Origin of the sequence: Pseudonocardia sp. N23 (assembly GCF_002583555.1) — a bacterium.
Classification (GTDB): domain Bacteria; phylum Actinomycetota; class Actinomycetes; order Mycobacteriales; family Pseudonocardiaceae; genus Pseudonocardia.
In genome coordinates this window covers 170,994-228,664 of sequence record NZ_BEGX01000004.1, presented here as the reverse complement: position 1 = coordinate 228,664, position 57,671 = coordinate 170,994, and the positions used below count along the sequence as shown (strand labels likewise).

The following is a 57,671-nucleotide window of genomic DNA, read 5'->3' as shown; positions in this document are numbered from 1 at the left end:
TCGCCTGCCAGGTGCTCGTCGACCTCGGCGCGGAGGTGGTGAAGATCGAACCACCCACCGGCGAGGCGGGCCGCAACATCCGCTCGACGATCCCCGGCCAGGAGGACCTGCGGCCCTACTTCCTGCCGCACCACCGCGGCAAGAAATCGGTGGTCCTCGACCTGCGGAACGACGAGGACGTCGCGCGGCTGCTCGCGCTCGCCGACACCGCGGACGTCTTCGTGCAGGGATTCCGGCCGGGCGTCCTCGACCGGCTCGGACTGGGTGCCGACGTGCTGCGCCGCCGCAACCCCCGGCTCGTCCACGCGTCCCTGTCGGCCTTCTCCGGGGCCGGTGACCAGCATCTCCGGCCCGGGATCGACGCACTGATCCAGGCCGAGTCCGGCCTGCTCACGGGTCTGTCCCGGCCCGACGGTGCCCCGCTGCTCCCAGCACCGACGGTGGTCGACGCCTGCAGCGGGCACGTGCTCGCACAGGCTGTCCTGGCCGCGCTGCTCGCCCGTGAGCGCCACGGCGAGGGCGACGTCGTCGAGGTCGCCCTCTATGACGTCGCGGTCAGCATGCAGGCACCCCACATCACCCGCCAGCTCCACACCGCGCCCGAGCACACCCACCTCACCGAGACGGGGCGGGCGTCGATGGCCGTCGCGCCGTCCGGCCCCTTCCGGGCCGCCGACGGGTGGCTGATGCTCTTCGCGTACGTGCCGAAGCACTGGAACCTGCTCGCCGACGCCCTCGGGCGCCCGGACCTGCGCGAGGACCCACGGTTCGCCGACCAGCTCGAACGCTCCCGCCATCCCGCCGACCTGGCCGCGGCCCTCGAGGAGACCCTGGCCGCGCGCACCGTGGCCGACTGGGTGGAGATCCTGACGGCGGCGGGTGTGATGGCCTCACCCGTCCGCACCTGGGGGTCGGTGATCGGCTCGGCGGCCTTCGCCGAGGCGGAGCTGGCGGTCACCGTGGGGGAGGGCGACCGGGCGGAGCTGGCCATCCGCACCCCGGCCCGCTATCGGGGCTTCACACCGGCCGGCGTGGCCCCGACACCACGGCTCGGCGAGCACACCGACGAGGTGTTGGGGGCGGTGCGGTCATGACCGGCGCGGTCAAGGTGGAGGACGACGACGGCGTCCTCGTGGTGACGATCAACCGCCCGGAGGTCCGCAACGCGGTGAACCGCGCGGTCGCCGAGGGTGTGGCCGCGGCCATGGACCGCCTCGACGCCGATCCGGGACTACGGGCCGGGATCATCACCGGCGCGGGCGGCTGGTTCTGTGCCGGGATGGACCTCAAGGCGTTCGGCGCGGGCGAGCGCCCGAGCGTCGAGGGCCGCGGTTTCGCCGGGCTGGTCGAGCGGCCGCCGGACACACCGCTGATCGCGGCCGTCGAAGGACCGGCGCTCGGCGGCGGTATGGAGATCGCGCTGGCGTGCGACCTCGTGGTCGCGGCGGAGTCCGCGGTGTTCGGGCTGCCGGAGGTGAGGCGCGGGCTCATCGCCGCCGGCGGTGGCCTGTTGCGGCTCCCGGGCCGGGTCCCGCACCACCAGGCGATGGAGATCGCGCTGCTCGGCGACCGGTTCACCGCCGCCGACGCGCATCGCTTCGGCATGGTGAACCGGCTCGTCGCGGACGGCACGGCGCTGGCCACCGCACGGGAGCTCGCCGCCCGCATCGCCGCCAACGGCCCGCTCGCCGTCGCGGCGACGAAGCAGGTGTTGACGGCGGGCTGGTCGGCCGATGCGGCGGGTTTCGCCGCGCAGGCAGGGCCGGCGCACCGGGTGCGCACCTCGGCGGACGCTTCCGAGGGGGCCCGCGCCTTCCTCGAGAAGCGGGATCCGAGGTGGAGCGCTCGGTAGTAAATGGGATCCAGTATTGACGTAATGGTATCCTGAAAGTAGCGTCGTCGGTGAACGAGGGCGGCTCGCCACGCGCACCGATGCGCCGGCCGGTGGGCCGCGGAGGAGTCGGCGAGTGAACGAGACCGAACGTCGCGCCGCGATCATCGACCGGCTGACCAGCGGGGACGGTGAGTTCGCACTCCGCCGGGCCCGCATCGGCCGCGTCGAGCAGCCCGTGTACGTGCACGCTCCGACCAATCTCCGTGAGGTCATGGCAGGGGGCGGCCACTGGGGCGACCGGCTAGCCCTCACCTACGAGGACGAGCACCGCACCTGGGCGCAGCACCAGGACACGGTGGACCGGTTCACCACGCTCCTCGTCGACCGGTACGGGATCGGCAAGGGCGACCGGGTCGCCGTCGCGATGCGCAACCATCCGGAGTGGATCGCGGCGTTCGCGGCGGCGGTGAGCGTCGGTGCCGTCTGCGTCCCGCTCAACGCGTGGTGGACCGGCCCGGAGCTGGTCGACGCGCTCGCCGACTGCGGGGCCCGGGTCCTCGTCGCGGACCGGGAACGCACCGAGGCCGTCCAGGCCCGCCGCGGCGAGCTGCCCGCGCTGCGGGCGGTGGTCGAGGTCCGCCCGGGCGAGGTCGTCCGCGGCGACGACGAGTGGGCCGCCGTCCTCGCGGGAGAGCACCGCCGGTTCGACCCGGCCACCGTCCCCATCGATCCGGACGACGACGCCACGATCCTCTACACCTCCGGCACCAGCGGTCGGCCCAAGGGCGCCGTCGCCACCCACCGCGCCCACCTCACGACGTTGATGAACATGCGCGTGCACGCCGTGGTCGAGTCCGAGCTGGCCCAAGCCCGCGGTGACGAGGTACCGCCGCCCCCGGAGCGGCCGACGATGCTGGTCACCGGCCCGCTGTTCCACGTCGCCTACCTGCCCCGGGTCGTCTCGGCCGCGGTCACCGGGCTGCACCTGGTCCTGATGTACCGCTGGGACGCACGCCGGGCCGTCGAGCTGATCGCGCGCGAGGAGGTCGACTCGCTCACCGCGGTCCCGCCCGTCGCTCGGCAGCTGATGGACGAGATCGAACGCACCGGCACCCGGTTGCCGTCGCTGCGCACCCTCGCGACGGGCGGCGCGCAGTCGACCGCCGCACTGGTGGGCCGGATCGGGAGCCTGTTCGACGGCCGGACCGGCACCGGTACCGGGTACGGGCTCACCGAGACCACCGGCGCCATGATGATGATCGGGTCGCGCGACTACTTCGCCCGCCCCCTGTCGGTGGGCCGGGCCTTCCCGACCTCGCAGGTCAGGGTGGTCGGGGCGGACGGGGTGGACGTCGGCACCGACGAGGTCGGCGAGGCCTGGTTCCGCGGACCGAACGTCGCTCGCGGCTACTGGAACCAGGAGACCGCGGCGTTCACCGCCGACGGCTGGTTCCGCACCGGCGACCTGGTCCGCAGGGACGCCGACGGCTTCGTCCACATCGTCGACCGGATCAAGGACGTCGTGATCCGGGGCGGCGAGAACGTCTACTGCGCCGAGGTCGAGGAACGTCTCGCCGACCATCCGGCGGTCGAGGACGTCTCCGTCGTCGGCGTACCGCACCACCGGCTCGGCGAGGAGGTCGCCGCGGTCGTGCAGCTGCGGCCCGGGGCAGTGGTCACCGCCGAGGACCTGCGGGCCCACGCCGGGCTGCGCCTCGCGCCCTTCAAGATCCCGACCCGCTTCCTCATCGGCCCGGACCCGTTGCCGCGCAACGCCGCGGGCAAGGTGCTCAAACGGGAGCTCCGCGGCCTCGTCGACCATGCCGGCCCTCTGAGCAGATCGGAACCCTCGTGACCACCACAGAAACCACACCCACCTACGAGGAGATCCTCTACGCGGTCGCGGACCGGGTGGCCACGGTCACCCTGAACGTCCCGGACAAGCGCAACCGGCTCAGCTACCTGATGCGCCGCGAGATCATCCACGCCCTGCGCTCCGCCGAGGCCGACGACGACGTGGCGGTCGTGCTCATCCGCGCGGCCGGGCCGTCGTTCAGCGCCGGGTACGACCTCTCGACCGGCCCGAAGACCAGTGGCAGGCAGAACGCGAGCTACTACCAGGACGACGGCGTCCGGCCCGAGCGCTGGGTCGACGCGGCGGAGTTCGACGGCTGGACCGACCAGTGGGCGCGCAGCTGCGTGCGGGACTGGTACACGATCTGGGACCTGCTCAAGCCCGTCGTCGCCATGGTGCACGGGCACTGCGTCGCCGGCGGCACCGAGCTCATGTCCATGTGCGACATCGCCTTCGTCGCCGACGACGCCAGGATCGGCTACCCGCCCATGCGGGCGATGACCAGCCCGGACGTGCCGTTCTTCCCCTGGAAGATGACCATGGCGCACGCCAAGTACCTGCAGCTGACCGGCAACTCGGTCACCGGCGCGGAGGCGGCCCGGATGGGCTGGGTCGTGAAGTCCTTCCCAGCCGACGAGCTGGAGGCGCAGACGCAGCGCGAGCTGCGGGCGATCTCGTCGATCGCCCCGGGGCTGCTGGCCGCGAACAAGCACTCGGTCAACCAGGCCTACGAGATCCAGGGCATGAAGACGCACTTCGACCAGTCCTGGTCGTGGCACTCCTTCAGCGGCAACTTCCGGCCCGGCGCCCGGGGGTTCCGCGAACGGCTCGACGAGGGCGGGCTGCAGGCCGCCCTCGACTGGCGCGACGGCGCCTTCCGGGCCGAGGGGTTCGTCTGATGTCCGACGTCGACGTCGTCCGGGCCGCGATCGAGCAGCTGCTGCGCGACCACCCGCCCGCGACGACCGCGCGCCGGGAGTTCCTTGCCGCCCAGTTCGAGGCCGGCCTGGCCTGGGTGCACTTCCCGGTCGGCCTGGGCGGCCTGGACGTCGCGCCGCAGCTGCAGCGGGAGGTGGTGCGGCGCCTCGCCGAGGCCGGTGCCCCCGACGGCCCCGCGACCAACCGGCTCGGCTACGCGATGGGTGCCCCGACCGTCGTCGCCTGGGGGGACCGCGCCCAGCAGGAGCGCTACCTGCGGCCGCTGTTCGTCGGGGACGAGCGCTGGTGTCAGCTGTTCTCCGAGCCCGGCGCCGGCTCGGACCTGGCGGGCCTGACCACCCGCGCCGTCCGCGACGGCGACGACTGGATCGTCAACGGGCAGAAGGTGTGGAGCTCGATGGCGACGATCTCCGACGTCGGGATGCTGATCGTCCGCACCGATCCGGAGCTGCCCAAGCACCAGGGCCTGACCTACTTCCTGCTCGACATGCGGGCGCCCGGGGTCGACATCCGGCCGTTGCGGCAGATGACGGGCGAGGCCGAGTTCAACGAGGTCTACCTGACCGACGTGCGCGTCCCCGACACCGCGCGCATCGGTGCGGTGTCGGCGGGCTGGAAGGTGGCCATGACGACGCTCATGGAGGAGCGCGTCGTGTTCAACCGCGAGCGCGACGAGGCGGGTCCGGTGGAGCTCGCGCTGGACCTGTACCGGCGCCGCGAGCGCGATCCCGAGCTGCGGACACGGATGATCGGCATGTGGATCCGGGGCCGGGTGCAACGCCTCAACACCGTGCGCGCGGCGGCGACGCGGACGGCCGGCGTCCCTGGTCCCGAGGGCTCGATCGGCAAGCTCGTCCACGCCGAGCTGAACCAGGACGCCCTGGAGCTCTGCCTGGACCTGCTCGGCGACGAGAGCCTGCTCTACGACTCCTACGAGCCGGCCGCCTACACCGAGAAGTCCCTGGCCGGCCAGGGCGACGCCGATCTGCGCCGCCGGTTCCTGCGCTCGCGGGCCCAGTCGATCGAGGGTGGCACGTCGGAGATCATGCGCACGATCCTGGCCGACCGGGTGCTCGGCCTGCCGCCGGAACCACGCGTCGACAAGGACCTCCCCTTCTCCCGGATCCCGCGGGGCTGAGCCATGGACAACACGATGAGCAGCAACGACGACCGCGACGACCTCCGCCGCGTGGTCCGCACCCTCCTCGAACGGCGGTCGACGGAGGCCGACGTCCGCAGGCTGATCGAGGACGCCACCGGCTACGACCGGGACCTCTGGGCGGTGATGGCCGACCAGCTCGGCCTGCAGGGGATGGCGGTCCCGGAGGCCCACGGCGGCTCCGGGTTCGGCTACGAGGAGCTGTGCGTGGTGTTCGAGGAGATGGGCAGGGCGCTGCTGCCGTCGCCCTTCTTCGCCACCGTCGCCCTCGCCACGAACGTCCTGCAGCACAGCGGCGACGAGGACGCGTGCAAGCGCTGGCTGCCCGCGATCGCGGGCGGTGAGCTGATCGCGACGCTCGCGCTGGGCGAGGAGGACGGCGGCTGGGACGACACCGCCGTCCGGATGCGGGCCGAGCCCGACGGGGCAGGCTGGACCCTGACCGGGGCGAAACGCTTCGTCCCGGCCGCGCACGTCGCCGACCTGCTGCTGGTCGCCGCGCACACGGCGGACGGCCTGTCGCTGTTCGCGGTCGAGCCGCGGGACCCGGGCTGCACCGTCGAGGTCGAGCTGACCCTGGACCTGACCCGCCCGCTCTCGCGTGTCGTCCTCGACCGGGTGCCTGCGCTGCTCGTAGGGAGCAGCGGCCAGGCGTGGGACGGGCTGCGGCGGGCACTGCGCCTCGCCGCGGTGGCGCTGGCCGCGGAGCAGGTCGGTGGGGCGCAACGGGTCCTGGAGATGACGGTCGAGTACGCGAAGGTCCGCCACCAGTTCGGCCGGCCCATCGGGTCCTTCCAGGCCGTGAAGCACAAGCTGGCCGACGTGCTCGTCGCCCTCGAGTCGGCCCGGTCCGCCGCCCAGGACGCCGCGCGCGCGGCGGCCCAGGGCGACCCGGAGTTCGAGTTGGCCGCGTCGGTCGCGAAGGCGGTCTGCTCGGACACGTTCACGCGCGCGGCCGCGACGGCGATCCAGCTGCACGGCGGTATCGGCTTCACCTGGGAGCACCCGGCGCAGCTGTACTACAAACGGGCCAGGAGCAGCGAGTTCCTCCTCGGTACCCCGGGCCACCATCGTGACCTCGTCGGCCGGGCGATCGGGGTCTGACGTGGAACGTTTCCGAGACGTGGGTCGCCGGCTGCGCAACTGGCACCGCTGGGGCCCCGACGACGAGCTGGGCACCCTCAACCTCATCACCCCCGAGGCGGTGGTCGCTGCGGCGGGGCTGGTGCGGACAGGCCGGATCTTCGATCTCGGCATCCCCTTCGGCGCCGACGGCCCGCAGCCCGGCGGCGCCCGGATCAACCCGGTGCACCTCATGCGCGACACCGGCGCCGGCCAGGTGTACCCGGGTGGGATGCACTTCGCCGACGACTACGTCTTCATGCCCCTGCAGGCGGCCTCCCAGTGGGACGCGCTGTCCCACGTCTTCTACGACGACCTGCTCTACAACGGCTATCCGGCCGCGGAGGTGGGCCCCCGCGGGGCGGGGAAGCTCTCGATCGACAAGTTCGGCAAGGGCGTCGTCGGGCGCGGGGTGTTGCTCGACGTCGCGCGTCTGAAGGGCGTGGACCACCTCGAACGCGGCTACGCGATCACGCCCGCCGACCTCGACGAGGCCGCCCGGACCCAGGGCGTGCGGGTGGGCGCGGGCGACATCCTGCTGGTCCGGACGGGATGGCGCCGCGTCTTCACGACGACGCGCGACGCCGCGGTGTTCATGGACGGTGAGCCCGGCATCGGGCTGGCCTGTGCGCAGTGGCTCTACGACCGTGACGTGGCGGCACTGTGCTCGGACAACTGGGCGATCGAGGTGCTGCCCGGCGAGGGCGACGAGAAGTTCGCCGTGCACTGCGTCCTGATCCGGGACATGGGCATGCCGCTGGGCGAGATCCTCGACTTCGAGGAGCTCGCTGCGGACTGTGCGGACGACGGGGTCTACGAGTTCCTGTTCACGGGCCCGCCGATCAAGTTCGTGGGCGCGGTCGGGTCACCCGTCAACCCGCTCGCGATCAAGTGACGCCTGCAGGATCGACGGAGGTGACGACCGCGATCCGCCAGGGATCGCGGTCGTCGGTCCGGACCAGCAGGTAGAGGACGTCGAAGTCCTCGAGCGGGGCACCCGACAGGTCGTGCCGGGTGCCCCGCGCACGCAGCAGGACCGTGCGCGGGTCGAGCACCGTCACCGTGCGGGAGGTCGTGGAGGCGCCCCCGTACCGACGCGCGGCCATGCCCTCCCAGGTCGCGGCCAACCACGCGCGGATCTCGGTGTCGGTCGCGAACGTGCCGGGGTCACCCTTCGACACCCGGCACAGCGGCGCGACGAAGTGCCCGGCGGTCGCGTCGGGATCGAAGCGTTGGAAGTCGGCGAGGTACGTGGCGTAGGTCGCGAGCACCGATCGCTCGATCTCGCCGACCGGTGTGCTGGCCGTGCTGGAACCCATCGAAACCTCCTCGTCGGAACCCCGGGTCGCGTCGTCAGGCGACGCCGCGCGCCCACTCCTCGAGGGTGGTGACCGGCAAGCCGAACGCGCGCAGGTACTCCGGGAACGCCGGCGCGGGGTGTGCGCTGAGGTAGCCCTGGGACTGCTGGAACACCTCGGGCAACCCGTCGGCGATCGCGGCGTCGCGGCTCGCCGGCAACGTGATCGGCCGGCCCCACACCCTGGACAGCGTGGCCGCCGCCTGGCGGAGGCTGATCCGATCGCCCGCCAGCTCCAACTCGACGGCGTCGAACCGCTGCGGGTCGGCGAACGCGGCCGCCGCCGCGGAGGCGATGTCGGCGACCGCGACGAACGCCTGCGGCACATCGAGGTCGTAGCCGACGAGGATCTTCTCCGTGGAGCCCGGCGCGTAGAAGTAGGAGGGCGCCAGGAAGTTCTCCATGAAGGCCGACGGCCGCAGGATCGTGGTCGACCGGGCTCCGGCGTCGCGCAGCGCGTCCTCGGTCAGCGTCTTGACGCGGAAGGCGTGCCCGACGAACGGGCCCCAGCGCTCCTCGTCGATGATCCGGGTGGCCCCCGAGGCCGAGGTGTGCACGATCTGCGGCACACCGGCCGCGGCGGCCGCGGCGGCGAGGGTCCGGGCGCGGTCGATCTCGGTGTCGGCACCCAGGTTCGCGAAGTCGGGGGTCTGGACGGAGAACAGGCCGCGGGCCCCGTCGAGGGCCGGCTTCAGCGACTCCGGCTCGTCCAGGTCACCGTGGACGAGCCGGGCCCCGAGCGCTTCCAGGGCGCGGGCCTTCTCGCTGCCGGTGTCGCGGACGAGCGCGTGGACCGGTGTCCCGGCCGCGACGAGGGCGCGGGCGACGGCGCCTCCCTGTTGCCCCGTCGCGCCGGTGACCAGGACGAATTCGCTCACGGGAGTACTCCTCGGATCGACTGCGGATTAAATGGGGTGTCACCCCGTTTATCTCTGGGCTACGATATCGAGGACCACCCCGGTTGTCGAGGAGAGGAGCGCCGTGCCTGCGGTGAAGACGTTGCGCGCGGACGGTCGTCGCAACCGGGAGCGGCTGCTCGCAGCGGCCGCGGAGCTCATCCGCCAGGAGGGCGCGCAGGCCTCGCTGGAGGAGATCGCGCGCCGCGCGGGCCTCGGCTCGGCGACCCTGCACCGGCACTTCCCGTCCCGGTACGCGCTGCTGGAGGCGGTCTACAGGGACGGTGTCGAGCAGCTGTGTGAGCACGCCGCTTCGCAGCCCGGTGAGGACCCGGCCGCCGAGCTCGACACCTGGGTCGAGGACACCACGGCCTACATCGCCGACAACCGCGGCCTCGGGATCGCCCTGCTGGGCAGCGCCGACACCGTCGAGGACGACGGCCTCACCGCCGACGAGATCTGCGTGACCGACCGGCTGATCGACGAGCTGCAGATCCTGGTGGACCGGGCCGCGCACGCGGGTGTGCTGCGCGCCGGCGTGACCGGCAGCGACCTGATGACCCTGATGAACGCGATCGGCACCGCGACCGAGAAGGACTCCATGACCGCGCGGCGCCTGGTGCGTCTCGCGCTCACGGGAGTCCACCCCTGCCCGTGACGGGAGGGGGGCGGCGTCAGGAGTCGAGCCGTCTCGCCACGGCGGCCATCCGCGCCAGCTCGACCAGCAGGTCGCGGACGTGCGGGGGATGGGCATCGGGGTCCTCCAGCGGCGGCCGGCTCAATCCGTAGGCGTCGACGAGTGGCACCGCCGCCCCGGTCGCGCGCTCCTTCCGGGCCAGCGCGGCTGCGACGTACGGGGCCAGCTCGGCGTCCCTGCGCGCCCTGATCTCCGCGTGCTGTGCGGCGAAACCGGGCAGCACCTCGGCGGCGAACAGCTCGAGCGAGGCCCGGACCTCGGCGTAGGGCAGCCGCCCGAACTGGTGGAGCAGGATCGTCTGGTCCAGTCCGGCGTCCTGGTACGCGCGCAGTCTCTCGACGAGCTCGGCGGGGGACCCGATGGCGTGCTCGCCGCGGTGGGGGATGGTGCCGCCGAGCTCCTCACGGACCGTCTCCGAGCGCTCCCACACGTCCGTGGCTCCGGGCCGGTGCCGGCCGAACACGTGGTAGTGCCGCACGGCGTAGGTGAAGAAGCTGCCGGCCCGCTCCCCGCGCTCCTTCGCCACGTCGGCGTCGGGATGGCAGTGGAAGGGGACCATCGTCGCGACCCGCGGGTTCACGGTGTGCCCGATCGGCACACACTCACGTCGGAACGTCTCGTGGTAGTCCTCGACGACGGTCTTCGCCTCGGCGGGGTCGAAGAAGGAGTGCGCGAGCGCCCCGATCCCGAGGCGCGCCGCGAGACGGACCGTCTCGTCGTCCGAGCAGGCGATCCACAGTGGCGGATGGGGCCGCTGCACGGGCTTGGGCACGACGTTGCGCGCGGGCATCGAGAAGTGCGTGCCGACGTACCCCGGGTACGGCTCCCGGGCCATCATCTCGGTGACCTGGCCGAGCGCCTCGAGTGACATCTCGTGGCGCGCGTGCGGATCGACGCCGAAGCCCTCCAGCTCCATCCGGGTCTTCGAGTGGCCGATGCCGAACTCGACGCGCCCACGTGAGAGCACGTCGAGTGTCGCGATCCGCTCGGCGACCCGCGCGGGCTCGTTGTAGCCCGGTGGCATCAGGACGACGGCGTGCCCCAGCCTGATCGTTCGGGTCCGCTGGCTCGCCGCCGCCAGGAACACCTCCGGCGCCGACGAGTGGGAGTACTCCTCGAGAAAATGCTGTTCCGGGGACCAGGCGTAGTCGAAGCCGAGCCGGTCGGCCAGTTCGACCTGGTCGAGACTCTCCTGGAACATGGCCGGCTCTGCGTCCGGTCCCCACGGTCGGGGAAGCTGCTGGGCGAAGAAGAGCCCGAACTCCACGGCCGCTCCCTAGAACGCAGGGACGGTCACGCGGACCGTCTCGACGACGGCCTCGGTGGAACCCGCCGTGATGGCCGCCACCCCGCCGAGCAGGCAGAGCACGAACAGCGTCCGGCCGTCGTGGCCCCCGAGGGCGCAGGCCAGCGGCATCTTGCGGGCGATGTCGTCCGATATCGGGACGACGTCGGTGATCTCGCCGCCCTCCCGTACCCGCCGCAGCACGCCTTGCAGTGGCGACGCGGTCCAGATCGCCCCCTCGCTGTCGGCGGCGATGCCGTCCGCGCTGCCGGGGGTGAGGTCGGCCCACACCCGCCGGTCGAGGAGGTTGCCGTCGGCATCACGGTCGAAGCCGACGAGCTGGGCGGAGGGGAAGGAGGCGACCACGTAGGTGCCGTCGGGCAGCAGGACCGGCCCGTTGGGGTCGTCGACCTCGGTGGCGACGATTCGCGCGGACCCGTCCGGCTCGACCATGATCACCCGGCCGTCCGGGTCGACAGGGCGCGGCGCGGCAGGGTCGTGCGTGCCCATCGAGCCCACGTACGCGCGGCCCTGCGCGTCCACGACCATGTCGTTCAACGCGCCGACAGCCAGGTCCGCGAGGTCGGCGTGGACGCCGACCTCCCCGGGTGCGTCGAGCCGGAGGATCTCCGGGCGGGCCATGTTCACCACCAGTAGCCGGCCGTCGGGGAGGAAGCCGAGGCCGCAAGGATGCTCCCCGTTCGTGAACTCGTGGACGACGTCCAGGTTCCCGGCCTCGTCGACGCGCAGCACACGGTGGGCGAAGATGTCGGAGAAGTAGAGCCATCCGGCGCGCCAGCGAGGTGCCTCGGCGAACCGCAGACCACCGACGAGCGGTGCGGCCGGTATGGACAGGGTCGGGTCGGGCACCTGGGTTCCTCCGCGGACGTCGACGTCGGGCGCAGGTTTCGAACGAGAGTAGGTTCGAAGCCGAGTCGGAATGAGACACCGCAGGGCGCGCACCCGTCAAGTGGGGGGCCCTTCCGCTATGGCCTTGACGGGCGTCGGACTGCCTGCGATCCTGGCCCGACCAGATTCAAATCTGATTCGAGTTACTGCGCGCTCCGGAGCCTCGGCACTGCTCCGCCCGCCACCGTCGTCGTCGGACTCCCGAGGAAGTGATCATGAAGATCGGTGTCCATCTCTATTTCCAGAACTACACGGACTGGGACCGTTTCCAGTCGAAGCGGCCCGGTCCGCCGGCGGTGACCGACCAGCAGATCTACGAGGAGGACCTCCACCTCGCCGGCCTGGTCGAACCACTCGGCTTCGACTCCTACTGGGCGGTCGACCATCACTTCACCCCCTACGCCATGACCGGCGGTGCACTGCAGCACCTCACCTACATGGCCGGGAGGACCACGAAGCTGGACTTCGGCTCGATCGTCGTCGTCCTGCCCTGGTACGACCCGCTCGCCGTGGTCGACCAGATCAGCGTGCTCGACAACATGTTGCAGGGCCGACAGCTCACCATCGGTCTCGGCCGTGGTGCCGCGAAGCAGGAGTTCGACCGGTTCCGGGTCCCGATGCCGCACGCCCGCGGCCGATTCGCCGAGTCGGTCGAGATCCTGCGGCGGGCGCTGACGAACGAGTGGTTCTCGTTCGAGGGTGAGCACTTCCAGATTCCGGAGACATCGATCCGCCCGGGCTTCCGCAACCCCGAGCGGCTGCTGGAGCGGATGCGGATCGCGTGGCAGAGCCCGGACACGCTGCCGATCGTGGCGAACTCTGGCCACGGCGTGATCATGACCAACACCAAGAGCTGGGACGAGTACTCCGAGGACATCCAGCAGGTCAACAAGATCCGTCGCAGCATCGGGCTCGGACCCACGCAGCCGACGGTCCAGGTCATGCTGTCCTGCTTCGACACCGAGGCCGAGGCCTGGGGGGTCATGTCCACGCACATGCTGGAGAGCTACAACAGCAGCGCGAAGCAGTACGGCCTCGACGACCCGTCCCAGTTCATCGGGGTCAAGGGCTACGAGCACTACGCGAAGGTGCCGCCCTACCTGGGTCCGGGCACCGACCCGGCCAAGGACGAGCAGATGCTCGAACATGCCGCGCGCCCGCAGGCCTGGGGCACGCCGGACCAGGTCTTCGAGAAGATGCAGTTCATCCAGCAGAAGACGGGCGCCGTCGAGTTCATCGTCAACCCGCGGTTCGGTGGGATGTCCGCCGAGACGGCGGAGCGCTCGATGCGGCTGTTCGCCGCGGAGGTGCTCCCGCGGCTGCAGGCGATCGATCCTCCGCTCCCGGAGTCGCTGAACGGGGAGTGAGGACGCGAAGCGCCGGTGGTGGTCGACGAGACCGCTGCCGGCGCTTCGTCATGTCCGGGGGAGCGCGGGTCCCGCGGCCCGGCGACGCGTGTGGTCTCGACAAGTGGGGGGGCACTCCCTATGCTGACCCACTAACTGGGGGCAGACCCCGTTTGTAGTGCCGAGGCCTAGGGGTCTGACGGCACAACTGGGATCCAATATTGACCAGAGTGAATCCTGAAGCTACCGTCGTGGAGACATCGGGCGAACCTCGCCACAGCATGCGCACCACCGGTGGGCCGTTCGGCCAGGAAAGGGAGTCGCCATGTCACGCCTGACCGTCACCCTGCCGGAGGGGGCCGTCCAAGGAGGCTGGGCGCGCCAGTTCCCGCAGGTCCGAGCCTTCCTCGGGCTCCCCTACGCCGCTCCGCCCGTCGGCTGTCTGCGCTTCGCGCCGCCGGCGCCGTGCCCGCGCTCCGACTCCTGGTCACCACTCGGGGCCACCGTCCCCGGCGCACTCGGCGCCGCGTTCGCCGAGGCGACACAACTGACGCTCGACGTCTGGACGCCCGCCGACGCAGTCGGCCGGCCGGTGCTCGTCTGGCTCGACGACGAGGGCTCCGCCGGTCGGACACGCCGGTTCTGCGCCGGCCTCGCCGCCGAGCACCGCATCGTCGTGGTCGCTCCCCGGTGTCGCCGGGGAGCGCTGGGCTATCTCGATCTGACCGCGCACCGGGACGGGTTCGGCAACGGCAACTTCGGGCTCCTCGACCAGATGGAGGCTCTGACCTGGGTCGCGACCCACGCGCGCGCCTTCGGAGGGGACCCCGCGGTCATCACGGTCTCCGGTCGCGGGGAGGGTGCACACGCCGCCGCGCTGCTGGCCGGGCTTCCCCGCACCAGCCCGCTGGTGCGCCGCCTGGTCCTGCCGGCCGGTGTGCCCGGGTGCCGCGTCCAGACGCCGGCCGAGGCCGCCCGCGTCGCAGCCGCCTTCCTCGACGTCCTCGGCGCCGACCCCGACGGCCGTGGTGACCTGCGTGAGCTCGAGGCGGCGGCGATCACCCGGGCCGAGGCGTCGCTGCGCCGGGCGGAGGCCCGTTCCCCGTTCGCCCTGGTGGCCCACGACGACCTGCCCTTCGGCGATCTGACCGAGCTGCTGCGCGGAGCGATGTCAGCCGTCGAGGTCATGGTGGGCCGCAGATGCGTCGATCGCGGCGCCGGTACGACGACGTGGACGATCTGGCGCTGCGGAGAGGATCGCGTCGCCGACCGCATCTCGTCGGTGGTGACGCACGCTCGGGTCAGGACGCCCGAGGGGTACGGCAGCGGCTTCGGAGAGTTCGTGCGTACCGGCGACCCGGCGTCCGCCCGTGGTGCCCGCGTCGAGCCACTCCTGCGGGCCGGGGCCGGCAGGGAACCGGTCGACCTCGGTGCCGCCCTGTGATGCGGGCGCCGAGCAGGTCCGGATCGGGAGTGGTCCGGGCGAACGGGATCGACCTCTGCTACGAGACCCTCGGCGATCCGGCGGATCCGGCGCTGTTGCTGGTCATGGGCCACGGGATGCAGCTCGACGCATGGGATCGCGCATTCTGCGAGCTGTTCGTCGAGCGCGGACACTTCTTGATCCGGTTCGACAACCGGGACGTCGGACTCTCCACCAAGCTCGTCGGTGTCCCGGACATCGACGCGGCGAGGCGCGGTGATCGTGGCGCAGCTGTCTACGGGCTCGAGGACATGGCCGACGACGCCGTCGGCCTCCTCGACGCACTCGGCGTCGGCCGGGCGCACGTGTTGGGTGCGTCGATGGGCGGGATGATCGCGCAGGTGCTGGCCATCCGGCACCCGGGCCGGGTCTCCTCGCTGTGCTCGATCATGTCGACCACCGGGGACCGCGCGGTCGGGGCGGCCCGGCCGGACGTCCTCGTCGCGATCCGCTCCGGAGCTGCGCGCACCCGGGCCGAGATCGTCGAGGCCCAGGTCGAGACGGCCCGGGTGCTGGCCGGCGGCGGCTTCCCGTTCGACGCGGACACCGTCCGGTCACGGGCCGCACACGCCTACGACCGCTGCCACCACCCGGAGGGAAAGCTGCGCCAGCAGGCGGCGATCCTGACCGCTGCGGACCGCACGCCCGCGCTGCGACGACTGCGGCTCCCGGCCGTCGTCGTCCACGGCGCCGACGACCCGCTGGTCGGTGTGGACGGGGGAGTCGCGACCGCGTCCGCGATTCCGGACGCGCGGCTGGTCCTGGTCCCAGGCCTCGGTCACGAGCTCCCGGTCGGGGTGCACGCGACCGTCGTCGAGGAGTTCGCCACCAACGCCCGGCGCGCCACCGCTGAGACACCGTGACCAGACCCTGGCGCGACCTGCCCACGGCCCACGACGTTCGAGAGCTCTGCGGGGCAGGGAACCCCGCGCCCCGCGACAGGCACGCCCGCCGAGGCGGCGAAAGGACACACTCGTGACTGAGCATCCCCGTACCGGGCCCGTCTTCGACGCGGCAGCACTCCGGGAGAAGTACCGGCAGGAGCGGGAGAAGCGGCTACGGCCCGACGGGTCCGCCCAGTACCGGCAGATCACCGAGGACATCGACCACTATCTCACCGACCCGTACATCGAGGTGGCCGACCGCGAGCCGGTCACGGACGACGTCGAGGTCGCCGTGATCGGGGGCGGGTTCGGCGGGCTCCTGGTCGGTGCCCGGCTGCGGTCGGCCGGCGTCGAACAGGTGCGACTCGTCGAACAGGGGGGTGACGTCGGCGGGACCTGGTACTGGAACAGGTACCCCGGCGCGGCGTGCGACACCGAGTCCTACATCTACCTGCCGCTGCTGGAGGAGACCGGGTACGTCCCGACCGAGCGCTACGCCAAGGGACCCGAGATCCATCAGCACTGCCGGCGGATCGCGCGGCATTTCGACCTGTACCGCGATGCGCTGCTGCACACCCGGGTCCTCGACGTCCGCTGGGACGACGACGAGCAGCGGTACACGGTCACCACGAACCGTGGCGACCGGTTCCGTGCCCGGTTCGTGGCGATGACCGCCGGATCGATGGACCTGCCGAAGCTGCCCGGCATTCCCGGGATCGAGAACTTCACCGGAAAGTCGTTCCACACCACCCGCTGGGACTACGCCTACACGGGCGGGGACGCACACGGGAACCTCACCGGGTTGGCGGACAAGAAGGTCGCGATCATCGGGACCGGGGCCACGGCGATCCAGGCGGTCCCGCACCTCGGCGCCGGGGCGGAGCAGCTCTACGTCTTCCAGCGCACCCCGTCGGCGGTCAACGTCCGGGACAACCGGCCGACCGATCCGGACTGGGCCGCGGCGTTGGAGCCGGGTTGGCAGCGCGAACGCGTCCGCAACTTCTCCGGCTTCATCGCCGGCGAGGACGTCGGCGAGGACCTCGTGAACGACGGCTGGACCAAGATCTTCCGCAACCGTGCGCTGCACGGCGGGGTCCTCGACGAGGACGTGGACTTCGAGGTCATGGAAGGGGTCCGCGCCCGGGTCGACGAGATCGTCACCGACCCGGAGGTGGCCGAGGCTCTCAGGCCCTACTACCGGGCACTCTGCAAGCGTCCGACCTTCCACGACGAGTACCTGCCCACCTTCAACCGTCCCAACGTCACGCTGGTGGACACCGACGGCCAGGGCGTCGAGAAGATCACCGAGACGGCCGTCGTCGCGAACGGGATCGAGTACGAGGTCGACTGCATCGTGTTCGCGAGCGGCTTCCAGGTCGGCGCACCGTTCTCGCGCCGGCTCGGGTACGACGTCGTCGGCCGCGACGACACGGCGCTCAGCGCGAAGTTCGCCACCGGCATCTCGACGCTCTACGGGATGCAGACCCGCGGCTTCCCGAACTTCTTCATCGTCGCCATCAACCAGGCCGGGATCTCGTCGAACCAGACCCATCTCCTCGACGTCCAGGCCCGGCACATCGCCGACATCGTGACGGCCACCCGGGCCGCCGGCGCCGGGTCCGTCGACGTGGAGCAGGAGGCCGAGGACTCCTGGGTGCAGACGGTGATCGAGTGCGCCCGCCGCAACGGCGAGTTCCTCGCGACCTGCACACCCGGCTACTACAACAACGAGGGCAACCCCAACCTCGAGGCCTTCCGCCGCAACGGTCCCTTCGCACCCGGTGTGTGGCGCTTCGAACGGATCGTGGAGCAGTGGCGTGCCGACGGCCGGTACCGGGGCCTGCTCTTCGACGGATCACCGCTCCCCGACGGCGCCGCCCACACGACCACAACCCGAGGGTGAGGAACAGATGACCGCAACCGACCTTCCCAAGATCATCTCCGTCGACGACCACCTGGTCGAGCCCGCGCACCTCTTCGAGCGGTGGCTTCCGCAGAAGTTCCAGTACGGCGCCCCGCGCGTCGAGCGGCGGATGGTCAGCCTGGACACCGACCTCTTCGGGTTCGAGGAGGACGAGAACGGTATGCCCAGCGACGTCTGGGTGTTCGGCAAGTCGATCTACGTGCCGCGACGTGCTGTCGTCGTGCTCGACGGCGTCGACACCTCCGCCGAGATGCGGGACAAGGAGCCGGTGACCTTCGACGAGATGGACCCCGCCTGCTACGACCCGAAGGCACGGCTCGCGGCGATGGACGCCCAAGGCGTCGAGGCGTCCATCGGCTTCCCGTCGTTCCCCCGGTTCTGCGGGCAGGCGTTCAGCGAGGAGACCGAGAACGACCGTGATCTCGGGGTCGCCCTGATCCAGGCCTACAACGACTGGCAGGTCGAGGAGTGGGCGGGCGACTCCGGTGGCCGGCTGGTGCCGGCTCCGGTCGTTCCGCTGTGGGACGCACACCTGGCGGCGGCCGAGGTCCGGCGCAACGCCGCCCGGGGAGTCCATGCGGTCGCCTTCAGCGAGATCGTCGGCCACCTGGGCTACCCGAGCATCCACGACGGCAACTGGGACCCGTTCTTCGCCGCGTGCGAGGAGACCGAGACGGTGGTGTGCATGCACATCGGCTCGTCGTCGCTGCTGATGACGCTGCCACCGGAGGCGCCGCTGCTCCTGCTGCCCGTCCTGCAGTTCGCGAACTCCTACGCCTCCATGGCGGACTTCGTGTTCTCCGGCGTGCTCGACCGGTTCCCGGATCTCAAGCTCGCCTACTCCGAGGGCCAGGCCGGCTGGATCCCCTACGCGATGGAGCGGATGGACCACGCCTACGCCCACCACACGTGGGCGCTGGGCGACGAGAAGCTCAAGGAGAAGCCGTCGACCTACGTGCGGCGCAACATGTGGGGCTGCATCTTCGCGGACAAGCACGCGATCGCGAATGCCGAGCACATCGGTGTCGACAACCTGATGTTCGAGGTCGACTTCCCGCACAGCGACGGACCGTTCCCGCACACCCGCAGCCACCTCGTGGACCAGTTCGCCGGGGTCGACCCCGCCATCACCTACCGGATCGTGCGGGGCAACGCCATCCGGCTCTACCAGCTGCCCTTCGACCAGCACCTCGACGCCGACGGCCGGCCACTGGACCAGATGTGACCACGACGGACAGGCCGGTCCCGCACCCGTCACCGCTCACGGAGCCCTTCTGGGCAGCGTGCCGGGAGGGCCGGCTGCTCGTCCAGCGGTGCGACAAGTGCGGGGCCCACGTGTTCACCCCGCAGGAGTTCTGCCGCGAGTGCCACGCAGATGCACTGACCTGGGTGGAGTCTGCGGGCGACGGACATGTGGTGACGTTCACGGTCATCTGGCGCCCGCAGACACCGGCCTTCGACGTGCCGTACGTCGTCGCGGTCGTCCGGCTCGAGGAGGGCTACGAGATGGTCACCAACATCGTCGGCACCCCACCCGACGTGGTCACGATCGGTGCGCCCGTGCGGGTGCGCTTCACCCCGGTGACCGACGCGATCACCCTGCCCTGCTTCGAGCTCGCGTGAGCGGCCGCGAGGTCGTCGTCGTCGGTGCGTACAACACACCGCAGGCACGGGTGCTCGAGGGCCAGACCTCGGACTCGGTCACGCTCGCCGCGATCACCGGGGCGCTCGACGACGCCGGGCTCACCACGGCCGACGTCGACGGGCTGACCGTGCTGCCCGGCCTGCAGTACCGGGGCGGTGCCGACGCGTTCGGGTACGCGCTCGGCATCCCCTGGTTCTGGACCGGCGCGCAGGTGCCCGGCCCTGCCGCGGTCGTCGAGGCGGCGGCCGCGATCGGGGCCGGCGCCTGCGACACCGTGGTGCTCGCCGGTGGGCAGGCCGGGGTGTACACGGACCGCGCCGCGGTCGCCCCGTGGGCCCGGACCCCGAACGAGTTCATCGAGTGCTGGGGCCTGATGACCCCGGCGGAGTGGGCGATGGCGGCCCAGCAGTACCTGCACCGCTTCTCCGTGCCGCGGGAGAAGATCGCGCACGTCGCCGCGGTCATCCGCAACAACGGCTCCCGCAACCCGGAGGCCGTCTACTTCGGACGGGGCCCGTACACGGCCGAGGACGTGCTGGCCTCCCGGATGATCGCCGACCCGTACCACCTGCTGGACTGCGCCACCACCAGCGAGGGCGGCTCCGCGCTGGTGCTGACCACGGCTGAGCGGGCCGCCGACCTCGACGTGGCGCCGGTGCGGGTGCTCGGTGGGGCCTGGGACAGCTGGGGGCCGACCTACACCCACCCGCCGACGTACGACCGCGTCGCGATGTGGGGCCGCAAGGCAGGAGATGCGGCGTTCGCGCAGGCCGGGCTCTCGCGCGACGACGTGGACGTCTTCGAGTTCTACGACAACTTCTCGTGGGAGATCGTCCGCTACTTCGAGTCCCTGCGGTACTGCGACGTCGGGGAGGGCCCCGACCTCGTCGCGGGCGACGCCATCGAGTCGACCGGGCGGTACCCGATCGTCACCGACGGCGGCACCATGTCGCACTCGCACACCGGGGAGTCGCAGCGGCTGCAGCGGGTCGTGCAGGCGGTGCGCCAGCTGCGGGGCGAGAGCGCGGCGAACCAGGTCGTCGGCGCCGAGGTCGCACTCGTCGCCGTGATCGGCGAGGTGCTGCTGCTCGGTGCCTGACCCCCACTCCGCCCGAACGTCCACACGGGAGCAGACATGACCACGGACCTCTCACCGGTCCACCCCCCGTTCGACCCGGAGCTCGCCGCCGCCCTCGCGGCCGCGGAGGACGTCCCGACGACGGTGACCCCGGAGATGCTGGCCGCGCTGCGGGAGGACACGGCCGCCACGGCGCCCTCGTTCACGGCCATCGCCGAGGCGCACAGGGTCGACGTCCGGACCGTCACCGTGGCCCGGTCCGACGCCCCGGACATGCGGCTCCTCGTGGCGACGCCCCCGCTCAGCCGTCCCGGCTCGCCTGCGCTCTACTGGATCCACGGAGGCGGGGTCGTCCTGGGCGACTTCCGATTCGGCCTCGACCTGGTGCTCCCGTGGGCGGTGGAGTTCGGCGTGCCGGTCGTGTCCGTCGACTACCGGCTGGCGCCCGCGGACCCCGACCCGGCCGCCGTCGAGGACTGCTACGCCGGGCTGGTGTGGGTGGCCGGGCACGCGGCCGAGCTCGGCGTCGACCCGTCCCGGCTCGTCCTGGCCGGGCACAGCGCCGGTGCCGGCCTGGCGGCCGGTACCGCGCTGCTCGCCCGGGACCGCCACGGTCCCCGGGCGGCGGGCCAGCTCCTCTTGTGCCCCATGCTCGACGACCGCGAGCACACCCCCGCGAGCCGCCAGCTCGACGGCGTCGGCGTGTGGGACCGGACCGCCAACCGCACGGCCTGGGACGCCCGTCTCGGCGGCCGCCGCGGCGGTCCTGCCGTCGAGCCGTACTCCGCCCCCGCCCGGGCGACGGACCTGAGCGGCCTGCCGCCCGCGTTCGTCGACGTCGGCTCGGTCGACACGTTCCGGGACGAGGCCGTCGACTACGCCACCCGGATCTGGCAGGCCGGGGGAGCTGCGGAGCTGCACGTCTGGCCCGGCGCGTACCACTGCTTCGAGATCCTCGCCCCCACCGCCGCCGTCTCGGTCGCCGCGGTGGACCGGCGCACGGACTGGCTGCGCCGGGTCCTCCGGCCGCCCCGACCCTCGTCACGACCGACCTGAAGGAGCACCATCGATGTCCGAGTCACGCGTCGCGATCGTCACCGGCGCAGCCCGGGGGATCGGCGCCGCCACCGCGCGGCGCCTCGCCATGGACGGCTTCGCCGTCGCCGTCCTCGACCTGGAGGAGAGTGCCGCGAAGGCCACCGCCGACGCCGTGCTCGCGCAAGGCCGGACCGCGATCGCGGTGGCCGCCGACGTCGCGGACGCGGAGGCAGTGCAGGTCGCCGTCGACCGCGTCGCCGCCGAGCTGGGTCCGCCGACGGTGCTGGTCAACAACGCCGGCATCACTCGGGACAACCTGCTGTTCCGGATGACCGAGGCCGACTGGGACGCGGTCGTGGGAGTGCACCTGCGGGGGTCGTTCCTCGTCTCCAGGGCGGTGCAGCGGCACATGGTCGAGGCGGGATGGGGCCGGATCGTGAACCTGTCGTCGACCTCGGCACTGGGCAAGCGCGGCCAGGCCAACTACGCCGCGGCGAAGGCCGGCCTGCAGGGCTTCACCAAGACGCTGGCCTTCGAGCTGGGCCGTTTCGGGATCACGGTCAACTGCATCGCACCGGGATTCGTGGTCAGCGACATGACGCGGGCGACCGCGGAGCGCATCGGCGTGCCCTGGGACGAGTACCTGGCCCAGCGGGTGGCGGAGATCCCCGTCGGGCGCGCGGGCGGGCCCGACGACATCGCGCAGGCCGTGTCCTACTTCGTCGACGAACGCTCGGGCTTCGTGTCCGGCCAGGTCCTCTACGTGGCGGGCGGGCCCCGGACCTGAGCGGACCGGGACCCACCGTGCTCAGCGCGCGTCCACGGGCGCGGGTCCGATCCGGACGGGGACGTTGCTCATCCGCGGCTGGCCCGAGAACCTGTCGTGGACGCCGTCGTCGGCGACGAGCCGGCCCGGGTTCGAGCCGAGCTCCCGCACGTCCTCCGCCACGCCGGGCAGGCCGCCGAAGGCGTGGCTGATCGACACAGTGCCGGGGCGGACGGTGTCGTCGGCCTCGGCCACGGCCAGGATCGCGGCCCGGGCCGACCGGATCTCGACGACGTCACCGGTCTCGACGCCGAGGCCGGCGAGGTCTCCCGGGTTCATGAACGCCGGGTTGTGGCGGGGCCGGCTCTCGGGCGCGGCGAACGTGGGGGCGTTCATGACGTGCATCAGGCGCCGCGAGATCAGCCGGAACGGGTATCCGTCGGGCAGCGGCGCGGTCAGCTCGTCGCGCAGGTCGGTCAGCATGACCTCGTTGCCGACGTCGAGCCGTCCCTCCCAGCCGGGATCCCGGGGCCGCACGTGCACGGGCGGGTCCGGGAACAGCGCGCCCCGCGGGTGCTTCCTGACCTCCGCGAACGGGATGCGGGACCCGGTGTGGATGTGCTCGAACAGCTCGTCGACGTCGGGGTCGCGCGTCATGTCCAGCTGCAGCGGCACGCTGCCCTCGATGTGGATCACCTCGCCGAGCGCGGGGTAGAGGCCCAGATGCAGCCCCATCCGGCCCGCGAGCCGGTGCAGGAACCGCCACTGCTCGATCACGTCCGACCCGTCGGGCGGGTCGACGACGGCCGGTGTGTAGTGCGCCCAGGACTCGGACAGCCCGACGCCGTTGGCGTACAGCGGCAGGAAATCGACCATGAGGTTCGTGCCCGGCATCTCGAAGGGCAGGGTGGACGCGATGACGTAGTCGGCGAGGGCTGCCGTCGGCGACATCTGGATGTCCACCTGTACCAGCAGGTCGAGCGAGCGCAGGGCCTCGACCATCTTCAGCTGGTCCGGCACGCAGGCCGCAGGGTTCCCACCCACGCTGACGACTGCCCGGACCTGGCCCTCGCCCGGCAGCAGGATCTCGTCCGCCATCGCGGCGGTGGGCAGGCCCGCAGCGGTCATGGTCAGGCCGCGGACGCGGAGCTGCTCGCCGTAGCCGTATGCCGGGAAGGGCGGGAGCGCCTGGGCCTTGTCGGGCTGGATGGCGGCGGGGACGAGCGACAGCGCGTTGCGCACGTGGTCACCTGCGCGCATCCAGTGCCCGCAGAGGGTGTCCAGGCACAGCAGGAGGTACTCGACGAGGGTCCCCTTCGCCGACATGTTCGGCCCGGTTCCCGCTGCGGCGTAGCCCTTGCCGGCGCTGCCGAAGATCCGGGCCGCGGCCACGACGTCCTCGGCGGCGACGTCCGCGCGCGCCGCGACGTGCTCGAGGGTGAAGGGCGCCACCGCCGCGCGCAACGCGTCGACCCCGGTGACGTTCTCCGCCACGAACTCCGCGTCGTGGAGCTCCTCGGCGAGGATCACCCGGAGCATCCCGGCCAGCAGCGTCGCGTCCTCGCCCGGGCGCGGCCGCAGGTGCAGGGTGGCCCGCTTGGCCGTCTCCGTGCGGCGCGGGTCGATCACGATCAGCCGCCCCCCGCGGTCGGCGAGGCCGCGGAAGAAGTCCGCGGGAGCGCCGTTGCGGCCCTGGTGGCTGACGAACGGGTTGTTGCCGACGAGCAGGGCAACGTCGGGGTCGTCGAAGGCCTGGCTCGGGGCCATCCAGGCTCCGTGGAAGCCCTTGGCCAGCGGCTTGCCCGGCTGGTCGATCGTGCTGGTGGTGAACGTGAGCGGAGAGCCGACGGCCGTCATGAAGGCGTCGATCATCGAGAGGTTGACCGGGCTGTCCATGGCCATGTACGTGCCGCCGAAGAGGGCGACGGCCCTCGGGCCGAACCGGTCGACGATGCCCGTGAGCTTCTCGGCGATCGCACCGATCGCCTCGTCCGTCGGGATCGGCGCGAAGGTGCCGTCCGGGCGGCGCTGCAGGGAGTGGAGCAGCCGGGACGGGCTGCTGTACCGCGTCCCCTGGGTGCGGCCCTTCACGCACGTGTAGCCGCGGTAGATCGGGTTGGTCCGGTCGCCCGAGACCCTCCGGACGACACCGTCCTCGATCTCGACGTCGACCGGGCAGAAGTTCATGCAGACCCGGCAGATCGACGGGCTGGTCCGGGTGGTCATGTGGTGACCGCCCGGCCCCGGACGAGCGGCCGGAACACGCTGAACGCCAACGGGTACAGGTTGGCGGCGAACTCGGGACGCCCGCGCCAGCGGCAGATCCCCGGCGTGCGATCGATCGTCTCGAACGGCAGCCCACCACCGATCTCGGTCGCGGGGAACACGAAGCCGACGAGGTCGAAGAACCGGGCCGCGTCGTTGAGTGCGGGATGGGCGTGCAGCACGGCACTGCCCTCCTGCAGGTTCGCGCCCACCTCGTCGGGACGCAGGTCCGCGCGGGCGTCGTCGGGCGACGTCGGGCCCTCGAACCGCTGTCCCCACCGGGTGAACCACGCCGCGTACGGCCGGTCCCGGTGCGCGGAGTCCGGGTGCCACGGCACGGCGTCGGGGAACAACGCCATGAACGGCGACACCCGGATCCCGAGCAGCTCGTACTGTCGCTCCCACGCGATCCGGGTCTCGACGACGACAGGTGCGTCGAACCGCCCCCGGTACTCCGGCGGCTGCGGCGCGAACCGGGGGAGCGAGGCCGCGTACTCCTCGGGGCCCATCCCGAGCTCACCGGCGAAGCCGGCTTCCACGAGCCCGTCGACCTGGCGCCGCCACTCCGCGTCGAGGTCGAGCTCGCCCTCCTGGGAGGGGTGGACGCCCCGCTGCGGGGCGCGTGGTTCCGGCTCGACCTCGACCCCGCGCCCGCTGCGGGCGACGCCGGCGGAGCGCCCGCCGGTGTAGGGCGCGCGGAAGTCCGGATGCAGGTCGTAGCCCGTCAGCAACGAGCCCGGTACCGGTGGTTCGTCGCCCAGCCCTTCGGCCATCTCGTCGCCGTCGAAGCGCGCGCACACGATGCGCCCGCTGACCCGGATCCCGATGCGGGGCCAGGTCCGGCGCTCGTCGAGGTAGCGACCGGTGAACAGCCTGCTGTCCTGCGCGGCGACGATGTACTGGTTCATGCTGAGCAGGTCACGACCCGCGGCCCGCACCTGCTCGAGCAGCTCGGCCTCGTCGGTCCCCGCGTACGGGGCGTCGATCGCGGTCTCGTAGTCGAACCAGCCCGCCCGGCTCACGAGGTTCTCCACCTCGTTGTCCGGCTGCAGGCTGTAGCAGCCCATCGAGGGGAAGATCGTGCCGAGCACGTGCCGGGTGGCGCGCGTGGCGGCCTCCGGCGGGAGGTAACCCACCCGGCGCCCCGCCTTCTCCAGCTCCGCCAGCTCGGCCGCGCTGTACGGGCACGGCGGGACCACGAGCCGCAGGCCCGCGGTCTCGGCCCGTTCGTCCCAGATCCGCTGGTGCAGCGCGGTGAGATGCCCCGGGGTCAGCTCCGCACCCCGGGGTTCTTCGAGGGTCTGCCCCGGCACCGTCACAGCGACATCCCGCCCCCGACGTCGACGGTCGTCCCCACGATGGAGCTGGCCGCGTCCGACGCCAGGAACGCCACCATGTTGGCGACCTCCTCGGGCAGCTGGTAGCGCTGGATCGCCGTGCGGCCGTGGTCGTAGAGGGTCTCCCACGTGTCGGGGAGCAGCTCCCGGTCGGGGCCCCACATGCTGCCCGCGTTGACCCCGTTGACGAACACTCCGTGGCGGGCCACCTCCTTGCCGAGGTGGCTGGTGAACGCGGCGACGCCGGCCTTGAGCGTGCCGTAGAGGCCGAGGCTGGGGAGGACCGTGCGGGATGCCTCCGACCCGATGTTGACGATCCGGCCGTAGCCCTGCGGGATCATGTGGTCGAGCGCCGCCCGGCAGGAGTGGATCGGCGCGGCGAGGGTGCCCGCGATCGCGGCGTCGATCTGCTCGGGGGTCACCGTGGCGAGGTCTCCCACGTAGGTCGCCACCGCGCTGTTGACCAGGATGTCGATCCGGCCCAGCCGGTCGCTCGCCTCGGCCAGGATCGTGCGGATACCGGCGGGGTCGAGCGCGTCGCCGTAGATCCCGACGGCCTCGACGCCCCACCTGTCGGAGACGGTCTTGGCCAGCTCCTCGGCCGACGGGCCGGGCTTGCGGCCCCACGACTCCTGCAGGGCAGCGGCCGCGGCGGGTTCCATGTCGACGATCGCGACGTCCGCCCCCAGGCCGGCCAGCCGGTTGACGACCGCCTGACCCAGGTTGATCCCGGCGCCGCCGGTCACGACCGCCTTGCGGCCCTTCAGGCTCATCACGTCGGTGACACGTTGGTCGATCGTGTGGAGCGGGATCCGCTCCTCGTCCCACCAGATCGTGTTGTCCGAACCCTCGGCGACGTGCTTCTGCAGCACGTCCTTCAGGAAGTCCTTGGCCATCGTGGGGCCGTCCTCTCGTCGTGCTGGTCAGAGCTGTGCGCGGGCGCGGATGAGATCGAGCGCGCGCAGGGTCTCGTCGGCGGTGGGGGCGGGGGAGGTCGCGGCGGCGGCACTGACCTCCAGCCACTGGTCCGGGGTCACGGCACGGCCGGGGTGGTTGTAGAGCATCACCACGAGCCGGTCGGCGCCCGCTTCGGCATAGGCCTCCTGCAGAGCGGGGTCCGCCTCGTGGGTGAGGACCGAGATCTCGATCTCGGCCGGGTCCCGCCCGATCGCCTCGCACTCGGCGGTGATCGCTTTGCGCCCCTCGGCGATCTGCTCGGGTGAGGGGAGCGTGGCCAGCCAGCCGTCGCCCCAGCGTGCGATGCGCCGGTAGGTGTACTCGGTGTTCATGCCACCGATGACGATCGGCGGGCCCGGCCGCTGCGCCGGGAGCGGGTCGACGATCACCTCGGGGTAGTGCAGGAGCTTGCCGTCGTAGGCGGCCTGGCCGTCCTTCCAGAGCCTGCGGCAGAACTCGATCGACTCACGGGTGTAGCTCCATCGCGTGTCGAAGTCGACGCCGAACAGCTCGATCTCCTCGCGCATGTAGCCGACGCCGATGCCGAGCAGCAGGCGTCCGTCGGAGAAGTTGTCGACGGTGCTCGCCGCCTTGGCGAGGTTGAGCGGGTGACGCCCGGGCACCACGCACACACCGGTCGCCACCTTGAGCGTGGTCGTCGCCGCGGCGAGGAAACCCATGGTCACGAACGGATCGGCCATCTCGCCGTAGAGCCGGGGGAAGTCGCCGCCCGTCATCGGGAACGGCAGATCGGTCTTCACCGGCAGTGCCGGGTGGTCGGGCAGCCAGACCGAGTCGAACCCCGCGGCCTCGACGGCCCGGCCCAGCGTCATCGGGTCGATGGTGTACCCGGTGACGTAGAACAGCACTCCAACCTGCACGACAGGTCCCTTCGGGAGGAGGTCAGGCCTGGGCGGGCGACAGGGTGGCCTGCGCGGTGGTCGCGGACCGCCGGCCCGCCAGCAGGTAGCTCAGGCCCACACTCACGACGCCGAGGGCGACGATGAGCAGAATGGTGGCGAGGATCGCGCCCCAGGACGGCGCACCCTGCGCGGTCAGGCCGGCCGAGATGATCGCCGCGGCGATCTGACCGCCCAGTACGCCACCGACGGACCGGACGACATACACAGCACCGCTGGCGCTGGCGACCCGTTCGGCGGGCACCACGCGGACGATCGTGTTGAGGGACTGGGTGAACCCGATCCCCAGACCGAGACCCATCAGCGCCGAGCACAGGTACGGCGTCCAGGGCGCGCTGCCGATCGGGAGCAGGACCAGACCGGCGGCCATGATGAAGACCGCGCCGAGAATCATGTTGCCACGGCGGCCCAGAATCGGCTCGAGACGTTGTGCGGTCGGCCCGGCGACCACGACGAGCAGGGCGTAGGGCAGCAGGATGAGACCGGCGGTCGAGGCGTCGCCACCCATGCCGTAGCCGATCGCGATCGGCAGCAGGGCGAGGGTCGGGAGGATCACGTACATCACGAAGGTGGCGATCGCGTGGGCGAAGTTGATCGACATGACACCGCGGATCTCGCGCTCGGCCAACCCGTGCAGGTCGACCAGTGGAGAGTCGTGCCGGCGCTCGACCATCACGAACACCGCGAGCAGGAGCACCGTGAGGGCGAGCAGCCCCAGCACGAGGGGGGAGCCCCAGCCCGAGGTGGTGGGGAAGGTCAGCCCGAGCAGCAGTGCGACCAGCGCCGCGCCGAGGATCACCGCACCGGTCCAGTCGACCTTGCCACCGGCGATCGGGGGGCAGGCCGGAAGGGCACGCAGACCGATCACCACGACCGCGGCGATCACGATCGTCGGGAACCAGTAGATGTAGGAGTAGTGGAGGTGGGTGACGATCGGGCCCACGGCGACGTAGGCGACCGCGGCACCCAGGCCGCCGCTGATCACGAAGATCGTGTTCGCGGTGCGCGCCCGGTCGAGTGGCTGGCTGTCGCGCATGATGCCGATGGCGATCGGCACCACGGCCACACCGACGCCCTGGAGCATCTGGCCGGCGATCAGCAGCGGAGCGGTCGTGGCGACGGCGGCGACGACCGCGCCGATCCCGGCGAGCCCGAGGACGACGAGGAAGACCTTCTTCTTGTCGGCGATGTCGGCGTAGCGGGTCGCGAGCGGGAGGCACACCGCGCCGACGACGAGCAGCCCGGTGAGCATCCAGGCGCTCTGGGACGCGGAGATCCCGAGTTCCTGCTGCACGAAGGGGACGATCGGCGCGACCATCATCTCCATCGTCAGATAGGAGAAGACGCCGAGGACGAGCAGCGCGAGCGTGACGAACGACCCCTGGGGCTCCGTGCCGTCCACCGTCGTGGCGGGGACTGCGTCCGGTTCGGCCTGTGGGTCGTGCGGGGAGGAGAGACCGGGGCTGGACATGCTGATCCTCTCGACGGATGACGTCCGGCCCGCGTCTGCGGGCGGGACGAGGGGACGCGGCGCGCGTCCGCCACGAGGGCGGCGGCGGCGGTCCGCTCGGGGCAGTGCCGAACGGGGGTCGAACGGGTCGGCGGACCTGTCTCGTGAGTTGCCCTACCACCCAGAAATTCGAATCGCCTTCGAAATATGGCACGCGACACGTTCCGGGTCAAGGACTCCGGAGCCGACTCTGCGGGCACGCTGCCGCCACGTCCCCGCCACCTGCGCGCCACCGCGGGATCAGGTGGGTCCGGGCTGCTCCGGGACCGCGGCGGCCGCTCCGTTCGCGAGACCCGACCACACGATGTCGAGCTGGATCGCGGCCATCGTGCCGGGCGAGCGGCCGGGTCCCGGCGGGGGCCAGGCGGCGGGGGAGATGCACATGCCCAGCAGGGTCAGCACGGTGACGGTGGGGTCGATCGACGAGGAGATGTCACCCGCGGCGATGCCGTCCTCGAGGATCGACTTCCAGGCCTCGCGGTAGCGGGCGAGCAGCCTGGCGTCCTCCTCGGCCTCGATCTCGGTGCGTCGCGGGTCGTCGGCCTCGGTGAACCAGCGTGGGGAGGACGTACGGTGCTGGTCGACGTAGCGCTGCTGCGCGCGAACGGCCTTCTTGAGCTTCTCGCGGGGAGCCTCGCGGCCGGCCACGAGCTTCTCCAGCTTCACCACGACCTCGGTGAACTGCTGGCGGGTCACGAGCCGGAGCAGCGCCGCCTTGCTGCTGACGTGGTAGTAGAGGCTGCCCTGCAGGACGCCGAGCTCCTTCGCGATGTCCTCGATGCGGGCGCTGTCGTAGCCCTTCTCCGCGAACACCTTCGCGGCGGCGTCGACGACCTGCTGCCGGCTGCGAATCTTGGTCATGTCCCGCATCCGCCCCTGCCCCGCCCCGATGGCGATCGGGCAAGCATAGCCGCGGAACCGAATCGTCCTCGATAACCGGACGCCGCGCGTCAGCCGGCGTGCTGGGCGGCGATCCCGGACCAGACGATCTGGTGCTGCAGTGCGGCGATCTCCTCGATGCGCTTGTCGCCGTCGCGGCGGAACCAGTACGACACGTAGTCGCACATGCTGACGAGCGAGATCGCCACTGCCGTCGCATCGGTGTCCGCGGCGATCTCGCGACGGGCGATGCCTTCCTCCACGATCCGCGCCCAGCACGCGCGATAGCGCAGCACCATGTCCCGGTGCTCGGCGGTCTCCTGCTCGGTGATGTCCGCCGAGCTTGTGGGGTCGCTGAACCATCCCGAGGCCTCGAGCAGGTGCTGCTCCACGTGCGTGAGGTGGCCGAGGATCGCCAGCCGCAGCTTCTCCGCGGGTTCTGCGGGGCCCTCGACGATCGCGGTGAGCCCGGCGACCAGGAGGCGGAGGTGATGCTGCACCACAAGGCGGTGCAGCGCCGCCTTGCTGCCCACGTGGTAGTAGAGACTGCCCTGCATGACGCCGAGCTCGGCCGCGATGTCCTCGATCCGCGTGGCGGCGTAGCCCTTCTCCTCGAACACCCTGGCCGCGGCCTCGACGAGCTGTTCCTTGTTGCGGATCTTCGTCATCGGTCGTCCCCCGGCTGGTGGTGCGGAACGCCGATCCTAGTGCGAGGCGCCGCGGACTCAGTCCGATGCCGGCAGCGGCTTGGCGGCCTTGACGGTCAGCACCGCGCCGCCGACGCTCAGCGGGCCGGCACCGGCCTTGGTGACCAGAACCTCGAGCGTGCGTGACTCGTCGGTGTAGCGCTTGCCGAGGAGCAGACCGGGCCCGTCGGCCGTGATCGTAGGGGCGGCGATGTCGTCCGGGGTCATCGGTTCACCGCCGCATTCCAGGACGCTCGTACCGGATCCAGGGCGGACGACGACTACCTCGGCCGTGCAGGTCCGGCTGCGGAGCCGGAGGCCGGGACGTAAAGGGGGTGTGGTCATGACTCGCCTCTCCGAGGGGGAGTGCGGCGGCGACCACCAGCGGTCACCTCCGCCGCGTGGGACTGTCCTGTCCGATCTCGTCCACGGTGCGGACGAGCAGGTCGCTGGCCCGCTTGACGTGCTCGGTCAGCAGGGTGCGGGTGGCCGCGGAGTCCCCACGGCCGATCGCGTCGAGGATTCCGGCGTGTTCCGCCGCGTCCTTCTCGAGCCTGCGCACGTCGTTGCCCAGTGCGATCCAGGTGAGGTTGCGCGGCACCTTGTGGTGCAGGTTCTCGTACATCTCCGCCAGGTGCTTGTTGCCGCCGGCCTCGATGATCACCGCATGGAACTCGGTGTTCGCCTCGTGCCAGTGGCGCTGCGCCGTGGTGGTGTCGCCGTCGGACGTGCGAAGGTCCTCGACCGCCTGGCGGAACAGTCTCTCCGCCGCCGAGAGCCGGTCGAGCTGCTGCGAGGTGATCAGCTCGGCGGCGGCCTCCCCGGCATGTCCCTGCAGCAGGCCGTGGAGCTCGTAGACCTCGATGATGTCCCGGGTCGAGGGCAGCCGTACCCGGGCACCGCGGTTGGCGATGAGCTCGACGCTGCCCCTCGCCTGGAGCTCGCGCAGCGCTTCCCGGACTGGCATCCGGCTGACGCCGAGCTCCTTCGCCAGAGCCTCCTGCCGGAGCCATGACCCGGCAGGGATCTCGCCGGCGTTGATCCGCTCCTGCAGCACCGTAACCAGTGAGTCGACGAGGTCGCGCTCGTCGGCGCGACGCGGCGTCGAGACGGGGGAAGGCGTGCTCTCGGTGGCTGTCACCTCGGCCATCATGGATCCAGTCTACGCCGTGTCGGATCGCAGCTGAGGGCTCGACACCCGTTGTTGCAAACACGGTCGCGCCTCCCTGCCGCTCGACTTCTCGTGAATAGGATCCTAATCTGAGAGATATGGATACATCAAGCGCTCACGGTTCGCCATGAACATCTCGATGCTCTCGACGATGGCTGCCGACGGGATGGGGGACAGGATCGCCGCGGGAGGGCTCGCGGACGGACTCAGCTTCTCCGAGCTGGACCTGCGGGCGCGGCGGATCGGCAGGGTGCTCGCGAGCAGGTCCGTCGAACGGTTGGGGATGATCGACCTCAACTCCGACGCGGTCCCGTTGGCCCTGCTCGGCGCGGCGTACGCGGGCGTGCCGTTCGCCCCGCTCAACTACCGGCTGGCCGACGACCGGCTGCGGGCGGTCGTCGAGCGTCTGGCTCCCGCCACCGTCGTGGTGGGTGACGACTCCGTCGCCGAGCGGCTCGGGACGATCGCGGGCATCACGCTGCTGTCCCGCGGGGAGCTGCTCGCGATGGCCGCGGACGTGGCGGTGGCACCCGTCGCCGAACCGCCCTCCGACCCGGACGCCGTCGCCGTGCTGCTGTTCACCAGCGGGACCTCCGGTGAACCGAAAGCGGCGATCCTGCGTCACCACAACCTCGTGTCCTACATCGTCTCCACCGTCGAGTTCGCGGGTGCGGAGCCGGACGAGGCGGCCCTCGTCGGAGTCCCGCCCTACCACGTCGCGGGCGTCTCGGCGGTGCTGTCGAACCTGTTCGCGGGCAGGCGGGTGGTGCGCCTGGAGTCCTTCGACGCCGGGGTCTGGGCCGATCTCGCCCGGCGCGAGGGGATCACCCACGCGATGGTCGTGCCCACGATGCTCGCCCGGATCCTCGACGAGCTCGACGGCGCGGGTCTGCCCACTCTGCGGTCCCTGTCCTACGGCGGCGGACCGATGCCGCTCCCGGTGATCCAACGGGCCCTCGACGCCTTCCCCGGCGTCGGGTTCGTCAACGCCTACGGGCTCACCGAGACCTCGAGCACCGTCGCGGTGCTGGGGCCGGACGACCATCGGGAGGCCCTGGCCTCGCCGGACCCACAGGTCCGGGCCCGGCTGGGATCGGTCGGCCGGCCGCTGCCGGGCCTCGACGTGAGCATCCGTGGCTCGCTGGGCGAGGAGCTGCGGGCGGGGGAGCGCGGCGAGATCTGGGTGCGTGGCGAGCAGGTGTCGGGCGAGTACGTCGGGCATCGGGCCACCCGGGCCGATGGCTGGTTCCCCACCAGGGACGCGGGGATGCTCGACGGGGCCGGGTATCTCTACGTCTTCGGTCGCCTCGACGACGTGATCGTCCGGGGCGGTGAGAACCTCTCGCCCGGCGAGGTCGAGGCCGCGATGCTCGAGCATCCCGACGTCGCCGACGTCGCCGTCTTCGGCATCCCTGATCCGGAGTGGGGGGAGGCCGTCGCGGCGGCGGTGGTGCTCGAACCCGGGACGGAGCCGACCGTCGACGACCTGCGCGACCACGTCCGGGCGCTGCTGCGGTCGACGTGCGCGCCCGCTGTCGTCGTCTTCCGGGATGCGCTGCCGTACACGGACACCGGGAAGCTGCTCCGCCGGACCGTCCGGGACGAAGTCGTAAGTAGGATCCAATCTTGACGATGCTGAATCCGAAACGGTAGCGTGACGGAACGATCTGGAGAAACGGGAGGCGCCCTCGTGGGAGCGGACAACGGCGAGGCCGATGCGGACGTGATCGTCATCGGTGCCGGCCCCGGTGGGATCTGCACGGCGATCCAGCTGCGGCAGGCCGGGATCGACGACGTACTGGTCCTCGAGAGGTCGTCGGGCGTGGGCGGGACCTGGTTCAACAACCGCTATCCCGGACTCGCCTGTGACGTCTCCACCGACCTGTACTCGTTCAGCTTCTTCCTCGACCACGAGTGGGTTCGGCCCTTCGCCACCCGCGCCGAGATCGTCGAGTACATGGAGGCCGCGGTCGACCGGTTCGGCGTGCGGGACACGATCCGGCTCGACACCCACGTCGTGTCCGCCCGCTGGGACGACGACGCCGGCCGCTGGAACCTCGTCGACGCCGGGGGTGGCCGGTGGACGGCACGGGTCCTGGTCGGCGCCGTCGGGATGTTCAACGAGTTCGTCCCGCCCGCAATCCCGGGTCTCGACACCTTCGCCGGCCCGGTCACACACACCGCCGAGTGGCCGGACGACGAGCTCGGGTTCCTCGTCGGCCGGCGGGTGTCGGTCATCGGGACCGCCGCGAGCGCGACCCAGGTCGTGCCGGCCATCGCCCCGCACGCGGGCCACCTCTCGGTCTTCCAGCGCACGTCGAACTGGGTGTTCCCGAAGGAGCACGGGCTCTACACCGAGCAGCAGCGACGCGACCGCCGCGAGGACCGGTCCGTGATCGAGGCAGGGCGCGCGAAGGCCGCCCGCGAGCTCGACGATCTGTTCGCCGACCTGGACAACGAGGCGAAGACCGCGGAGCAGTCGGCCGTTGCGCTCGGCAACCTCGAGGCGGTCCGCGATCCCGCGATCCGGGAGGCACTGCGGCCGACCGCCCGGCTCGGCGCCCAGCGACCGCTGCTGTCCTCGGAGTTCTACGACGCGTTCAACCGGGCGGACGTCACACTCGTGACGAGCCCGATCGTCGAGGTCACGCCCACCGCGGTCCGCACCGCGGACGGTGTGGACCACCCGACCGACCACATCGTCCTCGCGACGGGCTATCTGGCACACAAGTTCCTGTCGGTCGTCGACGTGGCCGGCCGCGACGGCGTCGCACTGCGCGACAAGTGGGCCGACGGCGCCTACGCCTACCTGGGCATGACCGTGGAGGACTTCCCCAACCTCTTCATGCTCTACGGCCCCAACACCAACGGCGGGTCCATCATCGACAAGCTGGAGACGCAGACCCGCTACATCGTCGGCAAGACGACGTACCTGCTCAAGAACGACGTGCACGCGCTGGAGGTCCGGCCCGAGATCGTGACCGGCTACAACGCGCAGCTGCAGGCGGACATCGGGGCGGTGCGGGCCTGGCAGGTCGAGGGCAGCCGGTACTACAGGGCACCGTCGGGACGGGTCGTCACGCAGTGCCCGTACACGGTCGTCGAGTACGACCGGATGACGCGCGTCGACGACCTCGACGCCTACGCCGTCACGTTCGCGGAGCCCTCGTGACCGCGGCCGCGGTGCCGGCGGACATGGCACCGTTGGACGACTACACCGTCGCCGACCTGTCCACCGGCATCGCCGGGGCCTACTGCACCCGGCTCCTCGCCGGGGCGGGCGCGGTCGTCGTGAAGGTGGAGCCGCCGGAGGGGGACGGGCTGCGCCGGCGGTCCGCCTCCGGCACCGTGTCACCGCCCGGCGAGGACGGTGCTCTCTTCCAGTTCCTGTCCTGCGGCAAGCAGAGCGTGGTCGCCGATCCCGCCGACCTCGCGTCGGTGCTGGACCTGGTCGCGGGCGTGGACGCGGTCGTCTGGTCGCCGGGCTCGAGGCTGGCGGACCTCCCGGAGCTGCACCCCACCGCCCTGCACGCGCGCTTCCCCGCCCTCGACGTGGTGGCCCTGACCCACTTCGGTCTCGACGGACCGTGGGCCGGCCGGGCGGCGACGGAGTTCACGCTGCAGGCCTGGGCCGGCGCGATCGGCTGGCGTGGGCTGCCGGGGCAGCCGCCCGTGAGTGTCGGTGGCAGGGTGGGGGAGTGGGCCGCGGGCACCTTCGCCGCGACCGCGCTGCTCGCCTCCCGGCGCCGGCAGCGGATCGAACCGGGCGGGCAGATCCTCGACGCGTCGGTCCTCGACTCGGTCGCCGTCAGCCTCACCAACATGCACCCGGTCACCTGGTTCGCCGAGGCCGGCAGTGCCCGGGACCCGCGCCCGGTGTCGCTGCTCCCGGGCATCCACGCGACCTCGGACGGCTGGGTCGGGTTCATGACCGTGACCGGCCAGCAGTGGCTGGACTTCTGTGCGCTGGTCGAGCGGGTCGACTGGATGGACGACGCGTCGCTGGGCTCGGCCGTGGAGCGCGAGCGGCGCCGTGACGAGCTGACCGCCCACATCGACGCGTGGGCCGCGACCCGCACGACCGCGGAGGTCCTCGACCTGGCCGCCGTCCTGCGGGTGCCCGCCGCGCCGGTGGGGACGGGCGCCACGGTGCCCGCCATCGACCACTTCGCCGACCAGCAGATGTTCGTCGAGACCCCGCGCGGCGGGTTCGTGCAGCCCGCGACGCCGTACCGGCTCCACGGCAAGGTCGGCCTGCCGCCACTCGGCCCGCCCCCGGCACTCGGCGAGCACACCGCCGAGTGGGTGCGCAGGTCCACACAGGCCCGGCCTGGTCCGTCGGCGCCGCACCACCGGACCCCGTCCGGCCGGCTCCCCTTCGACGACCTGCGCGTCGTCGAGCTGACCGCCTTCTGGGCGGGGCCCTCGGCGGCCCAGTTCCTCGGGATGCACGGCGCCGAGGTCATCAAGGTCGAGTCACCGGCCCGGCCGGACGGGATGCGGACGCTGAGCACCCGGTCGCTGGACGAGGAGAGGTGGTGGGAGTACGCCCCGCTGTTCCACGCGACCAACACCAACAAGCTCGGGTTCGGGCTGCGCCTCGACCGGCCCCGCGGCCCCGACCTGCTGGTCGACCTGCTCGACCGCAGCGACGTGCTGGTGGAGAACTACAGCCCACGGGTCCTCGACGCGTGGGGGCTGGGGCACGAGGTGCTCCGGCAGACCAACCCCGGCCTGATCGTCGTGCGGATGCCCGCCTTCGGGCTGGCCGGGCCGTGGCGGGACCGGACGGGTTTCGCCCAGACCATGGAGCAGGCCTCCGGGATGGCGTGGGTGACCGGCTTCCCGGACGGGGCCCCACAGGTCCCGAGCGGGGTGTGCGATCCGCTCGCCGGTGCGCACGCGGCGTTCGCGCTGCAGGTCGCGCTGGCGGTCCGCGACCGGACGGGTGAGGGGATGCTGGTCGAGGTCCCCATGGTGGCGAGCGCGCTCAACGTAGCCGCCGAGCAGGTCGTGGAGTACTCGGCCTACGGCGTCCTCGCCCACCGGACGGGGAACCGTTCGCCCGCCGCGGCACCGCAGAATCTCTACCGGACGTCGGACCCGCTCGACGACCTCGGCGGCCCGCGGGTCGCGATCTCGGTCGAGACGGACGCGCAGTGGTCCGCTCTCGTCGGTGCCCTCGGCGGCCCGGAGTGGGCGCGCGGAGCAGACCTGGCGACCTTCGCGGGACGAAGGGGCCGCGAGGCGGAGCTCGATGCCCGGCTCGAGGCGTGGTGCGCGGAGCACACGGTCGCCGAGATCCTGGACCTGCTGTGGACTGCGGGGGTCCCGGTCGGCCGGGTCGCGATGCCGCACGAGCCGGAGCGGGCGCAGTTCACGTCGCGGGAGTTCTACGAGGAGGTCCGGCACCCGGTGGAGGGCACGACGGTCGTCGCCGGGTGGCCCGTGCGGTTCTCCCGCGACCGCTATGACATGCACCGGCGCAGGGCGCCGATGCTGGGCGAGCACAACCGGTACGTCGTGACGGAGCTCCTCGGGATGACGGCCGACGAGTACGCCGGCCTGGAGTCCGCGCAGGTGATCGGGGAGGGGCTGGGGCTCGATGGATGACGGTCGTCGATCCGACGGGTCACGCTCTCCGACGGTGTCGGTGCTGGTGCCGGACCCGGATGACCTCCCGGCCGGGGCGAGCCCCGGCACGGCGGGCGCCGCCTTCGGCGTGGCGCTGACGTCTGCGTTCCTGCCCGGTGACCGGCGGGTCCTGGTCGCGGAGGCGGCCGCCGGTCCCCACGCGGTCCGGTGCGCGGTGGCCGCGTCGGACGTGCTCGTCGTCGCGATCACGGCCGCGTTCCCCGGGTGGCGGCGTGCTGCGACCCGGCTGCTCGACACGGCCGGGCCGCTCGCCGGACGCGCCGCCTTCGGTGTCGTGACCGGAGGCTGGCCGAACTCGGCGGAGCAGGCCCCGGCATGGCTGGAGACGGAGCTGCGCCACCGCGGCGGGTGCTGCCTGGCGCCGGCCCTCCACCTGGCCGCCGACGGGGTTGCCGGCCTCGCCGCGATCACCGCCTACTGCGCCCACTGGCGTCCCCTGGTGCCGAGCCTGATCGGGCTCGCGCGCCGGGAGGCGCTCCCCACGGCCGGTTGAGAGGACGCCCGATGACCGATCGCGCGTACGCGATCCTGGAGGCCGGGACCCGCGGCTTCGTCGCCACGCGGACCGCGGCGGGGGGCGCCGTCGTCCACCCGATCTCGGTGTTCCACCGGGAGGGCGCGCTCTGGATGAACACCTACCTGAAGTCCGCGAAGGCGCGCAACATGATCCGGCACCCGGCGGTCGCCGTCGTGGTCGTCGGGTCCGGTGACGGGGCTCCGCGCCCACCGGGCGTCCTCGTCCGCGGCCGGGCCGAACTGCTCCCGGAGGACGCCGACCCGCCTCCGGCCAGGGTCGAACCCGCCTACCTGCTGCCCGGGGTGACGGCGCCCGTCCCCGGTGACCCCATCTGGTCGCTGGACGGGCGGCGCCGATGGTTCCGGGTTCCGCTCGCCGACGTGACGCTGCTGGAGGACCCCGATGCCCAGGCATGACGTCGCGATGACCCCGGAGGAGGTGGCGGCCTTCGTCCAGGACGAGGAGGGTGGCGTGCTCGCCCATCTCGACGAGCACGGCGACCCCACCGCCGGCCTGGTCACCAGCCGCGGCCTCGGGACCGGCATCCTGCTCGCCGCCGCCGACGGCAGGCCGCTCCCACCGGACGGCACCCCGGTCTGCGTGGCCTACGAGCGCGAACCCTCCTACTCCGGTGTCCGGGCGGCACTCGTCCTCGGCGTCCTCGGCGGAGGCCGTCTCGAGCCCGAGCGCACGATCAGCTTCGACTTCGCCAAGATCCCCGCCCCCACTCGGGAGGACGACCACTGATGGCCGGGCACCGGTACACCATCGCCACCGACATGGGCGGGACCTTCACCGACCTCGTCCTCGAGGACCGGACCACCGACCGGGTCCACATCGTCAAGAGCCCCACGGTGCTCGACGACCCGGTCCGCGGCATCCTCGACGCCGTCGACCTCGCCGCGACCGGGATCGGGATCGACCGGCGCGAGCTGCTCGCGGGCACGGAGACCTTCGTGCACGGCACCACCCGCGCCCTCAACGCGATCCTCACCGGCACCACCGCCCGCACGGCGTTCCTCACCACCCGGGGCCACCCGGACGTCCTGCTGTTCCGGGAGGGTGGCCGCGTCGATCCCTTCGACTTCACCCGCCGCTATCCCGACCCGTTGGTGCCCCGCGCCCTGACCTGGGAGGTCGTCGAGCGGGTCGGGGCCGACGGCGCCGTCGTCACCCCGCTCGACGAGGCCGCACTGGTGGCGCAGCTGCGGGAGGTCGTCGAGGCCGGAGGGGAGGCGATCGCGGTGTGCCTGCTGTGGTCGATCGCGAACCCGGTGCACGAGGTGCGGATCGGGGAGCTGATCGAGCAGCACGCGCCCGGCATCCCCTACACCCTCTCGCACCGGCTCAACCCGATCGTGCGCGAGTACCGGCGGGCCTGCTCGACCGTTCTCGACGCGTCGCTGAAACCGTTGATGACCGAGTACCTGGAGGCGATGACACGCCGCCTCAGCGAAGAGGGCCTGGCCGGGCGACTGCTCATCGTCACCTCCGGCGGCGGGGTCATGGACTCCGCCGCGGTCGCCGCCGCACCGGTCCACGTGATCGGGTCCGGCCCGGCGATGGCACCGATCGCCGGACGCGACGTCGTCGACCGGACGACCGGGCACCAGACCGTCCTCGTCGCGGACACCGGCGGGACCAGCTACGACGTCGGCGTGGTCCGGGACGGTGACGTGTCGTCGACCCGGGAGGCCTGGCTCGGCGCGCCCCACCTCAGCCACATGACCGGGCTCCCGGCCATCGACATCAAGAGCGTCGGCGCGGGCGGCGGGAGTATCGCCGCCGTCGGCGCCGGGGGGCTGCTCACCGTGGGACCGCGCAGTGCGGGCGCCCGTCCCGGCCCGGTCTGCTACGGCCAGGGTGGCACCGAGCCGACCGTGACCGATGCCGCGGTGGTGCTCGGCTACCTCGATCCGCAGTACTTCCTCGGGGGCCGGGTCACGCTCGACGTCGCGGAGGCCGAAAGGGCGATCGAGCAGAAGATCGCGACGCCGCTGGGCTTCACGACACTGCAGGCCGCCGCGGCGATCATGGCGCTGGCCACCGAGCACATGGTGCGCGCGATCGAGGACACCACGGTGGCCCAGGGCATCGACCCGGCCGACGCCGTGCTCGTGGCGGGGGGCGGGGCAGGTGGGTTCAACGCGACCGACATCGCGTCCCGGTTGCGGTGCTCGGCGGCCGTCATCCCCGACACCGGCAGCGTGCTCAGCGCCGCGGGCGCCGCGATCTCCGACCTGTCCTCGGACTTCGTCGCCTCCTGCCCGGCGACCACGCAGGACTTCGACTTCGCGCGCGTCGGGGCGGTGACCGACGGGCTCGTCGAGCGTGCGCGGGCCTTCGTCGCCTCGACCGGGGTGGCGGCCGAGCTCGCGGACGTGCGGCTGTTCGCCGACGCCCGCTACCCGCACCAGGTCTGGGAGGTGGAGGTGCCGCTGCCCACGCTGCGGATCGACTCGGCGGCCGACGTCGGCGCGCTCGCGGACGCGTTCCACAAGATGCACGAGAAGCTCTTCGCGATCAGCGACCCCGGCTCCGACGTCGAGATCGTCGGCTGGCGGGTACGGGCCGCCTGCCGGACGCGGACCACGCCGCTCGGCCAGGTCGAGAGCGGCCCGGCACGACCCCGGACGAGACGCACCCGGCGCGTCTACTTCGCCGGACACGGCCTCGTCGACGCCGCGGTACGGGCCCAGGACGACATCGCGCCGGGCGAGGTGGTCGAGGGTCCGGCGATCGTCGAGACACCGGTGACGGTCGTCGTCGTCGCCCCGGACGCGACGGCCACCCGCGCCTCGACCGGAGCACTCGTCCTGCGGCGGAACGGAGACGACCGATGACACTCGACGGGTTGCAGCTGGCTGTCCTCACCAGCCGGATGGAGCAGGTGGTCCGTGCGATGGCGAACACGCTCGCGCGCACCGCCCGGTCCGGGGTGATCAACACCGCCAGGGACTTCTCCTGCTGTGTCCTCACCGGGGACGCACAGCTGGTCGCGACGGCGGAGTCGCTGCCGGTGCACGTCATGCGAGGGCCGGACATCATGGCCGCCTACACCGCGCAGATGCATCCCGACCTGCACCGCGGCGACGCCTACCTGCACAACTCGCCCTACCACGGCAACTCGCACGCAGCCGACCACTGCATTCTCGTGCCCGTCGTGGACCCCACCGGGACGCACCGCTTCACCGTGCTGGTGAAGGCGCACCAGGCGGACTGCGGGAACGGGACGCCGACGACGTACTCGACCTCCGCCGTCGACGTCTACGAGGAGGGCGCGCTGATCTTCCCCGCGGTGCGGGTGCAACGCGACTTCACCGATGTCGACGACGTCATCCGCATGTGCCGCATGCGGATCCGGGTCCCGGACCAGTGGTGGGGCGACTATCTGGCGATGGTGGGTGCTGCGCGGATCGGGGAACGGGAGGTCGAGAGACTCGCCGCCGACGTGGGCTGGGACGCGCTGGAGCAGTACGCCGGGGAGTGGTTCGACTTCTCCGAGCAGCGCATGGCCGAGGCGATCGGGGAGCTGCCTGCCGGGCGGGTCACGCTTGGTGGCGCCCACGACCCCTTCCCCGGGGTGCCCGACGGTGTGCCGGTCTCGGTCACCGTCGACGTCGACCCCGCGCAGGGGCGGGTCAAGGTCGACCTGCGGGACAACCCGGACTGTCAACCGTGCGGGCTCAACCTGACCGAGAGCACGTCGGCCAGCTCCGCGCTGGTCGGCGTGTTCAACTCGCTGCCCGCTTCGGTGCCGGCGAACGCGGGCAGCCTGCGTCGCGTCGAGGTGCTGTTGCGGGAGAACTGCGTCGTCGGGATCCCGCGGCACCCGGCCAGCTGCTCGGTGGCGACCACGAACGTCGCGGACCGGGTGACCAACCTGGTGCAGCGAGCGATCGCGGAGCTGGGCCCGGGAGTCGGGATGGCCGAGGCCGGGCTGGTGCAGCCGCCGGCGTGGGCCGTGATCTCGGGGGCCGACCCGCGGACCGGCGTGCCGTTCGTCAACCAGATCCTGTTCCCCGGCGTGACCGGGGGCCCGGGCACCCCGTGGACGGACGGCTGGCTGACCTTCGGCCACGCCGGCAACGCCGGGATGATGTTGCGCGACAGCGTGGAGATCGACGAGATCCACCATCCGATCCTGGTCACCCAGCAGCGGATCCTCACCGACACCGAGGGCGCCGGTGAGTTCAGGGGTGCACCCGGCGCCCTCGTGGAGTACGGCCCCACGACCGCCCCGCTCACCCTGAGCTACGGCAGCGACGGCGCGGTCCACCCGGCGCGCGGTGCCGGCGGCGGCACGGCCGGAGCTCCTGCCCGCCAACGGCTCCGGCGGATCGACGGCACGCTCGTCGACCTGCCGGCGAGCGGGCTCGTGCAGCTGCTGCCGGGCGAGACCGTCGTCTCGGAGAGCTGCGGGGGCGGTGGCTACGGCGCCCCGCATCGGCGCGACCCCGCGACGGTCGCCCACGACGTCGCCGAGGGGTGGATCACGCCCGGCCGGGCACGGGCGGTCTACGCGGTGGCCGTCGTGGCCGGGTGCGTAGACGACGCGGAGACCACCAGGCTCCGCGACGACCTCCAGCGAGGAGAGAAATGAGCACGAGCGTGACCCCCGAGTCCATCCTGGCGGCGCAGGGACTGCCGACCGCGGACAACCACGATTTGCCGACCTCGGCGCGGACCTTCGCCGACGGCGGCCAGTTCCGGCTCGAGGTGTCCGGGGTCGAGCGGCTGTCCAACCTGGAGGCGCTCCTGGTCGAGTCGAAGCGGCACGACGTCTTCGTCCACCGGATCATCTCCTTCGGCGGCGGCGCGACGCTGATCGACAAGGGGGAGCTGCGGGCGTTCGGGCAGCTCGCAGCGGAGAACGGGATCGAGGTGGTGGCCTGTCCCGGGCCGCGCGCGGGCTGGGACTCCGGCCGCCAGCTGACCAGCCGGGAGGGCATCACCTCGGGCAAACGGATCCGCGGCGTGGACAACATCCGGTACCTGCTGCACGACGTGCTCCGCATCTTCGACGCGGGCCTGCGCGGCCTCCTGGTGATCGACGAGGGCGTCCTCGACGTGCTCAACACCGCCCGCGAGCGCGGGGACATCCCCGGCGACGCGTTCTTCAAGGTCTCCGTCTACGCGGGCCACGCGAACCCGGCGTCGGTGCGGGTGCTGGAGGGCCTGGGCGCGGACAGCGTGAACCCCGTCGGTGACCTGAGCAGGCCGATGCTCAGCGCCATCCGGTCGGTCGTGTCGGTCCCGCTGGACGTCTGGGCCATCACCTTCGACTCGTTCGGCGGGATGACGCGGCTGTGGGAGGCCGCCGACATCGCCCGCGTCGCCGCGCCGGTCTACTTCAAGATCGAGCCGGGGGAGTCCGAGGAGGTCATGTACAACGGCTACACCGACGCCGAGTTCCACGACCGGCTCATCCGGCACAAGGTGCGGCACGCGGCGATCCTGCGCGAGCTCGCGTCCACCGTGGACTCCGGCGTCCGGCTCTCGCCGCCGCCGGCGACCGGGTGAACGCGCCGCTGCGCAGTGCGCGGTGGTTCTCCGGCGAGCACGTCCCGGGGTTCGTGCACCGCACGGCCATGCGCGCCTCCGGGTTCGCGCGGGCGAGCTTCGAGGGGCGGCCCGTCGTCGGGATCTGCAACTCGTGGTCGGAGCTGATCAGCTGCAACCTGCACCTGCGGGCGCTCGCCGACAGCGTGCGCCGCGGCATCCTGCAGGCGGGCGGGGTCCCGCTGGAGTTCCCGACGATCTCGCTCGGCGAGCAGCTGATGAAGCCCACGACCATGCTGTTCCGCAACCTGATGTCGATGGACGTCGAGGAGTCGTTGCGCGCCTACCCGTTCGACGCCGTGGTCATGCTCGGCGGCTGCGACAAGACGATGCCCGCCCAGCTGATGGGGGCCGCGAGCGCCGACGTGCCGACGATCGTCGTCCCCGGTGGGCCGGCGAACCCCGCGACCTTCCGCGGCCGGCAGATCGGGGTCGGCACCGACCTGTGGGGCTACGTCGACGACGTGCGCGCCGGACGCATGTCCGTGTCCGAGTACGAGGCCCTGGAGGCCTCCGCCGGCCCGTCGGTGGGGCACTGTCCGGAGATGGGTACGGCGTCCACGGTCGCGGCCGTCGTCGAGGCCCTCGGGATGACGCTGCCCGGGGCGAGCGCGATCCCCGCGACCGACGCCCGGCGCAGCCAGGTCGCCGAGGACTGCGGCCGGGTGGCGGTGCGGCTCGCCCGGGAGGGCGTGCGGCCGTCGCAGATCCTGACCGCGGACGCCTTCCACAACGCGATCACGGTGCTCGTCGCCCTGGGCGGGTCGACCAACGTGGTCCTGCACCTGCTCGCCCTGGCGGGGCGGGCCGAGGTCGCGGTGGGCCTGCAGGACTTCCACGACATCGCGGCGCGGGTTCCCTTGATCGCGAACGTCCGCCCGGCCGGGAAGCACCTCGTCGAGCAGCTGTTCGAGATCGGCGGGCTGCCCGTCGTGCTCAAGGAGCTGGCCCCGCTGCTGCGGCGCGACGCGCTCACCGTGAACGGCCGGACTGTGGGGGAGAACCTCGCGGACGCGCCACCCGTCGACGGTGAGGTGGTCCGGCCGCTCGCCGATCCCGTGCAGGGGCCGGGCGGGCTCGCCGTCGTGCGCGGGAACCTGGCACCCGGTGGCGCCGTCGTGAAATGCAGCGCCGCGAGCGAGAACCTGTTGCGGCACAGCGGCCCCGCCGTGGTGTTCGACGACATGGACGACCTCCGTGAGCGGATCGACGACCCCGATCTCCCGGTCACCGCGGACTCGGTGCTGGTGCTGCGCAACGCCGGACCCGTCGGCGGACCCGGCATGCCCGAGTGGGGAGCGCTCCCGATCCCGCAGAAGTTGTTGCGCGAGGGCGTGACCGACATGGTGCGTGTCTCCGACGCGCGGATGAGCGGGACCGCCTACGGCACGACGGTGCTGCACGTCAGCCCGGAAGCCGCGGTCGGCGGTCCGCTCGCGCTCGTCGAGGACGGCGACGTGATCCGGCTCGACGCCCGCGCGGGAGTGCTCGAGCTGGAGGTGGACGACGCCACGCTGGCGCAGCGCCGCCGGGCGGCCCGCGGGCCCCGCCGGGCGTACCGGCGGGGCTACGGAGCGCTGTACGCCGAGCGGGTCACCCAGGCCGACACCGGCTGCGACTTCGACTTCCTGCAGGGCCGGTCGGCCGACCCGGGCGCCGAGCCCTACGGGATCTTCGACGGGTGGATCGGCGGCTGGTGAGCCGGCGCCGCACCGGTCACGATCGGTGCGAGCGCCTCGGCCACCAGCTCGCGGGAGCGGCTGCGCAGTCCGGGGTCGGTGAGCATGTCCTGCACCATGATCTCGGTGGCCCCGGTCGCCCGGACCAGCGGCTCCAGCTGCGCCCGCAGCGACTGCGGCGTCCCGGAGACCTGTGGCGGCGCCACTCCGTCGCGGACGGTGCTCGGCTCCGCCTTCTGCGCCGCGTCGAGCTCGGCGGTGGCCTGGGCCAGGGTGGGGACGGGTCGTTCGCGACCCAGCGCCCGCAGCGCCCGGGCGGGCCAGGTCAGCCGGTGGGCGAGGTCCTCGTCGTCCGCGGCGACGATGTTCAGCGTGAGCATGACCGTCGGCTCCCGCGGGCCGAAGCCCGTCGCGGTGAAGCTCTGCCGGTACCGCGCGACGGCGACGTTCGTCATCGCCGGGTTGATGTGGCTGCCGAACGTGTAGCCCAGCCCGAGCCCGCCCGCGAGGGCGGCACTGCCGCCCGACGAGCCGAGGACCCACACCTGCGGGACGCCGTCGATGCCGTGGGTGAGGTCGATCGACTCGTGGGGATACCCGGCGTCGAAGGCGTGGTGGTAGTAGCCGACGACCTCCTCGACCTGCGAGAAGAAGTCGTCCACCGGCGCGCCCCGACGGTCGCGGCGCAGCGCGTGGTCGATCAACGGGGTGGCCGACGAGCGGCCGAGCCCGAGGTCGATCCGCCCCGGGGCGAGGGCCTGCAGCATGAGGAACCGTTCGGCCACGGTGTAGGGGCTGTGGTGGTTGAGCAGCACCGCCCCCGAGCCGAGCCGGATCCGGGAGGTGCGCCGGGACGCGACCGCGATCAGCGGTGCCGGGTCCTGCGCCGCGTAGCCGGTGGTGTGGTGGTGCTCGGCGTACCAGAAGCGGTGGTACCCGAGCCGTTCCGCCTCCTCGGCCGCCGCGAGCGCGTGTTCGAGCGCCGCCTGCTTGCCGGCACCCGGGGTGACGGGTGCGAGCTCCACGAGCGAGTACCTCATCGGGCGTCCTCCTCACGTACCTCGGCCGTCGCCACACCCTTGCCGGCGTACGGGTTCCCGAGCGCGGTGACGAAGCGCTGGAACTCCTCCGGATCGTTCTTGACGACGTACCGCGTCACCAGCCCGCCCTCGACCTCGCACCGGAACTCGGTGTGCAGGTGCAGCGCCCAGCCGTCGGGCAGGGTGCCCGTCAGGGTGAAGTCCCCGACGATCACGTCGCCGGGCCGTTCCGTGGCGGTGCCGGCGATCCGCAGGTCGGGGATCAGCCGGGACGCGATCGTCGGCACGCGGGGCCCGCCGCCGACCGTCCCGCGGTCGAGCCGGATGAAGGCGGGATCCGCGGGGGCCGGGCCGAGCGGGAGCATGCACGTCTCGAAGCTCGGGGCGAACATCGTCGCCTCGACGCTCGCGTACATCAGGAAGCCTGCCGCGATGCCGTCGCGGAGCCGACCGGCCAGCTCCGCGGTGGTCTCGGGAACGCTCAGTGCCTCGTCGCGGTCGAAGGCGGTCACTGCGACTTCCAGGCACCGTGGAGCTGAACGCGTGACGCGGCGTCGAACGTGACGTCGTGGACGTTCGCTCCGACCCCGAGGACCGTCGTCAGCTCGACGACGGGCACGTAGTACTTCTCCCGGACCATGATCTCCTGCGCCTGCCTCACGATCGCCGTCCGCTTCACGGGGTCCGGCTCGCTCGCCTGCGCCGTCAGCGACGCATCGAGCGGGCCCCGCGGGAACCGATAGGTGTTGACCCCCGCGGTCGAGAACGAGCTGCGCAGGATGTCGGGGTCGGCGCGGGTGAGGTTGGCCCAGTTGGCGACGAAGTCACCGGACTGGAGCTGTGCTGCGACGGTGGAGATCGGTACCTCGAGGAGCTGCACGTCGATGCCGACCACCCTCGCCTGCTGCTGCACGAGCTCGAGCGCGGGCTTGTTCGTGCTGAAGTTGCTCACGAAGGACACCGGGACGGCCAGCCGCGCCCCGTCCTTTGCGCGGATCCCGTCCGGGCCGGGCACCCAACCGGCCGCGTCGAGCAGGGACTTCGCCCTGCCGGTGTCGAACCCGAGCAGCGCGGACTCGTCCGCGAACGACGGCGTGGTCGACGCGAGGACGCTGGTCGCCGGCCGGGTCTGCGACGGATAGATGGCGTCGACGATCTCCTGCCGGTCGATCGCGAGGGAGAGCGCCTCCCGTACCGTGGGATCGGCCACGACGGGCGTCGACAGGTTGAGCCCCAGGCCGAGCACCAGGCCGGGGTTGGGCCGGGCCAGGAGCTGGGCACCGGCGTCGGTGAGCGGTGCCTCGTCCTGTTCGCCGATCGTGCCGATCGCATCGACCTCGCCGGACACGAGCGACCCGGTCCGCACCCCGGACTCCGGAACGATCCGGAAGTCCAGGGTGTCGAGGTAGGCCTCGCCCTGGTGGTTCGACAGCGGAGACGCCCAGGCGTAGCCCGGGCGTTTGGCGAGCGTGATCGAGGAGTTCCTGACGTAGTCCCGGACCGCGAACGGACCCGAGCCGACCACGGCGGTGCAGCGGTCGTCCTCCGACCTCGCGACCGTCGCCGGCGACAGGATGCCGAGGCTGTGGGTCGAGGTGCCCTGTAGGAACTGCACGTTGGGCTCGGCGAACGACACCGTGAACCGCGTGGGGCTCTGGACCGTCGTCCCGGCGTATCCCGCGAGGTAGGCCTTGGGGAGCTGGGCACGGAGCCCGAGCTGCGGGATCCGGTCGAAGTTCGCCTTGACGGCCTCGGCATCCAGCGGTGTGCCGTCGGCGAAGGTGACGTTCTCGCGGAGGGTGAACGTGTAGCTCTTCGCGTCCGGCGAGCTCTGCCAGGTGGTGGCGAGCCACGGGACGAGCGCACCCGACCTCGGGTCCTGGTCGGTCAGCGAATCGACGATCTGTCGCGCGAAGTAGATCGAGTCCGTGCTGGCGACCTGTTGCGGGTCGACGCACCCCTGGTCGCTCGACACCGCGAAACGCAGCGTCCCGCCGGGCTGCGGGGCGCCCCCTGCAGCAGTGGCACCGGTCGGCCCGGCTCCGGTCCCGCACCCGACGACGGCGAATGCCGCGGCGGCGAGAACCGATGCGATCAGGGGACGGCGGAATCTGACAGTCATCTGGTCGGTACGTCCTTCGGTAGGGCGGAGCTGGAAGCGCCGGCGCCACGTCGGGCACGCGGCCCAGGCATGGGAGCGGAGTGTCCCGATCGCCGCGTGAGCACGCCGGCGCACCGCCGAGGCGGTGTCGGGATCGACGGGGGGCCGGCGACGCCGCCGGAGGGCGACGCGGCGGGCCGAGCGGACTCAGCTGGGACGACAGCGGGCGCTGGAGGTGCGCAGGAGGTCCACATGGCGGCGACGTACACCGACGAACATCGCGCCCTCGCTTCCTGGCCGCACGGAGCGTGTCCCGCTATCCGGGGTGGTCCCCCACATCGTTGCGGGATGCGCGGCCCGGGTCAAGCCGGACAGGGCGACTGTGACTCGGCTCCGCCTCGGACCCGTCGGTGCGTGACGACGGCGACCGCGACGGGCGCGGCGGCGACGCCCGGCCGACGGCCGGACGCCGCGGCCGTCCGTTGCGACGTGCGGGCATCGTGCGGGCAGAGGGGCGCCGCGACGGCGGCGCCGGTCGGCAGGGCGGCCGTCGTCAGCCGGTGCTGGTCGGAACGTGATGGATGTCGAATGCCTTGTTGGTGATGAAGAGGAACGTGCAGTCCTCGTCCGCCGTGGCGCCGTGCTGCATCGTCCCGCCCTCGGGGAACCACACGAAGTGTCCCGGCCCGAAGGTGCCCTGGTGGGTGTCGAGGGTTCCTTCGAGGACATAGATGCCGTGGCCGCACGGATGGGTGTGCCAGGTGTTGGTGAAGCCGGCCCGGTAGACCATCTTGACGACCATCATCCCGGTCCCGGGGTCCTCCACGAGCGGGATGTGCTCGAGGTTGGCGTTGATCGCGGGGACGGGAAAGTCCTGCCAGTCGGCCCCGTTCGTGTCCACGACGGTCAGTTCGACGGGCTGCAGCTCAGACGACATCTCGACTCCGTTGTCGGGGCGGAGGGCGCAGCCCCCGCCGAGAGCCCTACGTTCTACGCCTCCTCGGGTCTGCGACACAACAGCGTCGAGCGAGGACGGACGGCGCCGGCCCGGTGGCGCCGAACCCCGGACGACGCCTCGGGTTTCCCCAGGACGACACTGCGCGCGTTGCGGGAGGCGTGCAGCGGGGACCGGTCAGGGGTGCCGGGCCGTCGGGGTGGCGACGATCGTGTCCATCAGGATCGAGAGCGGGTGCGGGTGATCGCCCCCGGCCGGTACCGGGGCGGTCGGGACGCACGTCGGGTCCTCACCTCTCGTCGGTACGTCGAGAGAGTGGGCCGGTGATCAGGACGAGCGTGGATGCCAGCGGAAGGGGTCGTCCTCCAGCGCGGCGCGGTCCCAGTGGCCGCGGTCCGCGGCGGCCCCGTAGGTGGCGTGGAGGAACTCCGCGACCGCGCGATCGGGGTCGGGCGCGGCGCGGGCGACCTCGTAGGGCAGCAGGAACTGCTGGAACTCCGAGCTGTAGTAGGCGCCCTCCGGACCGGCGGGCTGATCGGAGAATCCGTCCGGGGCGGGATAGGCGTAGGAGTAGAACGCGCCCTCCTCCCCGCCACCGGGCCAGAACCCGCAGCTGGACAGCTCCCGGGAGTAGCTCTCGACCATGACCCAGTCCCCGCAGTTGGGGACGCCGCCGGGGTGCGGCGGGGCCGAGCGCCCGGAGAAGCGGGTGCAGGCGAGGTCCATCCCGCCCCAGAAGAAGTGCACGGGGCTGACCTTGCCGACGAAGTGCGACCGGAACTCGCCGATGACCCGGTCCGCCTGCAGCAGCTGGCGCCAGAACAGGGTGGCGGCCCCGGCGTCGTAGGACGCGTGGACGTGGTCCTCGGCGAAGGGGATCGCCGGCTCGACCTCGTTGGGCTGCGCCTGGATCTCCGCCTCGATGCCGAGATCGCCCAGCAGGTCCAGGAACCCGGCGTAGAACTCCGCGACCGACATCGGCCGCAGCGGCAGCCCACGCGTGCCGCCGTCGCTGCTGCGGACCTGGAGCCGATGGTCGACGAAGTCGAACTCGATCTCGAACGCCCCGTCGCGGTGGGGGACGGACGATGTCGTCAGCCCGCGCGGGCTGACGTAGAGGGTCACCTGCCACCAGTGGTTGAGCATCGGGGCGTGCGCCATGCGGATCTTGCCCACGATCTGCGTCCACATGTGCAGGGTCTCGCGGGTGGGGGTCCAGTCCGAGACCCGCAGGCTCGGCCAGCCCGCCCTCGGTGTCGTCACTCGGGGTCGGCGGGTCATGGAGTCCTCTCGTCGACGTGCGGTGGCGCGGGGCCGCCTCGGATGCGCGCTCGCTCGGACACCCGGCGGGCGGACTGTGTGGGGTGGACGGGGTCGGCCGGGTGCCTGCCACAACGTACCTGCGACGGATGTCTCGCTTCATTAGCTATGGCAAACGGTAGCGTCGTCGGACGATGACAGCCTCGCCGGACCTCGCCCCGCCGACGTTGCGCTCGATGGCGCCGTCGGTGTTCCTGCCCGCGACGGTCTTCGAGATCGGCAACGGCGCGGTGATCCCTGTCGTCGCGATCACCGCGATCGACCTCGGCGCCACCACGGGGACAGCGGGCTTCCTGGTGGCGCTGCTCGGGATCGGCCAGCTCGTCGGCGACCTCCCGGCCGCCGCGCTCGCGGCGCGGCTGGGGGACCGGCGCGCGATGGTCCTCGCCGGGGTGGTCGCGATGGCCGGCATGCTCGGCTGCTTCGTCGCGCCGTCGCTGCCGGTACTGGGCGTCTGCCTGTTCGTCCTCGGCATGTGCAGCGCGACGTTCTACCTCGCGCGCCAGGCCTACCTGACCGACGTCGCCCCGCTGAACCTGCGGGCCCGGGCGCTGTCGATGCTCGGTGGCTCGCACCGCGTCGGTCTGTTCATCGGGCCGTTCGTCGGCGCCGCGGTGATCAGCCTGACGTCGTTGCGGGCCGCCTACATCGTCGCCGTGGTGACCGCGGGGATCGCCGCATCGCTGCTCGTCCTCATCCCCGACATCGAACCCGCCGGCGGTGCCGGGAAGGCGGTCGCAACGCCCGCGGGCGGGCACGGGCTCCTGGCCACGGCGCGGGCACACCGCCGCGTGCTGACGACGCTGGGGATCGCGGTGCTCGCGATCGGCGCCGCGCGGGCCGCGCGGCAGACCGTCCTCCCGCTCTGGGCCGTCCACATCGGACTGAGTCCGGAGGCGACCAGTCTGGTGTTCGGGATCGCCAGTGCCGTCGACATGGCGCTGTTCTATCCGGCGGGGAAGGTGATGGACCGCCACGGCCGCCTCGCCGTCGCCGTGCCGTCGATGCTGATCCTCGGCGGGGCCATCTCCGTCCTGCCGCTGACCAGCGGGATCGTCGGGCTCACCGTCGTTGCGATGGTCATGAGCTTCGGCAACGGGATCGGGTCCGGCATCGTCATGACCCTCGGCGCCGACGTCGCGTCACCGGACAACCGGCTGCGCTTCCTGTCGATGTGGCGGCTCATGGGCGACACGGGCAACGCGGCGGGGCCGGTCGTCGTCTCGGTGGTCGCCGGGCTCGCGACGCTGGCCGCCGGGATCGTCGCCGTCGGCGGCGTCGGGCTGGTCGCCGCCGGGGCGCTGCTGGTCTGGGCGCCGCGCTTCTCGCCGTTCGCCACCCGGGCGATGATGCGCGCACACCGCACGCCTCCCTGACGCTGCGCGGTCCTCGTCATCCCGGTTCACCGAGGAACGCCGCGGCCACGCCGACCGCGGGCGTCGAGCTGCCGGCGCCGACGACGAGCACCGCGAACGCGAGATCGTCGGTCGTCGTCCCGATGAACCAGCCGTGCGCGGAGCGGCCGTCGCCGAACTGGGCGGTGCCGGTCTTGCCGCTCACCCCAGGCAGCGTGCGCAGCCGCTTCGCCGATCCGGAGGTGACGGTCTCCCTCATCATCGTGGCCAGGTCGTCCCGGACGTCGCCGGGCAGCGGCGGTGGCGGCGGGCTCTTCGCGACGCCTGGCCGGCCGACGATGAGCTGTGGTGTCGGCACATGGCCCGCGGCGACGGTCGCGGCGACGAGCGCCATCCCGAACGGGCTGGCGACGACACGGCCCTGCCCGATCGAGTCCTCGACCTGCTCGGCGTCGGACTGCGGTTCGGGCACGGTGCCGGTGACGGTCGTGATGCCGGGGACGTCCCAGTCGGACCCGAGGCCCAGCTCCGCGGCCCCGTGCGGCAGTGCGTCGCGGGGCAGGCCCGAGCCCACCCGGGCGAAGGTCGTGTTGCACGACTGCGCGTAGGCGGTGTGCAGCGGCACGTTCCCGAGGTCGAACTGGTCGTCGTTGGGGATCTGGCGGCCGAGGATGTTCTCGCTCCCCGGGCACGGCAGCACCGTGTCGACGGTGACGGCCTTCGCCTGCAGCGCCGCGACCGCTGTCACGGTCTTGAAGGTGGAGCCGGGCGGGTAGAGCCCGGAGAGGGCGACCGGTCCGGAGGCGTCGGCGGCGTCGTTCTGCGCGACGGCGAGCACGGCTCCGGTCGAGGGCTGCAGCGCCACCAGCGCGGCCGGCGCGGTGACCGTCGCGACGGCGCGCTGCGCCGCGACCTGGCGGCGCCGGTCCAGCGTCAGCGCCACGTCGTCGGCAGGCCCTGGGGCCTGTCCCGCCAGCTGCCTGACGAACCTGTCCTGCCCGTCGACGAGGGCGACCTGCCAGCCTCGCGCACCCTGCGTGGCGTCGGCCAGCGCGGGCGTGAGCACGGGCGAGTCGAGGCCGGGGACGGCGAGCAGCCTGCTCTGCGGCGAGACCGTGATGCCGGGGACGGCCTTCAGCGCGTCGGCGACGCGGGCGTAGTCGTCATCGCGCAGCGCGACGACCGTGACGGCGTCGGTCCCGGCGCGACGGGCGGCGTCCTGCAGTCCGTCGGCGGTGATGTCGAGACGCAGGGGCGCGAGCGCGTCCGCGGTCGCGGGTGCGGAGGTCGCGGCGGCCGCGGGGTCCAGCCGGACGACCGTCACCGTCGTCTCCGCCATCAGCGGCAGCCCGGTCGCGTCGAGCACGCGGGTGCGCGCCGCGCCGATGCCGCGCAGCTCCAGGGCCTCGCCGGGGACGAGCGCCGGGTGCACGACGGCCGGCGACCAGTGCACCCGCGCGCCGTCCGGGGTGCGGACCAGCGGCACCTCGACGCGGTAGGTCCAGGTGCGGCCGGCGCCGAGGTCCCAGTCGGCGGTGTAGCGGAAGCTGTCGGCGCGGGACTGTCCGACGTGGGTGGCGAGCCGTGCGGGGCCCAGGCCGTCGACGATCCGGGGGAGGTCGGCGGCGGCAGGGCCGGGGTCGTCGGTCAGCGCGGCGGCGGCGGGCATGTCGTGCGCGGCCAGGGCGGCGACGAACGCGGCGGCCACGTTGTCGGGATCGGTCGGCCGCGTCTCGCATGCGGACACTCCGAGCGCGAGGGCCAGGCAGACCGCCGCGGCGGTGAGGCGAGCCCTCATCGGGCGGCCGTGAGCGCGTCGACGGCGGCCCGGGTCGTGGCGGCGACGGCCTGCTCGCCGAGCCCGTCGTCGGGATGTTCGGGCACCGTGAAGACGGTCAGCACGATCGGGGCAGCCGACGGCGGCACCAGGATGCCGACGTCGTTCTTCGTGCCGCCGTCCCCGCTGCCCGTCTTGTCGGCGACCGACCAGCCCGCCGGCACACCCGCGCGGATCTGGGCGTCGCCGGTGGTGTTCGCGCGCATCCACGCGAGCCACCGGTCCCGCGCGGCCGGTGTCAGGGCCGGGGTGGTGGCGAGGGTGCGCAACGTCGTCGCCATCGCTGCCGGAGTGGTCGTGTCCAGCTCACCGTCCGGGGTGTTCAGGGTGGTCTCGGTGCGGTCGGCGCGGGTGACGTCGTCGCCGAGGCCGCGCACGAAGGCCGTCAGCGCGCCCGGACCTCCGGTCTGGCGCAGCAGCAGGTTGTAGGCGGTGTTGTCCGAGACCGTCACGGCGGCCCGGCAGAGCTCGGCGACCGTCATGCCGCTGCCGACGTGCGTTCCGGTGATCGGTGCGTAGGCCAGGACGTCGGCACGGGTGACGCGTACGCGGCGGTCGAGCAGCCCCGGGTCCGTCGTCGACATGTGCAGCACGAACGCGGCCATCAGTGCCTTGACGGTCGAACACATGAGGAAGCGCTCGGTACCCCGGTGCGCGACGGCGGCTCCGGTCCGGGTCTCGACGGCGTGGACACCGATGCGGCGGGTGTACCGCCGTTCCAGCGCGTCGACCGCGGGGACCGGGTCAGGCGCGAGCGGCACGACGGGATCGGGCGGCGTCGCGATGGGCGGCGCGGCGCAGCCCACGAGGAACGCACCCGCCGAGGCGGCACCGGTGAGCAGGAGAGAGCGACGGGTCAACGACACGACCGCACACCATCAGATTCGACCGCGATACCTCAAATATGATCGACGTCGGCGTGTGATACTCGATAGATATCGACGGAGGTGGACGCGGGCATGGACCTGCTCCGACACCTGGCCTTCTTCGTGACGGTCGCCGAGGAACGGCACTTCGGCAACGCCGCGCGTCGCCTCACGATCGCCCAGCCGCCGCTGTCGCAGGGGGTGCGACGGCTCGAGACCCGCCTCGGCGTCCGGCTGTTCGACCGCGGGCCCGGCGGGGTGAGCCTCACCGGCGCCGGGCGGGACCTCCTCCCGCGCGCCCGCGCGCTGCTCGACGACGCCGACGCGCTCGCGGCAGCCGCGCGTCGTCAGGCGGAGGCCGCGCAGCTGCTGCGGATCGGCGTCGTCGCCGGCCTCGGGCCGCGCGTCGCCGCCCGGCTGGCCACCCGGGCGGGCCGAGCCGCGGCCAGGCGGGTCGCGCTGACCAGCGGTTCCACTGTCACGCTGGTGGACGCGGTGTCGGTCGGCACGCTCGACGTCGCGGTCGTCGCGCATCCGGTCGTGCTGGAGTCCGCTCGGGCCGGCCCGGTCGTCGCGCTGCCGACGGCCGTGCTGCTGCCCGCGGCCCACCCGGCCGCTGCGGGCGACGGCCCGGTGGCGCTGCGCGCGTTGCGCGACCTCGACCTCGCGACGGCGCCGCGTTCGCACGCACCCGCTGCGCACGACCTCCTGCTCGACACCCTGGAGACCCGGGGACGGCCCGTGCGTGCGGCGGAGGCCGACGATCCCGCGGCGGCGCTGACGCTCGTCGCGACGGGGACGGCGTTCGCCCTCACCCCCGACCCCGACCTGGGCGCCGACGGCGTGGTCCGCAGGGCCCCGGCCGGTGCGCCCCTTGCATTCCGGGTCCGCGTCGTGCACCACGACGGCGCCCCGCCGGGCGTCGTCGACGTCCTCGCCGACACGCTGCGGGAGGTGAGGTGACCGACCTGGCGGGCGCCCGGGCCGAGGTCCGCGCCGCCTTCCGGGACGCGGGGGTGCGGGGGTGGCTGCACGCCCGGCCCGTCAGCGGGGACGGGTCGCGCTGGAGCGAGCGCGAGATCGACGTCGGCGCGGACGTACCCGTCGTGATGGGGTCGGTCTACAAGGTGCTCGTGCTCGTCGCGTTCTGCCGGGCCGTCGACGCCGGTGACCTCGACCCGCGTGAGCAGGTCACCGTCGAACCGGGGCCCCGCACGCCCGGCCCGACGGGCATCTCCGCGCTGACCGACCCGGTGACGATGTCCTGGCGCGACCTCACGAGGTCGATGATCACGGTGTCGGACAACGCCGCCGCCGACGTCGTGCACGCGCGTGTGGGCCGGGACCGCGTCGCGGCGCTCCCGACCGAGCTGGGTCTGCCCGGCACCCGGGTGCGCGGCGGCACGGCCGACGCCTACGCAGAGCTGGTCGCCGACACCGGCGCCGACGACGTCGCCGCGGCCTTCGCGGTGCTCACCGACAACGACGTCCCGGTGCCGGTCCGGCTGCTCAGCCCCGCGTTCGGCTCCTCGACCACGGCCGCCGACAGCACGCGGCTGCTCACCCTGCTGTGGCGCGGCGAGCTCGCCTCCGCCGCGGGCACGGCGTTCGCGCGACGCGTCCTGACCGCCCAGGTCGCACCGCACCGGATGCGGACCGGGTTCCCCGGCACCGCCGCCGTCGCCGGAAAGACCGGCACGATCGGTGCGGTGCGCAACGAGATCGGGGTGGTGACCTACCCGGGGGAACATCCCGTCGCGGTGGCGGTGTTCACCCACGCCGCGCGCAGCGACGCGACCGTCCCGCGCGCCGACGCGGCGATCGGCGTGGCGGCCCGGGCCGCCGTCAACCCGCTTCGGGCACCCGCGGCCTGACCCTCCCGACGCCCGCTCGACTCTCACCGGTCGCATTCGCGGGGCAGGATGAGGGGGTGAAGGTGCGCATCGGGATCGGGTTGGGCCAGGCCGCTGTCGGTTCCGACGGCCTCGCCGGGGCCATGGCGGCCATCGACGCGCACGGCTTCGACTCGCTGTGGATGTCGGAGGTGCTCACCTCGTCCGGCCCGGACCCGCTGGTGGCCCTGGCGTCGGTGGCGCACCTGAACCCGTCCCGGAGGCTGGGCGCCACGATCGTCCTGCCGGGCCGCAACCCGGTCCGGCTGGCCAAGTCCCTGGCGACGCTCGACCACCTGACCGGCGGCCGGCTGCTGCTCACGCTCGTCCCCGGGCTGCCCCGGGGTGCCGAGGGGCAGGCGGTCGGGGTGCCGGTCGGTGATCGCGGCGCCGTCATGGACGAGGTGCTGCCGATGCTGCGGCGCTGGTGGGCGGGGGAGGAGGTCGACGGCGTGCGGGTGCTGCCGCGGCCGGCGCAGGACCCGCTGGAGCCGTGGCTCGCAGGACTCGCGCCCGCTTCGCTGCGCCGGTGCGGGCGGTTCGCGGACGGCTGGCTCGGTGCGTTCTGCACCGTGGCCGAAGCCCTGGCGGCGCGCACGGCGATCAACGCCGCGGCGGACGCCGCCGGCCGGGAGATCGACCCCGAGCATTTCGGGATGAGCATCGGCTACGCCGTGACCGCGCCCGACGACGCCCAGCTCGCCGCGCTGGCGGCGCGGACCGGGGGTCGCGACGTCGACCCCACCGACCTGCTGCCGGTCGGCCCGGCCGCGGTGCGGCGGGTGCTGGAGGGCTTCATCGAGCAGGGCTTCTCGAAGTTCGTGCTGCGCCCGATCCGGCCGTCGGCCGCGGGGTGGGACGACGAGCTCGGAACGCTCGCCGCGGAGGTCGGCGCGCTGCAGACGTGACCTCGTGACGTGCGACGGATCGTGCACGGCCGTCGCGGCACA

The 57,671-nt window shown here is 72.4% G+C and carries 51 protein-coding genes (1 of these 51 only partly in view); 31 read left to right on the top strand and 20 right to left on the bottom strand.

The window, feature by feature from the left end:
- The 7 genes from TOK_RS02930 to TOK_RS02900 all read left to right on the top strand — a co-directional run.
- Positions 1-1,094: the 3' portion of a CaiB/BaiF CoA-transferase family protein gene (locus tag TOK_RS02930; RefSeq protein ID WP_253258141.1), read on the top strand. Its footprint begins 115 nt before the window's first position; the window shows 1,094 of its 1,209 coding nt (coding positions 116-1,209); its start codon lies off the left edge, out of view; its stop codon occupies positions 1,092-1,094.
- On the top strand, positions 1,091-1,852 hold the full coding sequence (locus tag TOK_RS02925; RefSeq protein WP_098956197.1) for a crotonase/enoyl-CoA hydratase family protein: 762 nt from the start codon (positions 1,091-1,093) through the stop codon (positions 1,850-1,852). Before TOK_RS02930 ends, TOK_RS02925 begins: the two co-directional genes overlap by 4 nt.
- Positions 1,853-1,967: 115 nt before the next feature.
- Positions 1,968-3,689: a class I adenylate-forming enzyme family protein gene (locus tag TOK_RS02920; protein WP_098956196.1), complete on the top strand. Its 1,722-nt coding sequence runs from the start codon at positions 1,968-1,970 to the stop codon at positions 3,687-3,689.
- Positions 3,686-4,588, top strand: a complete 903-nt coding sequence (locus tag TOK_RS02915; protein WP_253258140.1) for an enoyl-CoA hydratase-related protein — start codon at positions 3,686-3,688, stop codon at positions 4,586-4,588. Before TOK_RS02920 ends, TOK_RS02915 begins: the two co-directional genes overlap by 4 nt.
- Positions 4,588-5,766 (top strand): acyl-CoA dehydrogenase family protein, encoded by a 1,179-nt coding sequence (locus TOK_RS02910; protein WP_172457372.1) that lies wholly within the window; start codon positions 4,588-4,590, stop codon positions 5,764-5,766. Before TOK_RS02915 ends, TOK_RS02910 begins: the two co-directional genes overlap by 1 nt.
- Positions 5,767-5,781: 15 nt before the next feature.
- Positions 5,782-6,891: an acyl-CoA dehydrogenase family protein gene (locus tag TOK_RS02905; protein ID WP_098956270.1), complete on the top strand. Its 1,110-nt coding sequence runs from the start codon at positions 5,782-5,784 to the stop codon at positions 6,889-6,891.
- 1 nt (position 6,892) lies between these two features.
- Entirely contained in the window at positions 6,893-7,804 is a 912-nt protein-coding gene (locus TOK_RS02900; RefSeq protein ID WP_098956194.1) for a cyclase family protein, read from the top strand.
- On the opposite strand, the gene TOK_RS02895 is transcribed toward TOK_RS02900, so the two are convergent.
- Together TOK_RS02895 and TOK_RS02890 are read right to left on the bottom strand one after the other, a co-directional pair.
- A complete protein-coding gene (locus tag TOK_RS02895) occupies positions 7,797-8,228 on the bottom strand; it encodes a hypothetical protein (protein ID WP_216361827.1) in 432 nt (143 codons plus the stop codon). The two genes, TOK_RS02900 and TOK_RS02895, sit on opposite strands and share 8 nt — an antisense overlap.
- A 34-nt stretch (positions 8,229-8,262) precedes the next feature.
- Positions 8,263-9,144: an NmrA family NAD(P)-binding protein gene (locus tag TOK_RS02890; protein WP_098956193.1), complete on the bottom strand. Its 882-nt coding sequence runs from the start codon at positions 9,142-9,144 to the stop codon at positions 8,263-8,265.
- A gap of 103 nt (positions 9,145-9,247) precedes the next feature.
- Here TOK_RS02890 and TOK_RS02885 point away from each other — a divergent pair, with 103 nt between their 5' ends.
- Positions 9,248-9,820: a TetR/AcrR family transcriptional regulator gene (locus TOK_RS02885; protein ID WP_098956192.1), complete on the top strand. Its 573-nt coding sequence runs from the start codon at positions 9,248-9,250 to the stop codon at positions 9,818-9,820.
- A gap of 16 nt (positions 9,821-9,836) precedes the next feature.
- Here the strand turns inward: TOK_RS02885 and TOK_RS02880 are convergent, their stop codons facing one another.
- Together TOK_RS02880 and TOK_RS02875 are read right to left on the bottom strand one after the other, a co-directional pair.
- Complete coding sequence (locus TOK_RS02880; RefSeq protein ID WP_098956191.1) at positions 9,837-11,126, bottom strand: LLM class flavin-dependent oxidoreductase; 1,290 nt, start codon at positions 11,124-11,126, stop codon at positions 9,837-9,839.
- Positions 11,127-11,135: 9 nt separating this feature from the next.
- Positions 11,136-12,014 carry an SMP-30/gluconolactonase/LRE family protein gene (locus tag TOK_RS02875; protein WP_098956190.1) on the bottom strand — a complete coding sequence of 293 codons (879 nt, stop codon included), beginning with the start codon at positions 12,012-12,014 and terminating at the stop codon, positions 11,136-11,138.
- 254 nt (positions 12,015-12,268) lie between these two features.
- Between TOK_RS02875 and TOK_RS02870 the strand changes: the two genes are divergently transcribed.
- From TOK_RS02870 to fabG, 9 genes are all read left to right on the top strand, one after another.
- Entirely contained in the window at positions 12,269-13,420 is a 1,152-nt protein-coding gene (locus TOK_RS02870; RefSeq protein ID WP_098956269.1) for an LLM class flavin-dependent oxidoreductase, read from the top strand.
- A 304-nt stretch (positions 13,421-13,724) separates the two neighbouring features.
- A complete protein-coding gene (locus TOK_RS02865) occupies positions 13,725-14,843 on the top strand; it encodes a carboxylesterase family protein (protein ID WP_098956189.1) in 1,119 nt (372 codons plus the stop codon).
- Between the two features lie 29 nt (positions 14,844-14,872).
- Positions 14,873-15,745 (top strand): alpha/beta fold hydrolase, encoded by an 873-nt coding sequence (locus tag TOK_RS02860; RefSeq protein WP_253258139.1) that lies wholly within the window; start codon positions 14,873-14,875, stop codon positions 15,743-15,745.
- Between the two features lie 112 nt (positions 15,746-15,857).
- Complete coding sequence (locus TOK_RS02855; RefSeq protein ID WP_098956187.1) at positions 15,858-17,669, top strand: NAD(P)/FAD-dependent oxidoreductase; 1,812 nt, start codon at positions 15,858-15,860, stop codon at positions 17,667-17,669.
- A 7-nt stretch (positions 17,670-17,676) separates the two neighbouring features.
- The gene (locus TOK_RS02850) at positions 17,677-18,915 is read left to right on the top strand and encodes an amidohydrolase family protein (RefSeq protein WP_098956186.1); all 1,239 of its coding nucleotides are present in this window, start codon (positions 17,677-17,679) and stop codon (positions 18,913-18,915) included.
- Positions 18,912-19,313 (top strand): Zn-ribbon domain-containing OB-fold protein, encoded by a 402-nt coding sequence (locus TOK_RS02845; protein WP_098956185.1) that lies wholly within the window; start codon positions 18,912-18,914, stop codon positions 19,311-19,313. Before TOK_RS02850 ends, TOK_RS02845 begins: the two co-directional genes overlap by 4 nt.
- A complete protein-coding gene (locus TOK_RS02840) occupies positions 19,310-20,434 on the top strand; it encodes a thiolase family protein (RefSeq protein WP_098956184.1) in 1,125 nt (374 codons plus the stop codon). Before TOK_RS02845 ends, TOK_RS02840 begins: the two co-directional genes overlap by 4 nt.
- 36 nt (positions 20,435-20,470) lie before the next feature.
- Complete coding sequence (locus TOK_RS02835) at positions 20,471-21,469, top strand: alpha/beta hydrolase (RefSeq protein WP_098956183.1); 999 nt, start codon at positions 20,471-20,473, stop codon at positions 21,467-21,469.
- Between the two features lie 13 nt (positions 21,470-21,482).
- Positions 21,483-22,238: a 3-oxoacyl-ACP reductase FabG gene (gene fabG / locus TOK_RS02830; RefSeq protein ID WP_098956182.1), complete on the top strand. Its 756-nt coding sequence runs from the start codon at positions 21,483-21,485 to the stop codon at positions 22,236-22,238.
- Positions 22,239-22,259: 21 nt separating this feature from the next.
- On the opposite strand, the gene TOK_RS02825 is transcribed toward fabG, so the two are convergent.
- From TOK_RS02825 to TOK_RS02785, 9 genes are all read right to left on the bottom strand, one after another.
- On the bottom strand, positions 22,260-24,443 hold the full coding sequence (locus TOK_RS02825; protein ID WP_098956181.1) for a molybdopterin-dependent oxidoreductase: 2,184 nt from the start codon (positions 24,441-24,443) through the stop codon (positions 22,260-22,262).
- Positions 24,440-25,801, bottom strand: a complete 1,362-nt coding sequence (locus TOK_RS02820) for a hypothetical protein (RefSeq protein ID WP_098956180.1) — start codon at positions 25,799-25,801, stop codon at positions 24,440-24,442. Before TOK_RS02820 ends, TOK_RS02825 begins: the two co-directional genes overlap by 4 nt.
- The gene (locus tag TOK_RS02815) at positions 25,798-26,715 is read right to left on the bottom strand and encodes an SDR family NAD(P)-dependent oxidoreductase (RefSeq protein ID WP_098956179.1); all 918 of its coding nucleotides are present in this window, start codon (positions 26,713-26,715) and stop codon (positions 25,798-25,800) included. Before TOK_RS02815 ends, TOK_RS02820 begins: the two co-directional genes overlap by 4 nt.
- Positions 26,716-26,742: 27 nt before the next feature.
- The gene (locus tag TOK_RS02810) at positions 26,743-27,657 is read right to left on the bottom strand and encodes an LLM class F420-dependent oxidoreductase (RefSeq protein WP_098956178.1); all 915 of its coding nucleotides are present in this window, start codon (positions 27,655-27,657) and stop codon (positions 26,743-26,745) included.
- 22 nt (positions 27,658-27,679) lie between these two features.
- Positions 27,680-29,167 (bottom strand): MFS transporter, encoded by a 1,488-nt coding sequence (locus tag TOK_RS02805; protein WP_098956177.1) that lies wholly within the window; start codon positions 29,165-29,167, stop codon positions 27,680-27,682.
- A gap of 279 nt (positions 29,168-29,446) precedes the next feature.
- Positions 29,447-30,067, bottom strand: coding sequence for a TetR/AcrR family transcriptional regulator (locus tag TOK_RS32290; RefSeq protein WP_172457369.1), 621 nt, complete (start codon positions 30,065-30,067; stop codon positions 29,447-29,449).
- Positions 30,068-30,156: 89 nt separating this feature from the next.
- Positions 30,157-30,753 carry a TetR/AcrR family transcriptional regulator gene (locus TOK_RS02795; protein ID WP_098956175.1) on the bottom strand — a complete coding sequence of 199 codons (597 nt, stop codon included), beginning with the start codon at positions 30,751-30,753 and terminating at the stop codon, positions 30,157-30,159.
- 57 nt (positions 30,754-30,810) lie between these two features.
- Positions 30,811-30,999, bottom strand: a complete 189-nt coding sequence (locus tag TOK_RS33720) for a hypothetical protein (protein ID WP_253258138.1) — start codon at positions 30,997-30,999, stop codon at positions 30,811-30,813.
- Between the two features lie 160 nt (positions 31,000-31,159).
- Positions 31,160-31,921, bottom strand: coding sequence for a GntR family transcriptional regulator (locus TOK_RS02785; RefSeq protein WP_098956173.1), 762 nt, complete (start codon positions 31,919-31,921; stop codon positions 31,160-31,162).
- Between the two features lie 148 nt (positions 31,922-32,069).
- Here TOK_RS02785 and TOK_RS02780 point away from each other — a divergent pair, with 148 nt between their 5' ends.
- From TOK_RS02780 to TOK_RS02740, 10 genes are read left to right on the top strand one after another with little or no spacing between them, the layout of a single operon-like run.
- Positions 32,070-33,572, top strand: coding sequence for a class I adenylate-forming enzyme family protein (locus TOK_RS02780; RefSeq protein WP_098956172.1), 1,503 nt, complete (start codon positions 32,070-32,072; stop codon positions 33,570-33,572).
- A gap of 60 nt (positions 33,573-33,632) precedes the next feature.
- Positions 33,633-35,114 carry an NAD(P)/FAD-dependent oxidoreductase gene (locus TOK_RS02775; RefSeq protein WP_098956171.1) on the top strand — a complete coding sequence of 494 codons (1,482 nt, stop codon included), beginning with the start codon at positions 33,633-33,635 and terminating at the stop codon, positions 35,112-35,114.
- Complete coding sequence (locus TOK_RS02770) at positions 35,111-37,555, top strand: CaiB/BaiF CoA-transferase family protein (RefSeq protein WP_216361826.1); 2,445 nt, start codon at positions 35,111-35,113, stop codon at positions 37,553-37,555. Before TOK_RS02775 ends, TOK_RS02770 begins: the two co-directional genes overlap by 4 nt.
- Before the next feature lie 46 nt (positions 37,556-37,601).
- Positions 37,602-38,090, top strand: coding sequence for a hypothetical protein (locus TOK_RS32285; protein ID WP_172457368.1), 489 nt, complete (start codon positions 37,602-37,604; stop codon positions 38,088-38,090).
- A gap of 11 nt (positions 38,091-38,101) precedes the next feature.
- Entirely contained in the window at positions 38,102-38,530 is a 429-nt protein-coding gene (locus TOK_RS02765; RefSeq protein ID WP_172457367.1) for a pyridoxamine 5'-phosphate oxidase family protein, read from the top strand.
- Positions 38,517-38,861 carry a hypothetical protein gene (locus tag TOK_RS02760; protein WP_098956169.1) on the top strand — a complete coding sequence of 115 codons (345 nt, stop codon included), beginning with the start codon at positions 38,517-38,519 and terminating at the stop codon, positions 38,859-38,861. The genes TOK_RS02765 and TOK_RS02760 overlap by 14 nt, the downstream gene beginning before the upstream one ends.
- Entirely contained in the window at positions 38,861-40,957 is a 2,097-nt protein-coding gene (locus TOK_RS02755) for a hydantoinase/oxoprolinase family protein (protein WP_098956168.1), read from the top strand. The genes TOK_RS02760 and TOK_RS02755 overlap by 1 nt, the downstream gene beginning before the upstream one ends.
- Positions 40,954-42,717 carry a hydantoinase B/oxoprolinase family protein gene (locus tag TOK_RS02750; RefSeq protein ID WP_098956167.1) on the top strand — a complete coding sequence of 588 codons (1,764 nt, stop codon included), beginning with the start codon at positions 40,954-40,956 and terminating at the stop codon, positions 42,715-42,717. The genes TOK_RS02755 and TOK_RS02750 overlap by 4 nt, the downstream gene beginning before the upstream one ends.
- Positions 42,714-43,637 carry a hypothetical protein gene (locus TOK_RS02745; protein ID WP_098956166.1) on the top strand — a complete coding sequence of 308 codons (924 nt, stop codon included), beginning with the start codon at positions 42,714-42,716 and terminating at the stop codon, positions 43,635-43,637. The genes TOK_RS02750 and TOK_RS02745 overlap by 4 nt, the downstream gene beginning before the upstream one ends.
- The gene (locus TOK_RS02740; protein ID WP_098956165.1) at positions 43,634-45,376 is read left to right on the top strand and encodes a dihydroxy-acid dehydratase; all 1,743 of its coding nucleotides are present in this window, start codon (positions 43,634-43,636) and stop codon (positions 45,374-45,376) included. Before TOK_RS02745 ends, TOK_RS02740 begins: the two co-directional genes overlap by 4 nt.
- On the opposite strand, the gene TOK_RS02735 is transcribed toward TOK_RS02740, so the two are convergent.
- The 5 genes from TOK_RS02735 to TOK_RS02715 all read right to left on the bottom strand — a co-directional run bounded on the left by TOK_RS02735 (position 45,340) and on the right by TOK_RS02715 (position 50,714).
- Positions 45,340-46,395 carry an MsnO8 family LLM class oxidoreductase gene (locus TOK_RS02735; protein WP_098956164.1) on the bottom strand — a complete coding sequence of 352 codons (1,056 nt, stop codon included), beginning with the start codon at positions 46,393-46,395 and terminating at the stop codon, positions 45,340-45,342. The two genes, TOK_RS02740 and TOK_RS02735, sit on opposite strands and share 37 nt — an antisense overlap.
- Positions 46,392-46,907 (bottom strand): hypothetical protein, encoded by a 516-nt coding sequence (locus TOK_RS02730; protein WP_098956163.1) that lies wholly within the window; start codon positions 46,905-46,907, stop codon positions 46,392-46,394. Before TOK_RS02730 ends, TOK_RS02735 begins: the two co-directional genes overlap by 4 nt.
- Complete coding sequence (locus TOK_RS02725; protein WP_098956162.1) at positions 46,904-48,517, bottom strand: ABC transporter substrate-binding protein; 1,614 nt, start codon at positions 48,515-48,517, stop codon at positions 46,904-46,906. The genes TOK_RS02730 and TOK_RS02725 overlap by 4 nt, the downstream gene beginning before the upstream one ends.
- Before the next feature lie 532 nt (positions 48,518-49,049).
- Positions 49,050-49,433 carry a cupin domain-containing protein gene (locus TOK_RS02720; protein ID WP_098956161.1) on the bottom strand — a complete coding sequence of 128 codons (384 nt, stop codon included), beginning with the start codon at positions 49,431-49,433 and terminating at the stop codon, positions 49,050-49,052.
- A gap of 345 nt (positions 49,434-49,778) precedes the next feature.
- Complete coding sequence (locus TOK_RS02715) at positions 49,779-50,714, bottom strand: DUF5996 family protein (protein ID WP_098956160.1); 936 nt, start codon at positions 50,712-50,714, stop codon at positions 49,779-49,781.
- Positions 50,715-50,905: 191 nt separating this feature from the next.
- Between TOK_RS02715 and TOK_RS02710 the strand changes: the two genes are divergently transcribed.
- Positions 50,906-52,147 (top strand): MFS transporter, encoded by a 1,242-nt coding sequence (locus TOK_RS02710; RefSeq protein ID WP_098956159.1) that lies wholly within the window; start codon positions 50,906-50,908, stop codon positions 52,145-52,147.
- A 16-nt stretch (positions 52,148-52,163) separates the two neighbouring features.
- On the opposite strand, the gene TOK_RS02705 is transcribed toward TOK_RS02710, so the two are convergent.
- Positions 52,164-53,924 carry a penicillin-binding transpeptidase domain-containing protein gene (locus TOK_RS02705; protein ID WP_098956158.1) on the bottom strand — a complete coding sequence of 587 codons (1,761 nt, stop codon included), beginning with the start codon at positions 53,922-53,924 and terminating at the stop codon, positions 52,164-52,166.
- Positions 53,921-54,829 carry a class A beta-lactamase gene (gene bla / locus TOK_RS02700; protein WP_098956157.1) on the bottom strand — a complete coding sequence of 303 codons (909 nt, stop codon included), beginning with the start codon at positions 54,827-54,829 and terminating at the stop codon, positions 53,921-53,923. Before bla ends, TOK_RS02705 begins: the two co-directional genes overlap by 4 nt.
- A 93-nt stretch (positions 54,830-54,922) precedes the next feature.
- On the opposite strand from bla, the gene TOK_RS02695 reads away from it, so the two are divergent.
- Genes TOK_RS02695 through TOK_RS02685 form a run of 3 tightly spaced genes read left to right on the top strand, consistent with a single transcriptional unit; the run spans position 54,923 to position 57,629 of the window.
- Positions 54,923-55,792 carry a LysR family transcriptional regulator gene (locus tag TOK_RS02695; protein ID WP_098956267.1) on the top strand — a complete coding sequence of 290 codons (870 nt, stop codon included), beginning with the start codon at positions 54,923-54,925 and terminating at the stop codon, positions 55,790-55,792.
- Positions 55,789-56,703, top strand: coding sequence for a serine hydrolase (locus TOK_RS02690; protein WP_253258137.1), 915 nt, complete (start codon positions 55,789-55,791; stop codon positions 56,701-56,703). The genes TOK_RS02695 and TOK_RS02690 overlap by 4 nt, the downstream gene beginning before the upstream one ends.
- 56 nt (positions 56,704-56,759) lie before the next feature.
- The gene (locus TOK_RS02685; RefSeq protein ID WP_098956156.1) at positions 56,760-57,629 is read left to right on the top strand and encodes an LLM class flavin-dependent oxidoreductase; all 870 of its coding nucleotides are present in this window, start codon (positions 56,760-56,762) and stop codon (positions 57,627-57,629) included.
- The last annotated feature ends 42 nt before the right edge of the window (positions 57,630-57,671 follow it).

What these genes read in the sequence shown, in the direction of transcription:
- TOK_RS02925 (WP_098956197.1), top strand. Translation starts at nt 1,091, where the DNA reads ATGACCGGCGCGGTCAAGGTGGAGGACGACGACGGCGTCCTCGTGGTG.
- TOK_RS02910 (WP_172457372.1), top strand. Translation starts at nt 4,588, where the DNA reads ATGTCCGACGTCGACGTCGTCCGGGCCGCGATCGAGCAGCTGCTGCGC.
- TOK_RS02905 (WP_098956270.1), top strand. Translation starts at nt 5,782, where the DNA reads ATGAGCAGCAACGACGACCGCGACGACCTCCGCCGCGTGGTCCGCACC.
- TOK_RS02895 (WP_216361827.1), bottom strand. Translation starts at nt 8,228, where the DNA reads ATGGGTTCCAGCACGGCCAGCACACCGGTCGGCGAGATCGAGCGATCG.
- TOK_RS02870 (WP_098956269.1), top strand. Translation starts at nt 12,269, where the DNA reads ATGAAGATCGGTGTCCATCTCTATTTCCAGAACTACACGGACTGGGAC.
- TOK_RS02865 (WP_098956189.1), top strand. Translation starts at nt 13,725, where the DNA reads ATGTCACGCCTGACCGTCACCCTGCCGGAGGGGGCCGTCCAAGGAGGC.
- TOK_RS02850 (WP_098956186.1), top strand. Translation starts at nt 17,677, where the DNA reads ATGACCGCAACCGACCTTCCCAAGATCATCTCCGTCGACGACCACCTG.
- TOK_RS02835 (WP_098956183.1), top strand. Translation starts at nt 20,471, where the DNA reads ATGACCACGGACCTCTCACCGGTCCACCCCCCGTTCGACCCGGAGCTC.
- fabG (WP_098956182.1), top strand. Translation starts at nt 21,483, where the DNA reads ATGTCCGAGTCACGCGTCGCGATCGTCACCGGCGCAGCCCGGGGGATC.
- TOK_RS02825 (WP_098956181.1), bottom strand. Translation starts at nt 24,443, where the DNA reads ATGACCACCCGGACCAGCCCGTCGATCTGCCGGGTCTGCATGAACTTC.
- TOK_RS02815 (WP_098956179.1), bottom strand. Translation starts at nt 26,715, where the DNA reads ATGGCCAAGGACTTCCTGAAGGACGTGCTGCAGAAGCACGTCGCCGAG.
- TOK_RS02805 (WP_098956177.1), bottom strand. Translation starts at nt 29,167, where the DNA reads ATGTCCAGCCCCGGTCTCTCCTCCCCGCACGACCCACAGGCCGAACCG.
- TOK_RS32290 (WP_172457369.1), bottom strand. Translation starts at nt 30,067, where the DNA reads ATGACCAAGATTCGCAGCCGGCAGCAGGTCGTCGACGCCGCCGCGAAG.
- TOK_RS02795 (WP_098956175.1), bottom strand. Translation starts at nt 30,753, where the DNA reads ATGACGAAGATCCGCAACAAGGAACAGCTCGTCGAGGCCGCGGCCAGG.
- TOK_RS33720 (WP_253258138.1), bottom strand. Translation starts at nt 30,999, where the DNA reads ATGACCCCGGACGACATCGCCGCCCCTACGATCACGGCCGACGGGCCC.
- TOK_RS02785 (WP_098956173.1), bottom strand. Translation starts at nt 31,921, where the DNA reads ATGGCCGAGGTGACAGCCACCGAGAGCACGCCTTCCCCCGTCTCGACG.
- TOK_RS02780 (WP_098956172.1), top strand. Translation starts at nt 32,070, where the DNA reads ATGAACATCTCGATGCTCTCGACGATGGCTGCCGACGGGATGGGGGAC.
- TOK_RS02765 (WP_172457367.1), top strand. Translation starts at nt 38,102, where the DNA reads ATGACCGATCGCGCGTACGCGATCCTGGAGGCCGGGACCCGCGGCTTC.
- TOK_RS02760 (WP_098956169.1), top strand. Translation starts at nt 38,517, where the DNA reads ATGCCCAGGCATGACGTCGCGATGACCCCGGAGGAGGTGGCGGCCTTC.
- TOK_RS02755 (WP_098956168.1), top strand. Translation starts at nt 38,861, where the DNA reads ATGGCCGGGCACCGGTACACCATCGCCACCGACATGGGCGGGACCTTC.
- TOK_RS02750 (WP_098956167.1), top strand. Translation starts at nt 40,954, where the DNA reads ATGACACTCGACGGGTTGCAGCTGGCTGTCCTCACCAGCCGGATGGAG.
- TOK_RS02745 (WP_098956166.1), top strand. Translation starts at nt 42,714, where the DNA reads ATGAGCACGAGCGTGACCCCCGAGTCCATCCTGGCGGCGCAGGGACTG.
- TOK_RS02735 (WP_098956164.1), bottom strand. Translation starts at nt 46,395, where the DNA reads ATGAGGTACTCGCTCGTGGAGCTCGCACCCGTCACCCCGGGTGCCGGC.
- TOK_RS02725 (WP_098956162.1), bottom strand. Translation starts at nt 48,517, where the DNA reads ATGACTGTCAGATTCCGCCGTCCCCTGATCGCATCGGTTCTCGCCGCC.
- TOK_RS02720 (WP_098956161.1), bottom strand. Translation starts at nt 49,433, where the DNA reads ATGTCGTCTGAGCTGCAGCCCGTCGAACTGACCGTCGTGGACACGAAC.
- TOK_RS02710 (WP_098956159.1), top strand. Translation starts at nt 50,906, where the DNA reads ATGACAGCCTCGCCGGACCTCGCCCCGCCGACGTTGCGCTCGATGGCG.
- TOK_RS02705 (WP_098956158.1), bottom strand. Translation starts at nt 53,924, where the DNA reads ATGAGGGCTCGCCTCACCGCCGCGGCGGTCTGCCTGGCCCTCGCGCTC.
- TOK_RS02695 (WP_098956267.1), top strand. Translation starts at nt 54,923, where the DNA reads ATGGACCTGCTCCGACACCTGGCCTTCTTCGTGACGGTCGCCGAGGAA.